50 protein-coding genes (2 of these 50 only partly in view) are annotated in these 56,391 nt (G+C 75.0%); 17 read left to right on the forward strand and 33 right to left on the reverse strand.

Annotation, left to right across the window (positions count from 1 at the left end; genetic code table 11):
• Window positions 1-585 carry the 3' portion of a GTP cyclohydrolase II gene (gene ribA, locus ACIQ9P_RS17705; protein WP_402356115.1) on the forward strand. The gene continues 93 nt to the left of window position 1, outside the view, so the window shows 585 of its 678 coding nt (coding positions 94-678); its start codon lies beyond the left edge, outside the window; it ends in the stop codon at window positions 583-585.
• A 13-nt stretch (window positions 586-598) separates the two neighbouring features.
• Here the strand turns inward: ribA and ACIQ9P_RS17710 are convergent, their stop codons facing one another.
• From ACIQ9P_RS17710 to ACIQ9P_RS17760, 11 genes are all read right to left on the reverse strand, one after another.
• Window positions 599-1,906: an ATP-grasp domain-containing protein gene (locus ACIQ9P_RS17710; protein WP_402356118.1), complete on the reverse strand. Its 1,308-nt coding sequence runs from the start codon at window positions 1,904-1,906 to the stop codon at window positions 599-601.
• A complete protein-coding gene (locus tag ACIQ9P_RS17715; protein WP_402356121.1) occupies window positions 1,894-3,228 on the reverse strand; it encodes a family 16 glycosylhydrolase in 1,335 nt (444 codons plus the stop codon). The genes ACIQ9P_RS17710 and ACIQ9P_RS17715 overlap by 13 nt, the downstream gene beginning before the upstream one ends.
• The gene (locus ACIQ9P_RS17720) at window positions 3,225-5,234 is read right to left on the reverse strand and encodes a glycosyltransferase (protein WP_402356124.1); all 2,010 of its coding nucleotides are present in this window, start codon (window positions 5,232-5,234) and stop codon (window positions 3,225-3,227) included. The genes ACIQ9P_RS17715 and ACIQ9P_RS17720 overlap by 4 nt, the downstream gene beginning before the upstream one ends.
• Window positions 5,227-6,039: a polysaccharide deacetylase family protein gene (locus ACIQ9P_RS17725; RefSeq protein WP_402356127.1), complete on the reverse strand. Its 813-nt coding sequence runs from the start codon at window positions 6,037-6,039 to the stop codon at window positions 5,227-5,229. Before ACIQ9P_RS17725 ends, ACIQ9P_RS17720 begins: the two co-directional genes overlap by 8 nt.
• Window positions 6,036-7,142: a glycosyltransferase family 2 protein gene (locus ACIQ9P_RS17730; RefSeq protein WP_402356130.1), complete on the reverse strand. Its 1,107-nt coding sequence runs from the start codon at window positions 7,140-7,142 to the stop codon at window positions 6,036-6,038. Before ACIQ9P_RS17730 ends, ACIQ9P_RS17725 begins: the two co-directional genes overlap by 4 nt.
• A complete protein-coding gene (locus ACIQ9P_RS17735; protein WP_402356133.1) occupies window positions 7,139-8,548 on the reverse strand; it encodes a lipopolysaccharide biosynthesis protein in 1,410 nt (469 codons plus the stop codon). The genes ACIQ9P_RS17730 and ACIQ9P_RS17735 overlap by 4 nt, the downstream gene beginning before the upstream one ends.
• On the reverse strand, window positions 8,545-9,918 hold the full coding sequence (locus ACIQ9P_RS17740) for a glycosyltransferase (protein WP_402356136.1): 1,374 nt from the start codon (window positions 9,916-9,918) through the stop codon (window positions 8,545-8,547). The genes ACIQ9P_RS17735 and ACIQ9P_RS17740 overlap by 4 nt, the downstream gene beginning before the upstream one ends.
• Window positions 9,915-11,237: a glycosyltransferase family 2 protein gene (locus ACIQ9P_RS17745; protein ID WP_402356139.1), complete on the reverse strand. Its 1,323-nt coding sequence runs from the start codon at window positions 11,235-11,237 to the stop codon at window positions 9,915-9,917. Before ACIQ9P_RS17745 ends, ACIQ9P_RS17740 begins: the two co-directional genes overlap by 4 nt.
• Window positions 11,237-12,133, reverse strand: a complete 897-nt coding sequence (locus ACIQ9P_RS17750; protein WP_402356142.1) for a glycosyltransferase family 2 protein — start codon at window positions 12,131-12,133, stop codon at window positions 11,237-11,239. The genes ACIQ9P_RS17745 and ACIQ9P_RS17750 overlap by 1 nt, the downstream gene beginning before the upstream one ends.
• 394 nt (window positions 12,134-12,527) lie before the next feature.
• On the reverse strand, window positions 12,528-14,672 hold the full coding sequence (locus tag ACIQ9P_RS17755) for a putative bifunctional diguanylate cyclase/phosphodiesterase (protein WP_402356145.1): 2,145 nt from the start codon (window positions 14,670-14,672) through the stop codon (window positions 12,528-12,530).
• Complete coding sequence (locus ACIQ9P_RS17760) at window positions 14,669-15,475, reverse strand: SAM-dependent methyltransferase (RefSeq protein WP_402356148.1); 807 nt, start codon at window positions 15,473-15,475, stop codon at window positions 14,669-14,671. The genes ACIQ9P_RS17755 and ACIQ9P_RS17760 overlap by 4 nt, the downstream gene beginning before the upstream one ends.
• 253 nt (window positions 15,476-15,728) lie before the next feature.
• On the opposite strand from ACIQ9P_RS17760, the gene ACIQ9P_RS17765 reads away from it, so the two are divergent.
• The 7 genes from ACIQ9P_RS17765 to ACIQ9P_RS17795 all read left to right on the forward strand — a co-directional run bounded on the left by ACIQ9P_RS17765 (window position 15,729) and on the right by ACIQ9P_RS17795 (window position 23,959).
• Entirely contained in the window at window positions 15,729-16,268 is a 540-nt protein-coding gene (locus ACIQ9P_RS17765; protein ID WP_402356151.1) for an SRPBCC family protein, read from the forward strand.
• A gap of 159 nt (window positions 16,269-16,427) precedes the next feature.
• A complete protein-coding gene (gene egtA, locus ACIQ9P_RS17770; RefSeq protein WP_402356156.1) occupies window positions 16,428-17,786 on the forward strand; it encodes an ergothioneine biosynthesis glutamate--cysteine ligase EgtA in 1,359 nt (452 codons plus the stop codon).
• Entirely contained in the window at window positions 17,783-19,201 is a 1,419-nt protein-coding gene (gene egtB, locus ACIQ9P_RS17775; protein ID WP_402356160.1) for an ergothioneine biosynthesis protein EgtB, read from the forward strand. The genes egtA and egtB overlap by 4 nt, the downstream gene beginning before the upstream one ends.
• Window positions 19,201-19,938 (forward strand): ergothioneine biosynthesis protein EgtC, encoded by a 738-nt coding sequence (gene egtC / locus ACIQ9P_RS17780; RefSeq protein ID WP_402356163.1) that lies wholly within the window; start codon window positions 19,201-19,203, stop codon window positions 19,936-19,938. The genes egtB and egtC overlap by 1 nt, the downstream gene beginning before the upstream one ends.
• A 63-nt stretch (window positions 19,939-20,001) precedes the next feature.
• The gene (gene egtD, locus ACIQ9P_RS17785) at window positions 20,002-20,973 is read left to right on the forward strand and encodes an L-histidine N(alpha)-methyltransferase (protein WP_402356166.1); all 972 of its coding nucleotides are present in this window, start codon (window positions 20,002-20,004) and stop codon (window positions 20,971-20,973) included.
• A gap of 144 nt (window positions 20,974-21,117) precedes the next feature.
• Window positions 21,118-22,563 (forward strand): sugar porter family MFS transporter, encoded by a 1,446-nt coding sequence (locus ACIQ9P_RS17790; protein ID WP_402356169.1) that lies wholly within the window; start codon window positions 21,118-21,120, stop codon window positions 22,561-22,563.
• A 118-nt stretch (window positions 22,564-22,681) separates the two neighbouring features.
• A complete protein-coding gene (locus tag ACIQ9P_RS17795) occupies window positions 22,682-23,959 on the forward strand; it encodes a nitric oxide synthase oxygenase (protein WP_402356172.1) in 1,278 nt (425 codons plus the stop codon).
• Here ACIQ9P_RS17795 and ACIQ9P_RS17800 read toward each other — a convergent pair.
• A complete protein-coding gene (locus ACIQ9P_RS17800; protein ID WP_402356174.1) occupies window positions 23,902-24,609 on the reverse strand; it encodes a TetR/AcrR family transcriptional regulator in 708 nt (235 codons plus the stop codon). The two genes, ACIQ9P_RS17795 and ACIQ9P_RS17800, sit on opposite strands and share 58 nt — an antisense overlap.
• Window positions 24,610-24,849: 240 nt before the next feature.
• Here ACIQ9P_RS17800 and ACIQ9P_RS17805 point away from each other — a divergent pair, with 240 nt between their 5' ends.
• The 4 genes from ACIQ9P_RS17805 to ACIQ9P_RS17820 all read left to right on the forward strand — a co-directional run bounded on the left by ACIQ9P_RS17805 (window position 24,850) and on the right by ACIQ9P_RS17820 (window position 29,670).
• Window positions 24,850-26,001: an acyl-CoA dehydrogenase family protein gene (locus tag ACIQ9P_RS17805; RefSeq protein ID WP_402356177.1), complete on the forward strand. Its 1,152-nt coding sequence runs from the start codon at window positions 24,850-24,852 to the stop codon at window positions 25,999-26,001.
• A gap of 69 nt (window positions 26,002-26,070) precedes the next feature.
• Window positions 26,071-27,258, forward strand: a complete 1,188-nt coding sequence (locus ACIQ9P_RS17810) for a thiolase family protein (protein ID WP_402356180.1) — start codon at window positions 26,071-26,073, stop codon at window positions 27,256-27,258.
• Between the two features lie 50 nt (window positions 27,259-27,308).
• Window positions 27,309-28,067 carry a beta-ketoacyl-ACP reductase gene (locus ACIQ9P_RS17815; RefSeq protein ID WP_402356183.1) on the forward strand — a complete coding sequence of 253 codons (759 nt, stop codon included), beginning with the start codon at window positions 27,309-27,311 and terminating at the stop codon, window positions 28,065-28,067.
• A 229-nt stretch (window positions 28,068-28,296) separates the two neighbouring features.
• A complete protein-coding gene (locus ACIQ9P_RS17820) occupies window positions 28,297-29,670 on the forward strand; it encodes a S8 family serine peptidase (RefSeq protein ID WP_402356186.1) in 1,374 nt (457 codons plus the stop codon).
• Between the two features lie 51 nt (window positions 29,671-29,721).
• Here the strand turns inward: ACIQ9P_RS17820 and ACIQ9P_RS17825 are convergent, their stop codons facing one another.
• From ACIQ9P_RS17825 to ACIQ9P_RS17835, 3 genes are read right to left on the reverse strand one after another with little or no spacing between them, the layout of a single operon-like run.
• Window positions 29,722-29,955: a DUF397 domain-containing protein gene (locus tag ACIQ9P_RS17825; RefSeq protein WP_402356189.1), complete on the reverse strand. Its 234-nt coding sequence runs from the start codon at window positions 29,953-29,955 to the stop codon at window positions 29,722-29,724.
• Window positions 29,952-30,137, reverse strand: coding sequence for a DUF397 domain-containing protein (locus tag ACIQ9P_RS17830; protein WP_402356192.1), 186 nt, complete (start codon window positions 30,135-30,137; stop codon window positions 29,952-29,954). Before ACIQ9P_RS17830 ends, ACIQ9P_RS17825 begins: the two co-directional genes overlap by 4 nt.
• Entirely contained in the window at window positions 30,134-31,015 is an 882-nt protein-coding gene (locus ACIQ9P_RS17835; protein ID WP_402356195.1) for a Scr1 family TA system antitoxin-like transcriptional regulator, read from the reverse strand. Before ACIQ9P_RS17835 ends, ACIQ9P_RS17830 begins: the two co-directional genes overlap by 4 nt.
• 729 nt (window positions 31,016-31,744) lie before the next feature.
• Here ACIQ9P_RS17835 and ACIQ9P_RS17840 point away from each other — a divergent pair.
• On the forward strand, window positions 31,745-32,419 hold the full coding sequence (locus tag ACIQ9P_RS17840) for a formylglycine-generating enzyme family protein (protein WP_402356198.1): 675 nt from the start codon (window positions 31,745-31,747) through the stop codon (window positions 32,417-32,419).
• A 208-nt stretch (window positions 32,420-32,627) separates the two neighbouring features.
• Here the strand turns inward: ACIQ9P_RS17840 and ACIQ9P_RS17845 are convergent, their stop codons facing one another.
• Window positions 32,628-34,070: an amidase gene (locus tag ACIQ9P_RS17845; protein ID WP_402356201.1), complete on the reverse strand. Its 1,443-nt coding sequence runs from the start codon at window positions 34,068-34,070 to the stop codon at window positions 32,628-32,630.
• A 94-nt stretch (window positions 34,071-34,164) separates the two neighbouring features.
• Here ACIQ9P_RS17845 and ACIQ9P_RS17850 point away from each other — a divergent pair, with 94 nt between their 5' ends.
• Both ACIQ9P_RS17850 and ACIQ9P_RS17855 read left to right on the forward strand, forming a co-directional pair.
• A complete protein-coding gene (locus ACIQ9P_RS17850; protein WP_402356203.1) occupies window positions 34,165-34,815 on the forward strand; it encodes a TetR/AcrR family transcriptional regulator in 651 nt (216 codons plus the stop codon).
• Window positions 34,816-35,197: 382 nt separating this feature from the next.
• Window positions 35,198-35,713, forward strand: coding sequence for a multiprotein-bridging factor 1 family protein (locus ACIQ9P_RS17855; RefSeq protein WP_402356206.1), 516 nt, complete (start codon window positions 35,198-35,200; stop codon window positions 35,711-35,713).
• A 59-nt stretch (window positions 35,714-35,772) separates the two neighbouring features.
• On the opposite strand, the gene ACIQ9P_RS17860 is transcribed toward ACIQ9P_RS17855, so the two are convergent.
• From ACIQ9P_RS17860 to ACIQ9P_RS17940, 17 genes are all read right to left on the reverse strand, one after another.
• Window positions 35,773-36,942, reverse strand: coding sequence for a DUF6183 family protein (locus ACIQ9P_RS17860; RefSeq protein WP_402356209.1), 1,170 nt, complete (start codon window positions 36,940-36,942; stop codon window positions 35,773-35,775).
• A gap of 31 nt (window positions 36,943-36,973) precedes the next feature.
• Window positions 36,974-37,444: a hypothetical protein gene (locus ACIQ9P_RS17865; protein ID WP_402356212.1), complete on the reverse strand. Its 471-nt coding sequence runs from the start codon at window positions 37,442-37,444 to the stop codon at window positions 36,974-36,976.
• 5 nt (window positions 37,445-37,449) lie between these two features.
• On the reverse strand, window positions 37,450-39,519 hold the full coding sequence (locus tag ACIQ9P_RS17870; RefSeq protein ID WP_402356216.1) for a hypothetical protein: 2,070 nt from the start codon (window positions 39,517-39,519) through the stop codon (window positions 37,450-37,452).
• A 264-nt stretch (window positions 39,520-39,783) separates the two neighbouring features.
• Window positions 39,784-40,521 (reverse strand): hypothetical protein, encoded by a 738-nt coding sequence (locus ACIQ9P_RS17875; protein WP_402356219.1) that lies wholly within the window; start codon window positions 40,519-40,521, stop codon window positions 39,784-39,786.
• Between the two features lie 130 nt (window positions 40,522-40,651).
• A complete protein-coding gene (locus tag ACIQ9P_RS17880) occupies window positions 40,652-44,716 on the reverse strand; it encodes a LysM peptidoglycan-binding domain-containing protein (RefSeq protein ID WP_402356222.1) in 4,065 nt (1,354 codons plus the stop codon).
• Window positions 44,716-45,180 carry a pilus assembly protein TadG-related protein gene (locus tag ACIQ9P_RS17885; protein WP_402356225.1) on the reverse strand — a complete coding sequence of 155 codons (465 nt, stop codon included), beginning with the start codon at window positions 45,178-45,180 and terminating at the stop codon, window positions 44,716-44,718. The genes ACIQ9P_RS17880 and ACIQ9P_RS17885 overlap by 1 nt, the downstream gene beginning before the upstream one ends.
• A 290-nt stretch (window positions 45,181-45,470) precedes the next feature.
• Entirely contained in the window at window positions 45,471-45,965 is a 495-nt protein-coding gene (locus ACIQ9P_RS17890) for a TadE/TadG family type IV pilus assembly protein (RefSeq protein ID WP_402356228.1), read from the reverse strand.
• Window positions 45,966-46,009: 44 nt separating this feature from the next.
• Window positions 46,010-46,384: a TadE/TadG family type IV pilus assembly protein gene (locus ACIQ9P_RS17895; RefSeq protein ID WP_402356231.1), complete on the reverse strand. Its 375-nt coding sequence runs from the start codon at window positions 46,382-46,384 to the stop codon at window positions 46,010-46,012.
• Window positions 46,385-46,422: 38 nt separating this feature from the next.
• Window positions 46,423-46,701 (reverse strand): hypothetical protein, encoded by a 279-nt coding sequence (locus ACIQ9P_RS17900; RefSeq protein ID WP_402356234.1) that lies wholly within the window; start codon window positions 46,699-46,701, stop codon window positions 46,423-46,425.
• A gap of 58 nt (window positions 46,702-46,759) precedes the next feature.
• Entirely contained in the window at window positions 46,760-47,638 is an 879-nt protein-coding gene (locus ACIQ9P_RS17905; protein WP_402356237.1) for a hypothetical protein, read from the reverse strand.
• Entirely contained in the window at window positions 47,635-48,642 is a 1,008-nt protein-coding gene (locus tag ACIQ9P_RS17910; protein ID WP_402356240.1) for a type II secretion system F family protein, read from the reverse strand. Before ACIQ9P_RS17910 ends, ACIQ9P_RS17905 begins: the two co-directional genes overlap by 4 nt.
• The gene (locus tag ACIQ9P_RS17915; RefSeq protein WP_402356243.1) at window positions 48,642-50,270 is read right to left on the reverse strand and encodes a CpaF family protein; all 1,629 of its coding nucleotides are present in this window, start codon (window positions 50,268-50,270) and stop codon (window positions 48,642-48,644) included. Before ACIQ9P_RS17915 ends, ACIQ9P_RS17910 begins: the two co-directional genes overlap by 1 nt.
• Window positions 50,260-51,657, reverse strand: coding sequence for a hypothetical protein (locus tag ACIQ9P_RS17920; RefSeq protein ID WP_402356246.1), 1,398 nt, complete (start codon window positions 51,655-51,657; stop codon window positions 50,260-50,262). The genes ACIQ9P_RS17915 and ACIQ9P_RS17920 overlap by 11 nt, the downstream gene beginning before the upstream one ends.
• Before the next feature lies 1 nt (window position 51,658).
• Window positions 51,659-52,555 carry an SAF domain-containing protein gene (locus ACIQ9P_RS17925; protein WP_402356249.1) on the reverse strand — a complete coding sequence of 299 codons (897 nt, stop codon included), beginning with the start codon at window positions 52,553-52,555 and terminating at the stop codon, window positions 51,659-51,661.
• 60 nt (window positions 52,556-52,615) lie between these two features.
• Window positions 52,616-53,560 (reverse strand): hypothetical protein, encoded by a 945-nt coding sequence (locus tag ACIQ9P_RS17930; protein ID WP_402356252.1) that lies wholly within the window; start codon window positions 53,558-53,560, stop codon window positions 52,616-52,618.
• On the reverse strand, window positions 53,554-54,177 hold the full coding sequence (locus tag ACIQ9P_RS17935; RefSeq protein WP_402356255.1) for a hypothetical protein: 624 nt from the start codon (window positions 54,175-54,177) through the stop codon (window positions 53,554-53,556). Before ACIQ9P_RS17935 ends, ACIQ9P_RS17930 begins: the two co-directional genes overlap by 7 nt.
• A 138-nt stretch (window positions 54,178-54,315) precedes the next feature.
• The gene (locus ACIQ9P_RS17940) at window positions 54,316-55,218 is read right to left on the reverse strand and encodes a hypothetical protein (protein ID WP_402356258.1); all 903 of its coding nucleotides are present in this window, start codon (window positions 55,216-55,218) and stop codon (window positions 54,316-54,318) included.
• A 369-nt stretch (window positions 55,219-55,587) separates the two neighbouring features.
• Here ACIQ9P_RS17940 and ACIQ9P_RS17945 point away from each other — a divergent pair, with 369 nt between their 5' ends.
• A complete protein-coding gene (locus tag ACIQ9P_RS17945; protein ID WP_402356261.1) occupies window positions 55,588-56,031 on the forward strand; it encodes a pyridoxamine 5'-phosphate oxidase family protein in 444 nt (147 codons plus the stop codon).
• A gap of 164 nt (window positions 56,032-56,195) precedes the next feature.
• Window positions 56,196-56,391 carry the 5' end (the start) of a MaoC family dehydratase gene (locus ACIQ9P_RS17950; protein ID WP_030311871.1) on the forward strand. The gene runs 257 nt beyond the window's last position, so only the first 196 of its 453 coding nucleotides appear in the window; its start codon is at window positions 56,196-56,198; its stop codon lies off the right edge, out of view.

A 56,391-nucleotide genomic window follows, 5' to 3' on the forward strand; every position in this document is an offset into this window, starting at 1 on the left:
CCGCTGACCTTCCCGGACGGGTACCGGGCCGGGGCCGAGGTGTTCACCTTCCACGGACTGACGGACGGCGCGGAACACCTCGCCCTCGCCCTCGGCACCGTGCCGGAGGGCGGCACGCCGCTGGTGCGGCTGCACTCGGAGTGCCTCACCGGGGACGTGTTCGGCTCCGACCGCTGCGACTGCGGGCCGCAGCTGCGCGAGGCGGTCGAGCGGATCTCCGAGGCCGGCGGCTACCTGCTGTACCTGCGCCAGGAGGGGCGCGGCATCGGGCTCTACAACAAGCTCGACGCGTACGCCCTGCAGGACTCCGGCCTCGACACGTACGACGCCAACACCGCGCTCGGACTTCCGGAGGACGGCCGCGACTACACGGCGGCCGCGCAGATGCTCGGGGCGCTCGGTGTCGACGGGATCGAACTGCTGAGCAACAACCCGGACAAGGCCGCGCAGTTGGCCGCCCTGGGCGTCACGGTGGAGCTCCGGGTGCCGACCGGCGTGCACCTGTCCGAGAGCAACGTCCGGTACCTGAAGGCCAAGGTGGAGCGGACGGGGCACTCGATCGAGCTGCCGAGACTGGTGGGCTGAACCGGGCCCGTGCTCAGGCCGGAGGGCGGTCGGCCGTGCGGTGGACAGCGGCGCGGCGGGTGGCGGTGCGCAGGGCGAAGCGGGCGGCGCGGGTGCCGAAGCGGGCCGCCTCCGCGACGGCGGGGAGCGGGTCGTCCGGGCAGAGCCAGGCGCGTTCGGTCCCCCGGCGCGGTCGCAGGCCGGCCGGCGGGCGCCCGGCGTGGCGGACGGCGGACGCCACGGCCAGCAGGTCGAGCTGGCCGACCGCGTAGCCCCGGTCGCGCTGTTCGCCGGCCGGCACGGGCCGGCCGGTGAGGGACAGGTGCAGGGCCCGGACCACGTCCACCCCGTCCACCGTCTCGAACAGCCGGAACTGCGCGCCGGCGCGGGGGTTGAAGTCCACCAGCTTGTGGCGGCCGTCCCTCGGGTCGAGCCGCCAGTCGAGGTCGGCGACACCGCAGTACCCGATCCGCCGGCAGAACCCGGCCGCGAGCTCCGCCAGCGGGGCGTTGGCGACCGCCCGGGCCCGGGTGGTCACGCCGCCGCCCGGGGGCCAGGAGCGCAGCTTGACGCCGGTGAAGACCGCCAGCGGCTCCCCGCCGGGGCCGCAGGTCAGATGGGTGAACCAGTCCTCGGCGCCCTCCGCCGGCAGGTACTCCTGCGCCAGCACCGCGAGCGGACCGGCGTCCGGCCCGATGTCCGGCCCGCACCGGGCCAGCAGTTCCGCGCGGTCCCGGACCACGGTGGTGTGGCCGACCGCCGGGTGCAGCAGCCGACTGAACGGCGCGCGGTTCTTCAGGACCAGCGGGAAGCCCAACCGGTCGGCGGCGGCGAGCAGTTCGGCCCGGTCGGCCGGGGCGCATGCCTCCGGGGCGGGGGTGTCGGTGGCGCGGCAGAGCGCGTGCAGCGTCGCCTTGTCGGCGAGCCGCCGGGGCAGTCCCGGCGGCACCGGCGGCAGCAGGAGGTCGACCGCGTAGTCGGCGGCGTGCTCCGCCAGCAGGACGGCGGCCTCGTCGTCGGTGGCCACCGCCACCGCCCGACGGCCGGTGCGCCGCCGGACCTCGCGGGCGGCCTCCCCCAGACGGGCGGCGAGTTCGGCGGCGGGTTCCCGTCCGGTGCTGGGCGAGACCAGGGCGCCGGCCAGGTAGCGGGAGAGCGCGGTGGGCGTGAACCGGTCCTCGACCATCGCGTACACCGGGACGCCGAGCCGGCCGAGCGAGCGGACGGCGCCGACCGCGCTGTGCGACTGCGGATAGCGCCCCACCTTCACCAGCAGAGCGGGGACGGACCGGTCCAGGGCGAGGGCCGGGACCGGGCGGCGGAGGCCGGTCAGTGCTGCCATACCTGCACCCACTTCACCTGCAGGGCCGCCGAGTCGGTACCGGACGGGGGCGATTCCAGGTAGCCGACGGCCAGGTCGATCACGATCTCCATCGCGACGTCCGGGATCCGGGCGGGGTCGCTGACCGTGAACCGCGGCGTCCCGTCCACGTACCAGGTCACCTCGGTGGGCTGCCAGTCGACGGCGAACACGTGGAAGCCGGCCGAGAAGTCGGCCGGGCCCGCGGTCTGGCCGACGTGCTGGTCGGAGCCGTCCTCCGCGCGCCAGTGCAGGTACATCTGGGCGTACTGGTCGGTGTTCGGGAACTCCGCGATGTCGAGCTCCGGCGGAGTGCCCCGGCTCTCCGCCGGGATCAGCCAGAACGCGGGGAAGAAGCCGTGCGGGTCCTTCGGGACCTGGATCGCGGCGGCGAAGTAGCCGTAGGTGAAGGTGTGCCGGGGCGGCGCGTTCCAGGAGTCACGGCCGGTGCTGACCATGCCCGACACCCACGGGTGGGACCGGCCGTCGGTGCCGGCCGCCGTGCGGCGCTGCGCGGTCAGGGTCAGCAGGCCGCCGCCCGCCCGGACCTGGCCCGGCTGGTACCACTGGTCCTCGCCGTTGCCGGCGTTGGTGCAGCCGTGGTCGTTCCAGTCGTAGCAGGTGGTCCACTTCGAACGGTCGAGGCCCGCGGCGGTGAAACGGTCGTCGAAGGCCAGGTGCCACGGGGCGGCCGAGGCCGGGAGCGGCGGGGCGCCCGCGGGCAGGGCGGCCCCGGCGGCGGACGGGCCGGACCCACCGCCGCCCGCTCCGGACGCGCCGGCCGTGGTCGACCGTCCGCCGCCGGAGCCCGAGCAGGCGGCGACCAGCACCAGCAGGGCGACGGCGGTCGTCGTCCCGGCCGTCCGCCCGCGACGGGAGGTGCCGCGTCTGCGGGAGGCGCGCGGGGTACGCGGGGCACGCGGGGTACGCGGGGCACGCGGGGTACGCGAGGCGCGCGGCCGGAGCGGCAGGGCGGCGAGCAGTGTGCTCAGCGCTGCCAGGACCACCAGCGCCGTCCGGACCGAGAACACCCCGCCCAGCATCAGCCCGACCGTCGTCAGCGAGGCCAGCGCGAGGCTGAGCGCGAGCACCAGCACGCCCGCGGCCCAGCGGTCGGGCCCGGCGGCCCGGGCGATCGTCGGGCGCCCCGCCAGGGCGGCCGCGCCGGGCCCGGCCAGCACGAAGGCGGCCGTGAGCGCGACCCTCGGCGGGGAGCCGGCGGGCAGCGCCGTGGCGGCGACGGCCGCCCAGCCCAGCAGGGCGGGCGCCGCCCGGCGCGCCGTCGGCGACCAGGACCTCGTCACGGGCCACCTCCCTCGGTCGGGCCCGGGCCGGCGGTCCGGGCGGAGTACTGGTAGACCACGGCGTCTCCGTCGGCGAACACCACCCGCAGCGACGGCGAGGCCGCCGCCACGGCCCGCACCCGGTCCACGGTGTCGGCGGGCAGCACGCCGGTCAGTCGGCACTCGGCGGCCTGGGCCTGGGTCAGCACCAGGTAGGACGGGCCGGTGACGGTCGGGTCGGCCAGCGCGGCGCCCACCGCGGCGGCCGGGTCGCGCACGAGCAGCAGGCGGTCCTGCGGCGTGCCCGAGGCCAGGGCCGTGCGGCCGAGTTCGTCGTAGCGGACCTCGCCGCCCGGAAGGTCGGCGGTGACCGAGACGATCCGCGAGCCCGGCGGGGCGGTGGCCGCGATGTACCGGACGGCGGCGGCCTCGCCGGGGGTGAAGCGGTTCATGGCCTCCTTGCCGTAGTAACCGAAGACCAGGCCGAAGAGCAGGCCGAGCAGGGCGAACAGGGTCAGGCCCCAGCGGGCCGGACCGGGCCGCCGGGCCACGGCGGGGGCGGGGGCGCCGCCGGGAGCGGTCCCGCCAGGAGCCGGGACGGCCGGGACGGCCGGGACCAGCAGCGTGGCGGCGAGCATCGCCGCGGCCGGCAGGGCGAACAGATAGGCCCGGAAGACCATTTCACCGCCGTAGCTGTTCGCCAGCAACAGCGGCACCGGCGCGGCCAGCAGCAGCGGCAGACTGGTCCGCCGCACCCAGCGGTGGCGGACCAGGGCGGCCAGCGCCAGCAGCAGGACGGCGGCGGTCAGCCCCCGGTCCACCCAGGAGGCGAACACCTGCGCCTCGGCGGGCCGGGCCAGCCGTTGCAGGCCGGGCAGCGCGTTGTTGTCCGGCGAGGCGAGGGCGGCCACCAGGTCACCGAGGTTCTTCGAGAGGTAGGGGCGGGCCACGGTGGCGTCCCAGGCGAAGGTCAGGGCGACGGCGGCGGCCAGGACGGGCAGCACCACGCGGCGGTTGCGGCGCGGGATCGCGAGCATCACCAGCGCGCTGATCAGCATCAGCGGGGTGAGCTGGTGGGAGCAGACGATGGCCGCGGTCAGCACCAGCACCAGGGCGAACGGCAGCGGGCGCCAGCCGCCGTGCCGGGGCAGGTCGGTGCTCCAGGTCATCGCCCGGGCGCCGCCGGCCGCCGGACCCCGCTCGCCCGCCGCCCCCGGTGGTCCTTCCGGCCCGGAGCCGTCCGCCGGCGGCCGCCCGGCCGCAAGGCGGCGCAGCACCAGCGCGAGCACGGCGAGGAAGAGCAGGTAGGAGAACGCCTGCGGGGAGAAGTAGTCCTGGCCGACCCAGGAGGCGCTGTAGTAGATCCACACCCCGCCCCAGACCAGCCGCCCGTTCGTGGTGACGGTGCGCAGCACCAGCAGCAGCGGCCCGAGCAGCAGCACATTGGCCAGCACCGGGTACCAGGCCGCGTAGCCGAGCGCCGAGTGCAGACCGGTGGCGCGCAGGAACAGCACGTTGAGCTGGAAGAAGCCGGGCCACTGGTTGTAGGCGTCGAGCGCGCCCGCGTCGGGGACGGCGCCGTCGTGGCGGAACATCGCGTCGACGACCATGACGTGCTTCCAGGCCCAGGCGTAGCGCAGTTCCGGGTACAGCAGGGTGGGGGTGGCGTGCACGAAGGCGATCAGGGCGAGGACGTAGCCGGGCGCCCAGCGGCGCCGGGCGCCGCGTTCGGCGAGCACGGCGGTGAAGCCGGCGGTCAGCAGCGCGAGGCCGGCCCAGTAGAGCACCGGCAGGGCCCCGACCAGGCCGAGCGCGCCCATCCGGTCGGTCCTGGTCCGGGGCAGGGCCAGCAGCCAGAGCAGGACGGCGGTCGGCAGGGCGAGCCGGGCGAAGAGGGCGAGCGGGCCGAGGCCGCCGAGGGCGCCGGGGAACGCGGCGGTGCGGTGGGCGCGCCGGGTCGGGCGGCCCCGGGCCGGACTCGGGCCGGTGGCGTCCGGGTGCCGTGACCCGGCCAGTTGGTCAACCATCGGAGGGTCCCCCCACCGGGCTGCCGACCGCCGCGCGCAGCCGCCGGTAGCCCCGCCAGTACCGGGTGTACAGGCCCTCCGGGACGGGTCCGGTGCGGGCGCCGCGGCCGGCCACCCAGTCGGTGAACACCCGGTCGGGGGTGTCGGCCCGGACCATCAGCCGGCAGAGCCGCAGCACGTGGTCGGCCGCGGAGCTGAACTTGTTCTCGACCGCGGTCGCCGAGGTCCACCCGGCCTCGGCGACCCGGCGGCGGACGGCGGCGCTGGAGTAGCCGTGGGGGTAGGCGAAGGCGGTGACCTCGTGGCCGAGCGCGTCCTCCAGCCGGTGCTTGCAGCCGGTGATCTCCTCGGTGCGCTGCCGCGGGCCGACGGTGTCCAGCTGGGCGTGGGTGACGGAGTGGCCGCCGATCTCGACGCCCATCGCGTCCAGGGCGGCGACCTGGCGCCAGTTCAGCATGTCGGCGGGCGGGAACAGACTGCCGGTGGGGCGGCCGCCGGGCGGGTGGACGGCGCCGACGGTGAGGTAGAGGGTGGCGGGCAGCCCTCGCTCTTCCAGCAGCGGGGCGACCGTCCAGTAGAAGTCGGCGAAGCCGTCGTCGAAGGTGAGGACCGCCGCCCGGGGCGGGAGCGGGGGGCCACCGCGCACGGCGGCGACCAGCCGCCGGAGCGGGACGACCGGCCGGCCCGCCTCGGTGATCCGGTCGAGCTGGCGGCGGAAGGCGTCGGGGGTCACGGTCCAGGGGGCGATCCAGTTCGGTGGGTGGTCGGACACCGAGTGGTAGAGGAAGACCGGGACCGGGGTCATGGCCGGGTCCCCGGCGCCGCGGCGCCGGTCGCGCTCGCGGTCCCCGTCGCCGTCGCCGTCGCCGTCGCTGTCGCGTTCGTGCTCGCGTCGGTGTCCGGGGTCCCCGGACCGGACGGACGGCGGAGCCTGCCGGTGGCGTACCCGGTCGCGTACCCGGCGGCGGCCAGACCGGCCCCGGCGCCGAGTGCCCCGGCCGCCCGCAGCCGCCCGTGCCGCACCGCGCGGAACACGGCCACCGGCAGGGTGCGGCGCAGGTAGCGCCGTTCGCTGGAGAGCGCGGACCGGGCGCCCACGTGCCGCGCGACCACGGCCTTGGAGCGGCCCTCGGCGTAGCAGCGGGAGCTGAAGTAGCGCCAGCCGGTGCGGGCCGGCGGCACATGCTGGCGGACCACCGCGGCGGGCTGGTGGCGCAGGACACCGCCGGGGTTCAGCGCGGTGAGCCGCACGCAGAGCTCGGTCTCCTCGCAGCCGAACGGGCTGGTGCCGATCCGGCCGAGGTCACCGCGGAAGCCTCCGGCGGCGACCACCGCGGCCCGCCGGAAGGACATGTTGGCGCCGATGAAGTTGCGCACCGCCCCGGCGTCCTCGGGCGCGCCGGGGTAGGAGCAGCCGACCACCCAGTCGTACTCGGGCGGGAACCAGCCGGGCCGGCCGGTCTCCCACCAGGAGTCGACCCGGCCGCCGACGCCCAGCACCGCCGGGTCGCGGTAGCCGTCGAGCAGGGCCTCGGTCCAGTCGGGGCGGGCCACCGCGTCGTCGTCCAGGAAGGCGAGCACCTCGCCCCGGGCCTCCCGCACCCCGGTGTTGCGGGCACCGGAGACGCCCGGCGGCTCGGTGCTCTCGACCACCCTCAGTTCCGGGCGGTCGGCCAGCCGGGCGGTGAGCTCGGGGCAGTGGTCGACCACGACCACGGTCTCGTCGGGCCGGCGCCGTTGTGCGGCCAGGGAGTCGAGGGCGGCGGTGAGGTCGTCCCAGCGGTCCGTGGTGTAGCTGCACACGACGACCGAGAGGGTGCTGGGCGGCGCCTCCGCGCGCCGTGGGGTGCCGGTCACGGCCTCGGCCTGCCGGGTGTTCGTCGCGGTCTCGGGTCGCCGGGTGTTCATCGCGGTCTCCGGTCGGTGGACGGCAGCCAGCGCGGCAGGGCTGCCAGGAGGGGCAGGGCGAGGGCGCTCGGGGCGATCAGCCAGGCGGCGCCGACGCCCGCCAGGCCGTACACGGGGAGCAGGACGGCCGCGAGGACGACGACCAGCGCCGCGTACACGACCTGGAGGCCGATCATCCAGCGCAGGGCGCGGCGGGCCCGGGCCACGTCGGTGGCCAGGCTCAGCACGACGGTGGGCAGCGCGGAGAGCGCCATCAACCGCAGCGCGGTGGTGCCGTGCTCGGCGTAGCCGGGGCCGAAGAGCCGCAGCAGCCAGGGCGCTCCGGCCACGATCACGACCACGGCGGCGAGGACGATCGCGCCGGTGTGCCGGAACATCCGGCGGGCGTGCTCGGCCAGCCGCTCCGGCTCCCTGGCGGCCTCGACGACCAGGGAACTGCCCATGCTGTAGGCCGCCATGTAGAGGCTGTCGGCGATCACCCAGGCGAGCGCGTAGTAGGCGGCCCGGTCGGCGCCGAGGGCGGCCAGGACCATCAGCGGGACGACGCTGCACGCGGTGATCCCGGCCAGGTTGCCGAGGTAGTCGGCGACGGCGTAGCGGGCGATCCGCGGGGGCAGCGGCGGGGCGGTGACGGGGGCCCGCTCGTGGGCCGGGACGGCCCGGCGGAACAGCACCACGTTGGTGACCAGCACCGTCAGCAGGAGGGCCGCGGCCCAGGAGAGGAGGATCCCGGTGCTGATGGCGAGCGCGGCGCAGATCGCCAGGGCCCCTGCCTTGACCAGCGCGAAGCAAGCGTTCTCGCCGACGACCAGGCCGGTGCGGCGCAGGCCGGTGAGCGCGCCGTCCTGGAGCACGAAGAGCGAGTAACCGGCGGTCACGACGACGAAGGAGACGGCCAGCAGGGGTTCCCGCAGGTAGCCGAGGCTCGGGGAGATCCGGGGGATCAGCAGCAGGAAGCCGACGGCGGCGAGGGCCCCGGCGATCGCGCTCGCCGCGTAGCAGCGCACCACCAGGCGGCGGGTGCCCCGGCCCGCGACGGGGACGAAGCGCACCAGGACGCCGTTGAGGTTGAACCGGCCGATGGCGGAGAGCAGTCCGGCGGCGGAGACGGCGGCGGAGCTCAGGCCGACCGCCTCGGCGCTGTACCAGCGGGTGGCGAACAGCCAGAACACCGCGCCGAGGGCGGCCGCGAGGACGGAGCTGAGCAGCAGCAGGTGTCCGTTGCGCAGCAGGGCGTCGGCGGGCCGGACGGCGCGCAGCGCCCGGGTGGCGCGGTCCGTCCCGGCGGCCCGGGCGGCGCGGGCGCGGGCGGCCAGCAGGGTCCGGTAGGTGCACTGGCAGGGCAGCGGCCGGGGACAGGAGCAGGCGCGGTCGGCGACCGGGCGGGGGGCCGGGAGCAGCATCACGACCGGCTCCCCGCCCGGAACCGGCGGTCCTGCACCCGGCCGACCAGGTAGCCGGCCGGGCCGAGGGGCAGCGCGCGCAGTTCGATCCGGCCGAGTCGGGCCAGTTCCGGGTCGGTCCGGGGGCCCGCCGCGCCGTCGCTGTGGGCCGGCGCGGCGGGGACGGTGGGGGCGGCGGCCCGCCGCAGCGCGTGCCGGGTGCCGGCCGGGATCCGGCGCAGCAGTTCGGCGAGCAGCGCGGGCCGGTGGACCACGGCCGCGGTCAGGTAGCCGCCGAGGCCGATGCCGAAGCCCCGGATCTGGGCTTCGAGCTCGGTCCGGGTGCGGCGGTGGCGGTGCCAGACGACGGCCTCCGGCCGGTAGGCCAGGGTGTGTCCGGCGGCCAGCACGCCGAGGAAGGCGAGCAGGTCCTCGCCGCCGCGGGTCGGCGTGCCGGCGCCGGTGGCCGGGTCGAAGCCGCCGAGCCGGCGCAGTGCCCCGGTGCGGAAGGCCATGTTGGCGCCGGTGCCGAAGCGGCCGGCGGCGAACGGGAACAGCGGGTCGGCGGCGTCGGTCCGCCGGGACCAGTCGCGCGGGGCGAAGCCCTTGCCGAAGCCGCAGTAGCGTTCGAACAGCGCCTGGGCCTCGGTGTCGAGTTCGGCGGGCACCACCAGGCCGGTGACGCAGGCGATCCGGGGGTCCGCGCGGAAGGCGGCGGCCAGGGCGCCGACCCAGGCGGGGTCGGCCAGGGTGTCGTCGTCGGTGAAGGCCACGATCTCGCCGTGGGCGGCCGCGAGGCCCCGGTTGCGGGCCCGGGCCAGGCCGGGCACGGGTTCGCGCAGGTAGCGCAGCCGGCCGGGGGCGAGGCCGCGGATCAGCCGTTCGGTGCTGTCGTCCTCGGGGGCGTTGTCGACGACCAGGATCTCGGTGGCGGGGTGGTCGGTGCGCAGCAGGGCGCGCAGGCTGTCGGCGAGCAGGGTGGGGCGGCCCCGGGTGCAGACGACGACGGTGACCGTCGGCGGGGTGCGGTCGGCCGGGGCGGGTGTGGGGGCTCCACCGGCGCCCGGGCCGAACTTCCGCTCGGCGGCGGCGACCAGACGGGCGCGGAGGTCGACCGCACCCCCGTCCGCCCAGTCCGTACTGCCCGTACTGCCCGTACTGCTCGCCCCGTCCGGGCCGAGCGCGACCAGGCCCAGCGGCCGTCCGGCCCGGCGGACCAGGGCCACCACGGACGGCACCGCCCGGTCCGGCCGGCGGGCGGGCCCCGAGCGCCCGGGCGCCCAGGGGCCGCCGGGCCGGTCGAGGTCCAGGTCCATCACCCGGGCCGGCACCGGCAGGGCCGGCCGCGGCGGTACGGGGACCGGCGGGGCCGCGGCCAGCCGGACGGCGGTCACGACACACCCCCGTCGTCCCACCCGCGCTGGCGCCAGACGCTGACCGCGTAGCCGAACGGCCCGGCCAGCATGCCGCCGAGCTCACGGCGCCCGAGCCGCAGCAGCGCGTCCTCCCGGCCCGTCGGGGCGCAGCGGGCCCGGTGCCGACGGACCCGCTGCCACTGCCGCACCCCGCCGGGGAGCCGGCGGGCGAGTTCGAGCAGGACGCCGGGCCGCCGGGTGACCGCGGCCGTCAGGTAGGCGCCGAAGCCGACCCCGAAGTTGAACACCTGCCGTCCGAGCGCGTCGGCGGTCCGCGGGTGGCGGTGCCAGACGATGGCGTCGGGCTGGTAGGCGACGGTGTGGCCGGTGTCGAGGGTCTGGAAGAACGCGAGCAGTTCCTCGCCGCCCCGGGCGGGGGTGCCGGCGCCGGTCGCCGGGTCGAAGCCGCCGAAGCCCCGGACGACGGCCGTCCGGAAGGCCATGTTGGCGCCGGACCCGAAGCGGCCGACGGAGAACCGGATCAGCGGGTCGTCGGGCCGCTGGCGCAGCGACCAGTCGCGGGCGGCGAAGCCCCGGGCGTAGCCGCCGTACTGCTCCAGGGCGGCCTGGGCGGGGGTGTCGAGCTCGGCCGGCAGCACGAGCCCGGTGACGCAGGCGATCCGGTCGTCGGCGCGGAAGGTCGCGGCGATCGCGTCGACCCAGCCGGCGTCGATGATCAGGTCGTCGTCGGCGAACGCCACCACCTCGCCGCTGGCCGCGGCCAGGCCGCGGTTGCGGGCCCGGGCGAGCCCGGGCACGGGTTCGCGCAGGTACCGGACACGGTCGCGGTACCGCGCGGCGACGAGGCGTTCGGTGGCGTCGTCGTGCGGAGCGTTGTCGACGACCAGGACCTCGGTGTGCGGATAGCCGGTCCGCAGCAGGGAGTCCAGGCAGCTCCGCAGGGAGGCGGTCCGGTCGCGGGTGCAGATCACCACGCTGACCGTGACCGGGCCCGCGGGCACCCGGGCGCGCGCGACCCGACTCGGGCGCGCCGCGGGTGTCGCGGTGGACAGGGCGGGAACGGGCAGTTCCCGGTGGGCGGCGTCGACCAGCGCCCGGCGCAGCGCGGCGGTGCCGCCGGCCGTTCCGGTGGCCGTGACCAGGCCGAGCGGGTGCCCGTGCAGCCGCACCAGCGCCAGCACCCGGCCGACCGGGTCCTCGGCCCCGAGGCCGCCGGGCGAGCGCAGGCCGCTCGGCTCGTCCAGGTCGAGGTCGACGACGCGGACGGGGGCGCGCAGCGCGTCACGGGCGGCGGTGCACGGAGCGGCCGCGTCGGTGCGCCGGTCGGAGCCCTTCATCACCGCTCCTCCGCGGGAGCGGCCGGCCGCTCACGCGGAGCGACGGCCGGGGTCCGGGCGCCGGGGCGCTCGGTGATCAGGGTCCGCAGCACCCGGCGGCCGTCGGCGACGGCGTGCAGGTGCGAGCGGCCGCTGCGGCGGGGCAGTTCGAGGCTGGGCACCTCGGCGATCCGCAGTCCGGAGCGCAGCGCGTGGGCGGTCATCTCGGCCTCGATCTCGAAGCCGGCGGACCGCAGGTCGAGCGCGTCCAGGAAGGAGCGGCGGAAGGCGCAGTAGCCGTAGCACAGGTCGGTCAGGCGGGCGTCGTACAGGCGGTTGGCGACGGCGAGCAGGGCGCGGTTGCCGAGCGAACGGATCCGGGTGAGGTCCAGCGATCCGCCGCCGCCGATGCAGCGCGACCCTTTGACGAAGTCGTAGCCGTGGTCGAGGAAGTGCAGGAAGTGCGGGATCTCGCCGGGCCACATGGAGCCGTCGGCGTCCATCATGACGATGTACTCGCCGGTGGCGGCGGCGAAGCCGGTCCGCAGGGCGTTGCCCTTGCCGGGACCGCTCTGGGCGACGCTGCGCACGGCGGGCAGGCAGTGCCGGGCCATCGGGACGGTGGCGTCGCTGGAGGAGCCGTCGACCAGGATGACCTCGTCCACGCAGCGCGGGATCTGCTCGAACACCCAGGGGATGTTGCGGGCCTCGTTGCGGGCGGGGACGACCAGGCTGACGGTGTGACGGGTGACGACCACATCGTCGGCGCGGCGCATCGGCCGGGGGCCGGCGGCGGCCTCGTCCCCGGCGCGGTCGGCGGCGCGGCGGCGCGGGTGGGTGTCGGAGCCGGGGCGCGGTCGGCCGTCCGGCCCGGTGGGGGCGTGCGGATGGGTGCTCGGGGGCGCGGTGGTGCTCATCGAAAGCCGGCCTCTCGGCGAAGAGGTGGTGGGCGCGGCGCCGGACGGACCGGTGGACGGCGGGAGCGGCGCGGCCCCTGGCTGAGACGGGCGCGCCCGGCGCGGAGGCGCGGCGCGGCCCGGTGGGACGGGGTGGGCCCGGTGCGAGACGGATGCGCAGGGCACGAACCCCGGGAGAAGGCCCCGAGGGGGCCGGTCGACGGACCGTGGGACGTCGGGCGACCGCCGGGAACCGGGCGGCCGAAGGGGGTGCGCACCGCTGGTCCCGGGCGCCGGGAAAGCGCCGGTCCGTCGTACTGGCGGGGATCCCGCACCGACGGTGCGGGGACTGCCAGGACCTCATCGTGCGCTCGGACGGCTCACCGCGTCAAGGGTGTTATGTCGGTTTTCGACACTAATCTCCGTGCGTCACCGCGCGCCCCCGGACCGCCACCGGGCGGCCCTGCGGCTCCTCGGCGATCCGCCGGGCGATCTCGGCCGGCCGCACCGGCCGCCCGAAGTGCCAGCCCTGCGCCCAGTCGCAGCCGATGACCCGCAGCCGCTCGGCGTCCCGGCGGGTCTCGACGCCCTCGGCGGTGACGGTCAGCCCGAGGGCGTGCGCCATCGACACCAGACCGCTGACGATCCGCCAGCCGGTCTCCTCGTCCTTGGCCGGGTCGTGCAGGTCGCCGACGAAGGACCCGGCGATCTTCAGCCCGGAGACCGGCAGGTCGCGCAGGTAGGCGAGATTGGACCAGCCGGTGCCGAAGTCGTCGACGGCCAGCGAGACGCCCCGGTCGACCAGCCCGTGCAGGGTGCGCAGCGCCTCGTCCTCGGGGCCGACCACGGTGGACTCGGTGATCTCCAGCTGGAGCCGGGCCGGGTCCAGGCCGGTGCTGTCGAGGATCCGGTTGAGGTCACCGACCAGGGCGGCGCTGCGGGCCTGGCGGACCGCCAGGTTGACGTTGAGCTGCGGCGCCGCGTCGCCGAACCGCTTGACCCAGTCGGCGGCCTGACCGCACGCCTGCTCCAGCACCCAGCGGCCGAGCGGCATGATCAGCCCGGTCTCCTCGGCGGTGGTCACGAACTCGTCCGGGCCGAGCACCCCGAGCTGCGGGTGGCGCCAGCGCACCAGCGCCTCGACGGCGGCGAGCCGGCCGTCGGCCAGCGCGTACAGCGGCTGGTAGTCGATGAAGAACTCGCCCCGGTCCAGCGCGGCGGGCATCCGCACCGACACGGCGTAGCGGGAGACGGCGCGGGCGTTCTCCTTGGGGTCGAACAGCGTCCAGCGGCCCCGGCCGGCCTCCTTCGCCCGGTAGAGCGTCAGGTCGGCGGCCCGCACGGCGGCGCCGGGGGTGGTGGTGGAGACCCGGCGCTCCAGGACGCCGACGCTGGCGCCGACGGCGAGCTTGTGGTCGCCGATCAGCACCGGCCCGGCCAGTGCCTTGAGCACGGTCTTCGCGGCGGCGACGGCCTCCTGCTCGCCGCGGCTGTTCTCCAGCAGGACGACGAACTCGTCGCCGCCGAGCCGGGCCACCAGGTGGCCGAGCGGGCTGAGGGCGGCCTTCAGCCGGGCCGCGACGGCGGCCAGCAGCTGGTCGCCGGTGTCGTGGCCGAGGCTGTCGTTGACCACCTTGAAGCCGTCGAGGTCGACGTAGCAGAGCCCGAACCGGGCGCCCGGGTCCGGATCCTCGAAGAGCTTCTCCAGCCGTTCGAAGAACGCGGCCCGGTTGGGCAGCCCGGTGAGCGGGTCGTGGGTGGCCTGGTGGCGCAGCCGCTCCTGGAGCCGGTAGCGGTCGGTGACGTCCTCCAGCATCGCGACCTGGTACTGCGGGGTGCCGTCGTCGTCGCGGATCAGCGAGACCGTCAGGTGGGTCCAGACCACCTCGCCGTCCTGCCGGTAGTACGGCTTGTCGAACTGGAAGTACTCGCGCTTGCCGCTGACCAGTTCCTCGTAGACGTCCCAGACGCCGTCACCGTCCTCGGGGTGGACGAGGTCACCGACCCGGCGGCCGATCATGTCCTCCGGGCCGGCCCCGAACAGTTCCTGGAGGGCCTTGTTGACGGCCAGGATGTTGCCGTCGGTGTCGCCGATGCCGATGCCGATCGCGGCGCTCTCGAACAGCGCCCGGAAGCGCGCCTCGGAGGCGCGCAGCGCCTTCTCGGCCTCCCGGCGGGCGATGTCGGCGGCGGTGCGGATGGCCTCCTGTTCGCGCAGGGTGCGCTCGCGCAGGGCCGCCGCCCAGCCGGCCGCGAAGGCGCCGCACAGCGCGGGCCCCCGACCGTCGGCCGAGGGCTGCCGCTGGAGCAGCTCCAGCGCCCGGGCCAGCACCACCGGGTCGGTGAACTGCGCCTCGACCAGCTGCGCGCCGGCCTCGGCGGCCAGGTGCGGCTCGAACGGGTCGTCGAGCTGGGCGCGGTTGAGCAGCCCGGCGGTGCCGGACACCAGTTGTCCGAGCAGGCCGGGGTGGACAGCCGTCCCGTGGTCACCGGAGAGCAGCCGCGCCCAGTCCTCGTGGAACCGTTCGGCGCCGCTGCTCGGTCCCGGTGCTTCGGTCACGGGCGGAACCCCACGCCGGCGACCCCGGTCATCCGCTCCGGGTGCTCGCCGACGGCCTCCGGCTGGTCCGGGCGCCACTGCGGCAGGTAGACGACGCCGGGCTCGACGATGTCGAAGCCGGCGAACAGACCGGTGATCTGCTCGACGGTGCGCATGGTCAGCGGCGTGGGCGTCATCCGGTAGAGCCGCTGGTGGTCCTCGGCCTGGTCGGGGCGGCCCTCCAGGGAGGCGTGCGACAGCACCAGGGCGCTGCCCGGCGGGAGGGCGTCGCGGATCACCGCGAGCAGCTTCCACGGGTCGTCGGCGTCCTGGACGAAGTGCATGACGGCGACCAGCAGGACGGCCACCGGCTCGCCGTCCGCGAGCAGCTCCGTCACCTCGGGGCGGGACATCAGGTCGTCGATGTCGCGGACGTCGGCCTGGACGACCAGACTGTCCGGGTCCTCCGCGAGCAGCAGCCGGCTGTGGGCGACGGCGACCGGGTCGCGGTCGATGTAGACCACCCGGGACTCCGGCCGGATCGCGCGGGCGATCTCGTGGACGGCGCCGAAGGTGGGGATGCCGGAGCCGATGTCCAGGAAGCGGCTGATGCCGCGTTCGGCGGTGTACTGGACCGCGCGGCGGAGGAAGGCCCGGTTGGAGCGCATGATCTGCGGCAGTTCCGGCCAGAGGGCGATCGCCTTGCGGGCCATCTCCCGGTCCACCTCGAAGTTGTGCGAGCCTCCGAGGTAGTAGTCGTAGACCCGGGCGGCGTTCGGTTTGTCCAGGTCCGTGCCCTCCGGTACCCAGTTCGGTCGCCGCATCCTCGGGACTCCTTCGTTCCGGTTCCGATGAATCAGTCGTCTGCCGTGATGACTGAGACTGATGAGACTACAAGCACACAAGATCCTCCCTTGCACGTCGAACGCGTGCAAGCGGAGTGACGTACTCCCTTCCGTCTCCCCTGCGTCTCCGTTCCGTCTCTTTCGCCTCTCCCCCGCGTCCTCCTCGCGCGGTCCCGGCCGGACCTCGCGGGAACCCCGCCGGAGCGGGCCGGACCCGGGCTACAGTGCCCCCGTGGACCCCAACCACTACCGGTTCCGCGGCGTCTGGCGACTGCCCGCCCCACCGGCGGCGGTCTTCACGGCGCTCGCCGACGTCCCCGGCTATCCCCGCTGGTGGCCGGAGATCCTCGCCGTCCGGGAGACCGGGCCGGAGCGGGGCGAGGTGCTCGTCCGGGCGCTGCTCCCCTACCGGCTGGTGATCGGGCTGACCTCCGTCCGCCGGGACCGCGCCGCCGGGGTGCTGGAGGCGGCCATGGACGGCGATCTCACCGGCTGGTCGCGCTGGACGGTCGCGGCCGACGGCGCGGGCGGCAGCCTGGTCCTGTTCGAGGAGGACACCCGCCCGGCCAAGCCGCTGCTGCGCCGGCTGGCGCTGCCCGCCCGGCCGCTGTTCCGGGCCAACCACGCGGTGATGATGCGGCGCGGGCGGCGCGGCCTGGCGGCCCACCTCGTCGCCGGCCCGCCCGGCGGCCCCGACGGCTCCCGCCCCGACGGCTCCGGCCCCCGTCCGGCCGGTGGTTCCGACCCCCGTCCCAGCGGCCCCACGGGCTGACCCGAAGCTCGCCGAAATCACCCGATTCACCCGTTCGCACCGACCCTGACCTGCGCGAACAGTCCTTCACCAGATGTTTGCGCGGCATCTCCGCATGGTCCGTAGCAGACTGGGCAAGGTAGTCCGGGCCGCACCCGTGCCCCGAGGATGGTGAGTCCGGTGATACCCCTCCGCCCGACCGGTCCGACCGACCGGCAGAACGCGGGACCTCCCGCCGATTCGGTGACCCCGCTCACCGAATCCGCCGCCCGCAACCACATGACCGGCGTCTGCTTCAAGATCGGCCCGCCCCGGCTGGTCGGCGTCGAGCTCGAATGGTTCGTCCACGACGACCGATGTCCCGACGAACCCGTCCCCCCGGAACGGCTGCACGCCGCACTGGACGCACTGCCGCTCGGCGGCCCCGACGGGACCTCGCTCCCGTCCGGTGCCCGCCTCACCCTCGAACCCGGTGGTCAGGTAGAGCTCAGCTCCCCGCCCGCCGACAGCCTCACCGGCTGCGTCGCCGACACCCGGCGCGACCTCGCCGCCCTGCGGACCGCCTTCGCCGCCCAGGGCCTGCGTCTCACCGGCACCGGCACCGACCCCGTGGCCCGACCCCGCCGGATGGTGCTGGACCACCCGCGCTATCTCGCGATGGAGCGCCACTTCGACGCGGCCGGCCCCTGGGGCCGGATCATGATGACCGGCACCGCCTCGCTCCAGGTCTGCCTGGACGCCGGGGCGGAGAGCGGCCCGCACGCGCTGGAGCGCCGCTGGCGCCTCGCCCACCGGCTCGGCCCGGTGCTGGTCGCCGCCTTCGCCAACTCGCCGCTGCTGGACGGCCGCCCCACCGGGCACCGGTCCACCCGGCAGACCGTCTGGTCCCGGATGGACCCCTCCCGCACCCTGGCCCCCGCGCCCGACCACGGTGACCCGCGCGAAGCCTGGACCGGGTACGTGCTGGACGCCCAGCTGCTCTGCGTGCGCCGCCGCGACGGCCTGCCCTGGACCGCGCCCGGCGGACTGACCTTCCTCGACTGGCTGCGCGGCGGCGGCGAGCGGCCGCCCACCCTGGCCGACCTCGACTACCACCGCACCACGCTGTTCCCGCCGGTCCGCCCGCGCGGCCACCTGGAGCTGCGGATGATCGACGCCCAGCCCGGGGACGGCTGGATCGTCCCCGCCGCCCTGGTCACCGCGCTGCTGGACGACCCGGTCGCCGCGGACACCGCGCTCGCCGCCCTGGAGCCGCTGGAGCCGCCGGGCACCGCCGGACCGCGCGCGCCGCGCAGCGACGTCTGGCGCCGGGCGGCGGGCCTGGCCACGGCCGACCCCCAGCTGCGCCGCGCCGCCCTCTCCTGCTTCGCCGCCGCCGACGCCGCGCTGGGCCGCCTGCCCGGCGCCGAGCGGCTGCGCGCCACCGTCGCCGCTTTCGCCGAGCGCTACCCCGCGCGCGGCCGCTGCCCGGCCGACGACCAGCTGGACGCCCTGCGCTCCGGCACCCGCCGCACACTCCCGGAGGAGGCCGCACCATGATCGACGACACCCGCGCCGACCGCAGCGCCCGCGAGAACCTCCCGGTGGCGCCGCCCCTCTCCCCGGAGGCACGGACGCCCGAGGCGCTGCGGGAGAGCATCGCCGCCGAACTGCTGGCCGCCCGTGCCCGCACCGCCGCGCTCACCGACTGCGTCGAGGACCACGACCTCACCGCCCAGCACTCCCCGCTGATGTCGCCGCTGGTCTGGGACCTCGCCCACATCGGCAACCAGGAGGAGCTCTGGCTGCTGCGCAACATCGGCGGCCGCGACCCGATGCACCCCGAGATCGACCCGCTCTACGACGCCTTCGAGCACCCGCGCTCCGAGCGCCCCACCCTGCCGCTGCTGCCGCCCGGGGAGGCCCGCGCCTACGCCGGCGAGGTGCGCGGCCGAGTGCTCGACCTGCTCGCCGCCAGCCCGCTGGAGGGGGCGCCGCTGCTCGACGCCGGATTCGCCTTCGGGATGATCGCCCAGCACGAACAGCAGCACGACGAAACGATGCTGATCACCCATCAGCTGCGGCCGGGCCAACCCGTGCTGGCCGCTCCCCCGCCGCCGCCCGCCCCGGCCGACGCCGCCGCGCTGCCCGCCGAAGTGCTCGTCCCGGCCGGCCCGTTCACCATGGGCACCGACACCGAACCCTGGGCGCTGGACAACGAACGCCCGGCCCACCGCGTCGACCTGCCCGCCTACCGGCTGGACACCGCCCCGGTCACCAACGGCGCCTATCTGCGGTTCGTCGAGGACGGCGGCTACGACGAGCCGCACTGGTGGACCCCCGAGGGCTGGGCGCACCGGCGCGACGCCGACCTGACCGCGCCGCTGTTCTGGCGGCGGGAGGACGGCCAGTGGCTGCGCCGCCGGTTCGGCGTGCTGGAGCCCGTCCCGCTCGACGAGCCGGTGCTGCACGTCAGTTGGTACGAGGCGGACGCCTACGCCCGCTGGGCCGGGCGCCGGCTGCCGACCGAGGCGGAGTGGGAGAAGGCCGCCCGGCACGACCCGGCCACCGGCCGCTCGCGCCGCTACCCGTGGGGCGACGGCGCCCCCGGCCCCGAGCACGCCAACCTGGGCCAGCGGCACCTGCGCCCGGCTCCGGCCGGCAGCTACCCGGAGGGCCGGTCCCCGTACGGCGCGGGGCAGTTGATGGGTGACGTGTGGGAGTGGACGGCCAGCGACTTCCGGCCGTACCCGGGCTTCCGGGCCTGGCCGTACCGGGAGTACTCGGAGGTGTTCTTCGGGCCCGAGTACAAGGTGCTGCGCGGCGGCTGCTTCGCGGTGGCGCCGGTCGCCTGCCGGGGCACCTTCCGCAACTGGGACTACCCGGTCCGGCGGCAGATCTTCGCCGGGTTCCGCACCGCCGCCGACGTCACGGACACCGCCGACCGCCCCTCCCCCGTCCGGGAGGCCGGCTGATGTGCCGCCACCTCGCCTACGTCGGCGAGCCGGTGTCGCCCCGGGCGCTGCTGGTGGAGCCGCCGTTCGGCCTCCACCGGCAGTCCTGGGCCCCGCGGCTCCAGCAGTACGGCACCGTCAACGTGGACGGCTTCGGCCTCGGCTGGTACGCGGACGGCGACGAGGTGCCCGCCCGCTACCGGCGGGCCGGGCCGATCTGGGCGGACGCCTCGTTCGGCGACCTCGCCCGGGTCCTGCGCACCCGGGCGCTGCTGGCGGCGGTCCGCTCGGCCACCGAGGGCTGCGCGGCCGGCGAGGAGGCCGCCGCGCCGTTCGCCGCCGGGCGCTGGCTGTTCAGCCACAACGGGGCGCTGACCGGCTGGCCGGAGCAGGCGGGCACGCTGGCCGCCCTGCTGCCGCCGGCCGAACTGCTCGGCCTGGTGGCCCGCACCGACTCGGCCCTGCTGTGGGCGCTCGCCCTGCACCGGCTGCGCGCGGGCGCCGGACTGGGCGACGCGCTGGCCGGCACGGTCGCGGACGCGGCCGCGCACACCACCGGCCGGATGAACCTGCTGCTCACCGACGGCCGGGAGATCGCCGCCACCGCGTGGGGAGACACCCTGCACCACCGGACCGTGCCGGGCCTCGGGGTACTGGTGGCCTCGGAGCCCTCCGACGACCACCCCGGCTGGACCACCGTGCCGGACCGGTCGCTGCTGCTGGCCGGGCCGGACGGGGTGACCGTCAAGCCGCTCTGAGCGCTCTGAAGCACCGCGCCTCCGGTCGATATCTTCACTTCCTGAACAGAGGATCCGCCTGTCATGAGCACCTTTGATCTCACCCGACTGCTGCCCGCCGACCACTTCAGCACGGCGCTGCGGCACGACGTCCACTCCGGCCTGACCGCCGAGCCCAAGACGCTGCCGCCCAAGTGGTTCTACGACGCGCGGGGCAGCGAGCTGTTCGAGGAGATCACCCGGCTGCCCGAGTACTACCCGACCCGCGCCGAGCGGGCCATCCTCGCCGCCCGGGCCGGCGAGATCGCCGCCGCCACCCGGGCCCGCACCCTGGTCGAGCTCGGCTCGGGCTCCTCCGAGAAGACCCGGCTGCTCCTGGACGCGCTGCGCGACCTGGGCACGCTGGGGACGTACGTGCCGGTGGACGTCAGCGAGAGCGCGCTGACCTCGGCCGGGGAGGCCCTCGCCGAGGAGTACCCGGGCCTCGCGGTGCACGGCGTACTGGCCGACTTCACGGCCCGGCTCGACCTGCCGCCGGCCGGCGGCCCCCGCCTGGTCGCCTTCCTCGGCGGCACCCTCGGCAACCTGCTGCCGCCGGAGCGGGCCGCCTTCCTGCGCGGGCTGCGGGAGGCGCTCGACCCCGGCGACTTCCTGCTGCTCGGCACCGACCTGGTCAAGGACCCGGCGGTACTGGTCGCCGCCTACGACGACGCGGCCGGGGTGACCGCGGAGTTCAACCGGAACGTGCTCAACGTGCTGAACCGCGAGCTGTCCGCCGACTTCGAGCCGGACTCGTTCGCGCACGTGGCGCTCTGGGACCCGGAGCGGGAGTGGATCGAGATGCGGCTGCGCTCGCTGACCGACCAGACCGTGAAGATCCCGGCGCTGGACCTGCCGGTGCACTTCGAGGAGGGCGAGGAGCTGCGCACCGAGGTGTCGGCGAAGTTCCGCCGGGAGCGGGTGGCCGAGGAGCTGGCCGCGGCCGGACTGCGGCTCTCGGCCTGGTGGACGGACGACCGGGAGCGGTTCGGCCTGTCGCTGGCCCGGCCGGCCTGATCGGGTTCAGCTGCACCCCTCATTTGATAGTTCACCTTACTAATCAGTGGAGGCACTTGGGCGGCATCCCGCCTACAACACTTGAACATTGAGGGGTTACGATCTCGGCTACCAAGCTCAGCGTTGAGTACAGGAGTCAAGATCGTGAGCGTCACCCAGCAGTCCGTGGAGCCCTCGGGGCCCTCGGGGGCGGAGACCGGGCCGGCACCGTCCGGCCGGCTCGGCTTCGTCGTCTTCATCACCGCCGCCGCGGCCCTCGGCGGCTTCCTGTTCGGCTACGACAGCTCCGTGATCAACGGCGCCGTCTCCGGCATCCAGGAGAAGTTCGGCGTCGGCGACGGCGTGACCGGCCTGATCGTCTCCTCCGCGCTGCTGGGCTCGGCCGTCGGCGCCGCCCTGGCCGGCCGGTTCGCCGACCGCTACGGCCGGATCACCGTGATGAAGGCAGGGGCGCTGCTCTTCGCGGTCAGCGCGATCGGTTCGATGCTGCCGTTCTCCGCCTGGGACCTCGCCTGCTGGCGGATCCTCGGCGGAGCGGCCATCGGCATCGCCTCGGTCATCGCCCCGACCTACATCGCCGAGGTGGCGCCGACCGAGTACCGGGGCCGGCTCGCCTCGTTCCAGCAGGCCGCGATCGTGCTCGGCATCGCGATCTCGCAGCTGGTCAACTGGCTGCTGGCGGACGCCGCCGGCGGCGACACCCGCGGCCACCTGCTCGGCCTGGAGGCATGGCAGTGGATGCTCGGCATCTGCGTCGTGCCGGCCGCCGTCTACTTCGTGCTGGCCTCGACCATCCCCGAGTCGCCGCGCTTCCTGATCGCCGCCGACCGCCTCGACGAGGCCCGCGCCGTGCTCGCCGACATCGAGGGCCGGAACTCCGACACCGAGGCCCGGATCGCCGAGATCCGCGGCCTGATCGACTCCGACCACCGGCCGCGCTTCCGCGACCTGCTCGGCGGCCGGTTCGGCCTGCTGCCGATCGTCTGGGTCGGCATCGGCCTGTCGGTCTTCCAGCAGCTCGTCGGCATCAACGTGATCTTCTACTACTCGTCGATCCTCTGGCAGTCCGTCGGCATCGACCAGTCCGACTCGCTGCTGATCAGCTTCATCGGCTCGGTCATCAACATCCTCGGCACCGTGATCGCGATCCTGCTGGTCGACCGGATCGGCCGCAAGCCGCTCGCCCTGATCGGCTCGGCCGGCATGGCCGTCGCCCTGGGCGCCTGCGCCTGGGCGTTCTCCTCCGCCACCGGCAGCGGGGACGACGTCACCCTGCCCGACCTCCAGGGCACCGTGGCGCTGATCGCCGCCAACGCCTTCGTGCTGTTCTTCGCGCTGTCCTGGGGCGTGGTGGTCTGGGTGATGCTCGGCGAGATGTTCCCCAACCGGATCCGCGCCGCCGCGCTCTCGGTCGCCGCCTCCGCGCAGTGGATCGCCAACTGGGCGATCACCGTCTCGTTCCCGGCGCTCTCGCGCTGGAGCCTCTCCGCGACCTACCTCGCGTACGCGGTGTTCGCGGCGCTGTCGCTCGTCTTCGTGGCGAGGTTCGTGAAGGAGACCAAGGGCGTCCGGCTGGAGGACATGGGCTGAGGCCCCCTGGCGGGCCCCCGGCCCCCGCACCCTAGCGCGAGAGCGCCGGGAGCGGGGGCCGAATCGTTCACTCTCTGCGGCGGGGCGGGCACCTCCGGTTTCCTTGCCGGCAGGAGGGATGTCCTTGATCTTCGACCGGCTACGCACCCGCAGCACCCGCGGCGACCGAACGGACCGGACCGACCGCGGTCCGCGCCGCGCCACCGCCGCGCCCGTCGGCGCCTGCCCCTACTCGCACGGCCACGTCCACGGCCACCTGGTGCCGGAGGAGCCCCCCGGCGCCGCCGCCCCGGGGCCGACCGCCGACGAGCACTTCACCGACCCCCGGCAGGCGGCCGACTTCGTCCGGCAGTTCCACCGCGAGCAACCCGCCGCCGGCGACGTCGCCGCCCGGGTCCGCGCCGTGCTCGACGAGATCGACCGCACCGGCACCTACGAGCACACCCCCGCCGAACTCGCCCACGGCGCCCGGCTCGCCTGGCGCAACGCCGCCCGCTGCATCGGCCGGCTGTACTGGCGCAGCCTGGTCGTGCGCGACCTGCGCCACCTCTCCTCCGCCGACGACATCGCCGCCGAGTGCTTCGAGCACCTGCGCACCGCCACCAACGGCGGGCGGATCCGCCCCGTGATCTCGGTGTTCGCCCCCGACCGGCCGGGCCGTCCGGCCGCCCGGATCGTCAACCAGCAGCTGATCCGCTACGCCGGACACCCCGGCCCGGACGGCGGCTGGACCGGCGACCCGGCCGGCGCGCAGCTCGCCGCCCGGGCCCGCGACCTCGGCTGGAAGTGCGGCGAGGAACCCTTCGAGGTGCTGCCGCTGCTCGTCCAGGAACGGCCCGGCGAGCGGCCCGAATGGTACGAACTCCCGGACGGCACCACCCTGGAGGTCCGGCTCTCGCACCCCGAGCACCCGTGGTTCGCCGAGCTCGGCCTGCGCTGGTACGCGGTGCCCGCGATCAGTGACATGACGCTGGAGATCGGCGGCGTCCGCTACCCGACCGCGCCGTTCAACGGCTGGTACATGGGCACCGAGATCGGCGCCCGCAACCTGGCCGACGCCGACCGCTACGCGATGCTGGCCACCGTCGCCGAGCGGCTCGGCCTGGACACCTCGCACGAGCGCACGCTCTGGCGGGACCGCGCGCTGGTGGAGCTGAACATCGCGGTGCTGCACTCCTTCCAGGAGGCCGGGGTGACCATGGCCGACCACCACACCGAGTCGGAGCGCTTCCTCAAGCACATCGCGCAGGAGAAGCGGCTCGGGCGGCCGACGCCCGCCGACTGGAGCTGGATCGTGCCGCCGGTCTCCGGCGGGCTGACGCCCGTCTACCACCGGTACTACGACCCGGTGGACCCCGAGCTGCGACCGGCGTTCGTGGTCCGCGAGCCCTGGTGAGGGCCGGGCCCGGAGTCCTGCGCCAGGCGTTCGAAGCGCAGCGCCAGCCCGTCGAGCAGCGCCTCCAGTCCGGTCTCGAAGGCGCCCTCGTCCACGGCCGCCCGGTGCTCGGCCAGCCGGTGCGCCTCGCCGAGGTGGGGGTAGTCGGCCGCGTCGTACAGCCCGGCGTCCTCCGGGAAGCCAGCCGCGAAGGAGGCCAGGGCGGAGCCGGTCACGAAGTAGCGCATCAGCGCGCCGATCCTGGTCGCCTGCCCGCGCGGCCAGCCCGCCTCGACCAGGCAGCCGAAGACGGCGTCGGCCAGCCGCAGCGCGTTCGGCCGGCGCCCGGGGCCCTGGGCCAGGACCGGGACGATGTTGGGGTGGGCGGCGAGCGCGGCCCGGTACGAGCGGGCCCAGTCCCGCAGAGCCTCCGGCCAGGGCGCGCCGGCGCCGAACATCGACAGGTCGACTTCCCCGATCACCCCGTCCACGACCGCGTCCAGCAGCTCGTCCTTGGTGGCGAAGTGGTTGTAGAGGGACGGCCCGCTCACCGAGAGCTCGCCGGCCAGGCGGCGGGTGGAGAGCGCGGTCAGGCCCTCCTCGTCGACCAGCCGCAGGGCGGCGGCGACGATGCGCTCGCGGTTGAGCAGGGGGGTGCGCGGGCGGGGCATCGGCGCGGCTCCTCCGATGGGTGGGCGGGGTGCGGTCGGGCGGGTGTGCGGATGTGCGGTCGGGCGGGGTGCGGTCGGGCGGGTCTGCGGTCCGGTCGGCGCGGGTCGGTGCGTCCGGTCGGGTGGGACCGGTACCGGGCGGGCCCGATTCTGGCAGGTCCCCCTTCCCAGGAGGCCCCGCCCGGGGCTACAGTCCCGGTAAAACTTGCAGCGCTAGTTTAACCGGATGGGTCGCTCACCATGGATCTTGAGCTCTCCGAGGAACAGGCCGCCGTCCGCGACCTCGCGGCCTCCTTCACGGACCGCGAGATCGTCCCGCACGCCGCCGCCTGGGACCGCGCCGAATCGGTGGACCGCGCGATCGTCGGCCGCCTCGGCAAGCTCGGCTTCCTCGGGCTGACCCTCCCCGAGGAGTACGGCGGCAGCGGCGGCGACCACCTCGCCTACTGCCTGGTGCTGGAGGAGCTGGGCCGGGGCGACTCGGCCGTGCGCGGCATCGTCTCCGTCTCGCTCGGCCTGGTCGCCAAGTCCGTCAACGCCTTCGGCACCGAGGAGCAGAAGCGGCACTGGCTGCCCCGGCTCACCTCCGGCGAGGCGCTCGGCTGCTTCGCCCTCACCGAGCCCGGCACCGGCTCCGACGCGGCCAACCTCACCACCCGGGCCGTCCGCGACGGCGACGGCCACTGGCTGCTCAGCGGCACCAAGACCTTCATCACCAACGGCACCTGGGCCGACGTCGCCCTCGTCTTCGCCCGCACCGGCGAGCCGGGCCACCGCGGCATCACCGCCTTCCTCGTCCCCACCGAGCTGCCCGGCTTCACCCGGACCGAGATCCACGGCAAGCTCGGCCTGCGCGGGCAGGCCACCGCCGAACTCTCCTTCGACGCCGTCCGGGTGCCCGACAGCGCCCGGCTCGGCGAGGTCGGCAAGGGCTTCACCGTCGCGATGGCCGCCCTCGCCAAGGGCCGGATGTCCGTCGCCGCCGGCTGCGTCGGCATCGCCCGGGCCTGCCTCGACGCCGCCGTCCGGTACGCCGGCGAGCGCGAGCAGTTCGGCGCGCCGATCGCCTCGCACCAGCTGGTGCAGCAGCTGCTCGCCGGGATCGCCGTGGACGTCGAGGCCGCCCGGCTGCTCACCTGGAAGGTCGCCGACCACATCGACCGCGGCCTGCCGTTCGCCACCGAGTCCTCCGTCGCCAAGCTCTTCGCCAGTGAGGCGGCGGTGCGGGCCGCCAACAACGCGCTCCAGGTCTTCGGCGGCTACGGCTTCATCGACGAGTACCCCGTCGGCAAGTACCTGCGCGACGCGCGGGTGATGACCCTCTACGAGGGCACCAGCCAGATCCACCAACTGCTCATCGGGCGCGCGCTCACCGGCGTCAACGCCTTCTGACCTCCGTCGGAGCACCCCTCCGGCCGGGGCACCACACCCTCACCCCCTCCCAGAAGGAGATCCGCCGTCGTGCGTCCCGTCTACTTCGCCGCGGCCCGCCGCACACCCATCGGCCGGCTGCGCGGAGCGTTCGCCGCGGTCCGCCCGGACGACCTCTCGGCCACCGTGCTGCGCGCCCTGCTCGCCGACCTGCCCGCCCTCGACCCGGCCCGGATCGACGACGTCTACTGGGGCGCCGCCAACCAGGCCGGCGAGGACAACCGCAACGCGGCCCGGATGGCCGTCCTGCTCGCCGGCCTCCCCGACAGCGTGCCCGGCGCCACCGTCAACCGGCTCTGCGCCTCCGGCCTGGAGGCGGTCACCATGGCCGCCCGGGCGATCGGCTCCGGCGAGGCGGACGTGGTGCTGGCCGGCGGCTGCGAGTCGATGACCCGCGCCCCGTTCGTCCTGCCCCGCCCCGACGAGGCGCTGCCGCACCGGATCGAGACCTTCGACACCCGGCTCGGCTGGCGGCTCACCAACCCGCGGATGGCCGAACTCCACGGCGTGCTCTCGATGGGCGAGACCGCCGAGGAGGTGGCCGGCCGGTACGGCATCACCCGGGAGCGGCAGGACGCCTTCGCGCTGCGCAGCCACCGGCTGGCCGCCGCCGCGCGCAAGGACGGCCGGTTCGACGCCGAGCTGATCCCGGTCGAGCGGGCCGACGGGGTGACCGTCGACCAGGACGAGTCGATCCGCGAGGACACCAGCCTGGAGAAGCTCGCCCGGCTCAAGCCCGCCTTCCGCCCCGACGGCACGGTGACGGCGGGCAACGCCTCGCCGATGAACGACGGCGCGGCCGGGCTCGTCCTGGTCAGCGAGGAGGCGCTCGGCGACCTCGGGCTGGAGCCGCTCGGCCGGTACGTGGCCGGGGCCTCGGCGGGCGTGCACCCGGACGTGATGGGCATCGGTCCGGTCCCGGCCACCCGCAAGGTGCTCGCCCGGGCCGGCTGGACGCTGGCGGACGTGGCGGAGGCCGAGCTGAACGAGGCGTTCGCGGCGCAGGTGCTGGCCTCCGTCGACCAGCTGGGGATCGACCCCGAGCTGGTCAACCCGACCGGCGGCGCGATCGCGCTCGGCCACCCGCTCGGCGGCTCCGGCGCCCGGATCCTCACCACCCTGCTGCACCGGATGCGCCGTACCGGCGGCCGCCGCGGCCTCGCCACCATGTGCGTGGGCGTCGGCCAGGGCACCGCGGTGCTGGTCGAGTCCGCCTGACGGCTTCCTTCCCCTCCCTCTCCACTCCCGACTTTCCGAGGAGCAGCACCATGACGCGTTTCGCAGGCAGGGTCGCCGTCGTCACCGGCGGCGCGCAGGGGATCGGCGCCGCGACGGCGCGCCTGCTGGCAGAGGAGGGCGCGACGGTGGCCGTCGTCGACCTCTCGGCCGAACGGGCGGCCGACACCGCCGAGGCGATCACCGCCAAGGGCGGCACGGCCCGGGCGTACGGCTGCGACGTGGCCGACTACGACGCCGTGGAAGCGGTGTTCGCCCGGATCGCCGAGGACCTCGGCGGTCTGCACATCCTGATCAACAACGCGGGCATCACCCGGGACAACCTGTTCTTCAAGATGCCCAAGGCCGACTGGGACGCCGTCCTGACGGTCAACCTGACGAGCGCCTACAACTGCAGCCACGTGGCGCAGAAGTACATGGTGGCGCAGAAGTGGGGCAAGATCGTCTCGCTCAGCTCGCGCTCCGCGCTGGGCAACCGGGGCCAGGCCAACTACGCCGCCGCCAAGGCCGGCATCCAGGGCCTGACCGCGACGCTGGCGATCGAGCTGGGCCCGTTCAACATCAATGTGAACGCCGTCGCCCCCGGCTACATCGCCACCCCGATGACCGCCGCGACGGCCGAGCGGGTCGGTTCGACCGCCGAGGACCACCAGGCCGAGGTGTCCGCCCGCACCCCGCTGCGGCGGGTCGGGCAGCCGGAGGAGGTCGCCTCGGTGGTCGCCTTCCTGGCGAGCGAGGAGGCCTCCTACGTCAGCGGCCAGACCCTGTACGTCAACGGCGGGGCACGCTGACGCGCCGACCACCGACCACTGACACGCGGAAACGTGATCTGACGATATGTCAGGAGACCGTCCCCGGTGCTGGGTTACCTTCACCTGGGACGGTCTTGACCTTTTTCGGTGGCCGGTAACGACCATGCCGAGGGATATGAAATGACTATGGCATGATCATGCGGCAGTCGATGGGATGGCCGGACCGACCCGACCGATCCCGGCCGGGCCCAGCGTCCCAAGGAGTCCCATGGGCAGCCCCCGCACCCTCCGTCGCGCCCTGGCCCTGCTCGCCGTAGGGGCCACCGCCCTGACGGCCGGCACCGTCTCCACCGGCTCCGTCGTCGCAGGTGCCACCACCACGGACGCGCCGAGCGCCGCCGGCGTCCACGTCCGGCCCGCCTCCGCCGGCCACGTCAACGCCCTCGGCCGCACCGCACCGCTGTCCACCTCCGACTGCGTCAGCCAGCTCGGCATCCACTGCTACTCCCCGCTCCAGTACCGCGAGGCCTACAACCTGAACTCCCTCTACAAGGAGGGCGTCACCGGCAAGGGCCGCACCATCGTCATCGTCGACTCCTTCGGCTCGCCGACCATCCAGCACGACCTGGAGGTCTTCGACAAGCAGTGGGGCATCCCGGACACCCAGGTCGAGATCATGAAGTGGGGCAACGTCCCGCCCTTCGACCCGACCAACCCGGACCACACCGGCTGGGCCGGCGAGTCCACGCTCGACGTCGAGTACGCGCACGCCGTGGCCCCGGACGCCCACATCATCCTGGTCGAGACCGGCATCGCCGAGACCGAGGGCACCGTCGGCCTGCCCGAGATGATGGACGCCGAGCAGGCGCTCATCCGCTCCGGCCGCGCCGACGTCATCTCGCAGAGCTTCGGCGCCACCGAGAACACCTTCCCCGGCTACGACAAGGGCAACTTCAAGTCGCTCACCGACCTGCGCTACGCCTTCAAGGAGGCCGCCGCGCACGACGTCACCGTGCTCGCCTCCTCGGGCGACAACGGTGCCACCGACGCCAAGGAGAACGGCTCGGACCTGTACCCGTTCAAGGTCAACTCCTGGCCGTCGTCCGACCCGCTGGTCACCTCCATCGGCGGCACCCAGATGACCCTGGACGACGCGGGCAAGCGCACCGCGCCCGACAAGGTCTGGCACGACGCCTACGGCGCGGGCGGCGGCGGCGTCTCCGGCATCTTCGACCGGCCGCTGTACCAGACCGGCGTCGCCAAGGTCACCGGCAACCACCGCGGCACCCCGGACATCAGCATGAGCGCGGCCGTCGACGGCGGCGCCTGGACCTACGAGTCCTACGACCCCACCCGGGCCGGCTGGCACCTCACCGGCGGCACCAGTGAGGCGGCCCCGATCTTCTCCGGCGTCGTCGCGCTCGCCGACCAGCTGGCCGGGCACCGCCTCGGCCAGCTCAACTGGCGGCTCTACGGCCTCAACCTGCTCCCGAACCAGTGGAGCGGCATCACCGACGTGACCACCGGCGACAACTCCTGGGACACCGTGACCGGCTACCAGGCCGCCAAGGGCTACGACCTGGCCAGCGGCCTCGGCACCATCGACGCCGGCCGCTTCGTCCACGCCCTCGCGGGGCGGTAGGACCGCGGAGGTGCGGCCGTCCGCCGGAAGGCGGGCGGCCGCACCGTCACGTCAGAGCGACCGCGCGAACTCGACGAAGGAGCGCCAGGCGGCCGGGGAGAAGGCAAGGCGGGGGCCGGACTTGTCCTTGGAGTCACGCACAAGCACCGACTCGGCCGACTCGGCGACCTCGACGCAGTCGCCACCCTCGTTGCTGCTGTAACTGCTCTTGAACCACACCTCGACGCAGTCCCCGCCCTCGCCACCGCTGTGGCTGCTCTTGAGCCAGACCCGATCGCCGCTCATCGGACCGACTGCGCGAACTCGACGAAGGAGCGCCAAGCAGTCGGCGAAAAGGCCAGCTGCGGGCCGGACTTGTCCTTCGAATCACGCACCAGGACCGACTCCGCCGCCTCGGCGATCTCGACGCAAGCGCCGCCCTCGCCGCCGCTGTAGCTGCTCTTGAACCACACCAGATCGCCGCTCATCGCTCTCCTAGCATCTTCTCGATCAAGGACAGGGACTCCTGCGGAGAATGCGCCTGCGCTCTGAGGGTGCCGTATCGAACGTTCAGGAACCGGACCTCCTCCGCATCGGTGATGAGCCTACCGTTCCTCTGGACCTCCATATAGCCCGTCTGCGGCCGTCCCTTGGGCGTGATGAGGATGAACGAACCATCCATACCCGCGTTCTCGGATCGGTCCATTGGCATGATCTGAAGCGTCATACCTCGGGTCTCCCCGACCTCCAGGAAGCGTTCGAGCTGCCTCCTGTGCACCTCGGGCCCGCCGAGCCGGCGGTTCAGCACGCTCTCGTCGATCACCCAGCTGAAGACAGCGCGGGGCCAACGGGCAAGGACCTCCTGCCGCGCCATTCGGGCCGCCACCCGAACTTCGACCTTCTCCTCCGCCAACAACGGCTGTCGCATCCGGAACACCGCACGGGCGTAGTCCTCCGTCTGGAGCAGTCCCGGCGCCAGATAGTTGCTCCAGTCGTGGTGTTCGAGAGCTGCCGCCTCCAGGGCGGCGTAGTTCCGGAACCACTCCGGATGCCGCACCCGCGCCTTCGCCTTCGCCTTCTCGATGTCGTCCGCGGCGGCGATCAACAGCCCCCTGGCGTCCAACACCCGCTCCGACGACTCCAGCAGCTCCCGCTGCGGCGTCCGCTTCCCCTGCTCCACCGAGCCGATCAGGCTCTCGGTGTAGCCGACCTCCTTGGCGAACTGCTTCTGCGTCAGCCCCGCCTGCTCCCGCAGGAGCTTGATCTGCTGGCCGATCGCATGCAGGAAGTCCGAGACCTCCGACAGGTCCTCGTCCAACTGCGGCCTCGCGTCGCCGCTCTCGCCGCCGCCCCGAACCTCAGCCATCCCGGCCTCCCCTGCTCTCCGTCGCACGCTCCGCACATGAGCGGACACCCACCGTGCCCGCCGGACGTACCGTCAGCGTAGGCCGGGAGAGGGACGATTCACCCCAATCCCCGAAATCCCTTTCGACGCCTCAAAGCCCCGCGTCTCCCCTCCGCTCCACCGCCACCCACCGCCCCACCTTCGCCCTCTCGGCTCAACTCCCGTACGACAAAAGCTCTTCACACGAAACCCGGCACCTCCCACCCCCGCACCCACTCCAGGCGCAAACCGGGCCGCACCCCCACCCCGCACCCCTCCCCCACCCCCGCGCGCCGGGCGCGCACCACCGCACTCCGCGTCCGCACACGGTCCTCGTTCCCTCTGCGGCAGAGGCCCGCAGGGGGAACGGGCGACTGTGTGGCCGGCCTCCACCTTCCCCTTCGCGACGCCGCCCAGAACCGGATCCGGCTGGAGATCCGTCCGGCTCGTCCTGGACCTGCCGGCCTGGATGCCGATGCGAATTCCGGAGCCTCGCGCAGGGCACGGCGCCCGGCCCGGTCGCCGACATGCTGCTCGCCGCGTGGAACGCGGCGGTCGGACAGCCCGCGTACGTCACCACCGCGGTGGCCGACGTCCTCGGGAGGGCGCCGTGAACGCTTCTCCGGTGGGCCGCCGACCACGCCACCGTGTGCACCGAGGGTTCGTGACCGCGGGCGTGCTCCCGGGGGAGTCCGGTACCGTCCTCGAACCATGGACACAAGTGCGGGCCCCGAGATGATCGACGTTCCCGCCGGGGAGGTCGTCCTGACAGACCGGCGCACGCAGCGCAGCTGGGCGGTCGGGCTCGCTCCCTACCGGCTCGCGGCGCACCCGGTCACCCAGGCGTTCTACGCCCGGATCGCCGACCGGCAACCGGGCGCGGCCCAGGGGGACCGGCTGCCCGCCGAGGGTGTTTCCTGGTGGGACGCCGTCCGGTTCTGCAACGCGCTGTCCCGCCGCGAGGGCTACTCCCCCGCCTACCGCTTCCCGGCCGGCGGCGAGGAGGCCGAGTGGGACACGTCCGCGGACGGGTACAGACTGCCGACGGAAGCCGAATGGGAGTACGCCTGCCGCGCCGGTACCACGGGTCCGCGGTACGGCCCCCTCGACGAGATCGCGTGGTACCGGGGCAACTCGGAGGAGCGCCTCCAGGAGGTGTGCGGCAAGCGGCCCAATCCGTGGGGCTTCCACGACACGCTCGGCAGCGTGTGGGAGTGGTGCTGGGACCTCTACGACGCCGAGGTCTACGGCACCTACCGGGTACTGCGCGGCGGCGGCTGGTTCGACGAGCACTGGAGCTGCCGGGCCTCCGTCCGGCGCCGCAGCCACCCGACGTTCCGGGTCGACGACGTGGGATTCCGCGTCGCGCGCACGGTGGCGCGCTGATCGCCCCGGGGACGACCTGCCGGCATGGTGCCGGGCCCTCCTCGCCGCGCGGCACAGGGCTGGTGGAGCCCTCCAGCGGTCCGCGAGGGACGCGCCGGAGGGCCTGGGAGCCGGGCATCGTCGGCCCTTGCTGTCCCGACGGGGCGAGACCGAACCACTCCTGCGCGACGCGTGCGGTCGGGCAGCCGCCCCGGCGCAGAACGAGTGCTCACCGCCGACGTGCGGCCGCCCGGACTTCGGGGCGCGGGTCGATCGGTGCGAGCACGCCGAGACGGTCCTCGACGTCCTGGGCGGCGGCCAGGCAGAGGTCCTCCCGGAACGCGCGTCCGACGATCTGCACGCCCGACGGCAGCCCGTCGGCCACTCCGGTCGGCACGGCGACCCCGGGCACGCCCACGAAGCTGGTCACCGTGCACAGGCGGATGCCCGCGCCGACCCGTTCGTGTCCCGCCCGGTCGCGCGACTCCAGACCCGGTTCGACCGGCGGCTCGGTGAACACCGGTCCGAGCAGCAGCGGGTACTCGTCGAGGAACTCCGCCCAGGAGCGGCGGATGCCCAGCCAGAGCCCCATCAGCTTCATGAACTCCGCGGCGGTCGCGGGCGGGGTCCTTTCCATCGCCGTCCCGATGTAGCGGTCCCCGCCCTCGCCGAGCAGTGTCCGCACCACCGGCCAGGCCGGGGCGAACTCGGTCACGGTGAGCCGGCCGTACGCCTCCAACGCCTCGTCCAGCCGCGGCACGTCCGCCACCTCCCGCACGTCGTACCCGGCGTCCCGCAGCGCGTCGGCCGCGGCCGCGACAGCCCGGCCGACCGTGGCGTGGACGCCGTGGACGCCGGGGTCGGCGACGACCGCGACCTTGACCGGCCCCGGCAGCGGCTCGCCGTAGAGGGGGACCGGCACGGCCCTCGGGTCCCGCGGGTCGGCACCGGCCAGCACCTCGTACGCCAGTCGCAGGTCGGCGATCCGGCGGGCCAGGGGTCCGTCGGTGACCAGCGTCTGCGAGGCCGGCCCGGGGTCGTCCGGGCCGATGACGCGGTGGTCGGCGGGGAACCGCCCGGCGGTCGGCTTCAGCCCGGCCACGCCGCAGAACGAGGCGGGGACCCGGACCGATCCGCCGGAGTCGTTGCCGAGTCCGAGTGCCGCCATGCCGGTGGCCACGGCCACCGCGTCGCCGCCGCTGCTGCCGCCCGGGGTCCGGCGCGGGTCCCACGGGTTGACGGTGTCGCCGAACAGCTCGCTGCGGGAGTGCATCCCGGCCAGGACCAGGGTGGGCATGTTGCTGTGCCCGATCGGCACGGCTCCGGCCGCACGCAGCCGGGCCACGGGCAGCGCGTCCGCGGGCGCCACCAGGTCGCGGAAGCGCGGCGATCCGAAGGTGGTCGGTACGCCTTCGATCGGGGTGGACTCCTTCACCGTGAACGGCACACCGGCCAGCGGCCCGAGCTCATCGCCCGAGGCGCGCCGCTCGTCCGTCCGCGCGGCGGCCTCCCGGGCGCGTTCGGCCAGCAGTTGGGTGACGGCGTTGACCTGCGGGTTGACCTCGGCGATGCGGTCCAGGTGACTGTCGACCAGTTCGACCGCCGACACCTCCCCGCCCCGGACCGCCGCCGCCTGGTCGGCGGCCGACAGCTTCCACAGCTCGTCCTTCATGATCCTGTGCTCCCCGTCCGCGGGCCGACGTGCTCGTGCCGGAACCATACTCCGGAAGCGATACGATCGTATCGGAATAAGAGAGAGGCCGACCATGCCCAAGCAGGTGGACTACGAGGACCGACGCCGCCGGATCGCCGAGGCCGTCTGCCTCCTCGCCGACGAACACGGGCCGGAGGGAGTGACCATGCGCGACGTCGCCGCCCGCGCGGAAGTCTCCCTGGGCGCCGTCCAGCGCTGCTTCCGCACCAAGGAGGAAATGCTCCTCTTCGCCGTCGACCACGTCGGCGAACGCATCACCGAACGCGCCCGGGCCCGCCTCGCCCGAAACCCGGCCCGATCGGCCGCCACCACCCTCGGGCACGTGGCCACCGAGATCGCCCTGCTCGGCGAGGAACACCGAGCCGAGGCCCGGATCTGGCTCGCGTTCGTCGCCAAGGCCGCCGTCAGCGAACCACTCGCCGGCCCACTGAGAACCAGCTACACGGCCCTCCACGACCTCCTCGCCCGCCTCGTCACCGAGGCCATCAACGAGGCCGCCACCGAGCACGGCCCGGCCGACCCGCAGCACGAGGCCCGCGCCCTGCTCGCCCTCGCCGACGGCCTCACCAGTCACGTCCTCATCGGCCACCTGACCGCAACGGAGGCCGGAGCCGTCCTCGACACCCACCTCGCCGCCCTCGCCGAACGCCTGCGCACCACCGCCCCTCCACCGCCCACGGCGGCGGACCCAGAGGGCCGTTGACCCCCGACCGCCCGAACCGCCCGGGGCGTTCGGACTGGCCTTGACGCCCACGTCAAGGCATACCGTCGGGGAAGCCGCTGTCGCACACCCGTGGCAGCCGCTCCCCCTCGGAGTGGACGGGACGATCATGCCTACTACGACCGAACCCGGCGACCGCACAACACTGGTGGAGCGCGACCGGTGCTTCTTCGACGCCCTGGTCGGCGCCGATACCGCCCGCTTGGGCGAGCTGCTGGCAGTGGATTCGACGGGAACCAGGAGCCACCGGTCGGGGGCGTGAGGCCGTCGGACCGCTGCGGCCCGGCGCCAACTCGGGCGCCGGGCCGCAGGAGCGCGTCATGAGCTGCATGACACGTACTTCCCACGCCCCGCACCCGGCCACTTGCTGCCGCCCTTCTTCACCGAGGTACTGCAGGAACTGCCCTGGTGGAACCGCGATTGGCGGATCACCGATGTCGAGCCGGGGCGCCCCCTGGAGATCGCCGGTGGTCACCGCGGCTTCCCCTCGAGGTTCACCGAGGTGTCGGTTCCGGGCACGGCCCACTCCGGCGGTGACGAGGGCCTGCCTTTCGTCGCCACGGTCGGGTTTGCGGGTGACCGACTCGTCCGCTTCCAGGCCAAGATCGGCGACGTGGTCCTCGGCCCCGCCACCGCCCCGGCGGGGCAGTTGGAACCGCATCCGTTCGGCAGGGTGCTCACCGCCTTGATGGACCTGCGCGGAATTCCGGTGCGGGCCATGGCAAGGGGGACCGCACGGTCGATGTCCACCATCCATATGCTCCGTCGCGGGGTTCACAACCCGGACCCCCTTCTCGCCAAGGAGATCGCCAAGGTTCTGGGCATGTCCGAAGCGGATGTCAGAGTCATCGCCGGACTCCACGCCGACAGCCGCCAATAGCAGACAGGCGGCCGGAAGTCGGACCGGCCGACTTCCCACTCCGACTACCCGGCGGGCGGTCAGTCGGTCGTCGTGGCGGCGAGGACCGCCAGGTGGCGGCCGTCCGGGGAGACGGTCAGGACGCCCAGGTCCCAGACCACCCGGTGGAACCACGGGGTGTCCGCGCCGAAGCGGTACCACGTGCAGGCCCGGACGCGGGCCTCCACCTCGCTCGGCGGGGCGTCCGCCGAGATACCGGCGAGGGCGGTGAGGGAGTGCCAGGCCCCGAGTCGGCCGTAGGCGCCGTAGCAGGCCGAGTCGTAGGCTCCCCCGGTGGAGGACGCGGCGAACAGCATCCGCCAGACCTCGGCCGGCTCGACCGCGACCACTCCGAACGCGGTCTTCGCGCCGGGCTTCGGGAGGTCGCCCAGGTCCATCAGGCAGTCAAGGCCCAGCGCGACGAGTACGCCCGGCACGGCCTCGGCTTCCAGCGGCTCCGCGAAGGCGAAGGTCCGCGCCTCGACGCGGCCCTCCGGCTCCTCCGGGTGGTCGGCCCAGTTCGCCACCGCCGAGGCCATGGCGCGGGCGGTGACGGCAGCGGTCGTCTCCACCGCCGTCACCGGACCGGCATACGGGAGGGGTGCCGGGTGGCGCTCCTCCGGGTCCGGGTAGGGCAATCCGCAACTGCTGCCGTCGACCGACCAGGCCGGCAGATCCGGCTCCCGTTCCGGCTCGGCCGTTACCAGCGGCAGCGCGCCCAACGGGTGGTCGCGCCAGTGCGGGGAGGTCGCCCACGAGGCGATTCCCGGGGTCCCCGCCACCGGGACTCCCCGGAGCACCAGCTCCTGGAGCAGGCAGGCGCGCAACTCCTCCGAAGCGGCGGCCCCCTCGTCGTACACCACGGCGAGGTCGGCCGGTGCTTGGCAGGATGCCAGTACCGAGGCCACGTGGCGTTCGAGCTCCGGATCGTCCGGCCTGCCCGCCGCGAGCAGCCGCAGCAGCTCGTCGACGTGGCCGGGGCCGCGTGTCGCCGCCAGCAGGCGAACCAGCCGGCCGAAGAGCTCGTCGAACACTCCCGAGGCGGCGGACGCGGCCGACGTCGGGCGGTGCCGCTGTGCCAGCCCGATGCCGAGGTCCGCCACGAAGGCCGCCCCGCCGCGCTTGAGACGACGGCGGGCCAGCCGCTCCAGCGTCAGGGCGTTCCGGTCGGTCATCGGCGTCGTCAGGAGCTTCGGCAGGTTGTCGTCCACAGCGGACGAGCCTATAGAGGGCTTCTGTGCGTCAGGGTGCGGAGGTTCGGGCACTGGAGATCGCCCGGGCCTCCCAGGGGGCGAGGTCGTCGTCGAAGCAGCGGGACTCCTGCCAGGTACCCTCGCCGCTCAGTGGGACGCGGAGCCGCACCCAGCGACGCGAGGACGAGAACTCCACATCGATCTCGCCGGCCAGGACGGTCCGGAGGAACTCCAGAACCAGGCACGCCGGAACCCGGTCGAAGACGTACCCGTCGCAGATGACCCGGCAGGAGTCGAGGCCGTCGGCCACCATGACGACGAAGGACTGGCCGGTGGCCGCCTCCAGGTAGAGGTCGACGTGACCCGGGGCGACCGGAGCCGCCTCCACCGACTCGAAGAGGCCCGACGCCTCGACGGCCGCGACGAACTCCGGGACGTCCGCCTTCGGCCAGCGTTCACCGGAGCGGCGCGAGTAGTCGAGGGAGCGGCGGTTCTCCCGCCACGTCGACCAGAAGCCCATCCCGGTCAGGCGGGGTCGGAGGCAGGGGCGGCGGCGGGCGCGGCGAGGGTGGCGAGGTGGCGTTCGGCGGCGCGGAGCTTGCGGCCGCCGGGGCCCGGGAGGTAGGCGCGCAGTTCGATGATCTCCGGGGCGATGCGGAGCGCCTCGGTGCGGTCCTTGACGGCCCGCCAGCAGGCTTCGGCGTTGGTCGCCGCGTGCTGGGTCTCCGGGTGCTCGGGGCCCTCGCTGCGGAGCAGGGTCAGGGCGACCTCGCGGTAGATCCCGGCGGCCTCGGCCGTCCGGCCGGCGAGCCGGGACACGTGGGCGCGGACCTGACGGACCTGGAGGACCGTTGCGGAGACCGGGCCGTGCTCGGCGATCGCCTCCAGTTCGAGGGCGAAGGCCAGGTCGGTGGCGGCCGCGTGGTCGCCGGCGTCGGCGCTGCGGACGATCCGGCCGATCACCTCGCGGTAGTCGGCGCGGGGCTCGGAGCGGTCCGGCGCGGGGGCGGGGGTGGCATCCGCCGGGGCGGGGGCGGGCTCGGCGGACTCGGCGTCCTCCGTGTCCTCGGCGGCGGACTCGACGGCCACCGGCTCGGCGACAGCGGGCTGCGGCTCCTCGGCGGGCTCGGGCACGAGCTCGACCACGACCTCGGGCTCGGGCTCGGGCTCGGGCACGACCACAACCTCGGGCACGACCTCGACCACGGCCTGCGGCTCCGGTACCGGCGGCTGCCAGGCGCCCGGCTTCCGCAGGTCGACCGGGTGCGGCGCGGGCGGCGGGGTGGGTGGCACGCCGGACTTGAGCAGGTTCACGGGCCCGTCGACCGGCTGCGCCGGTTCGGCCGCGGCCCAGGCAGCGGCGGCCGGCTTGTCCAGGGTGACGGCCGGCCGGGGCCCCGGCACCGCGTCCTGCGGGACGGCGGCGGCGTCCCGGGGCGACTCGCCCCAGGGCCGGTCGTCCCAGGTGACCTCGTCCGGCGCGGCCGGGCGGGGCAGGACGGCGGCCGGGCTCGGCCCCTCGTACGGGGGGAAGTCGGTCGGCGACCCCTCACCGCGCCGCGCGGTGTTGCGGAAGACCGGGCGGTCCGGGGCGTGCGTGCTGACCACGATCACGTCCGGGCGGAGCACCGAGTAGACCTGCTGGCGCAGTTGTTCCGGTGCGAGGACGGCCTCGCCGCCCGGGCGGCCGCCGTGCAGGGCCTCGATCAGGGCGCGGGTGAAGGTGCCGATCTGGTCCGGGTCGGGGCTGACCACCGCCCACAGCGGCAGCCCCTCGCTGAACGACGCGAGGTCGCCCTGGAGCAGCGACCAGGCGTTCTGGTCGGCGCTCAGGTCGGCGACGACCAGGGTCTGCCACTCGGCCGGGCGGTGCCGCAGCTCGCCGGCGATCGACTGCCAGGCGAGGCCGTCCTGACGGATGCTGCCGGGCTTGGAGTCGCGCAGGGTGAGGTGGAGCTGGCCGCCGCGCTTGTCGGCGAGCAGGTGGCCGCCGAGGTGGACGAGCAGCGGTCCGGGGTGGCGGGCGGCGGCCCGCAGGTGGGCGAGCACGGTGTGCGGGTCGCTGGCGCCGGGCAGGTGCACGGCGTCGACGGTGTCGGCGGCCAGCAGCACCTGCGGGGAGACGGCGGCGAGCATCGCGGACAGCACCGGGGCCTGGGCGGGTCCGCCGCGGCCCCAGGTGCGTCGGCCGGAGGTGCCGTAGCCGCCCTCGACGACCAGGATCCGGCCGCGCGGGCCGCTGCCCAGGGCCGAGCCGATGCCGGGCAGGCCGTGCGCGGGGGTGGCGCCCGGGGCGGCGGCGGGAGTGGCGCCGGGGACGGTGAACGGCGGCGGCGTCGCGCCGGGCGGGGCCGGGACGACGGGCGCCGCGCCCATGGCGGGCATACCGGTGACGGTCCATCCGGTGGACGGCGCGGGCGGTCCGGGCACGGGGCCCGGGGCAGGCTGCGGGGTCGGTTCGGCCACCGGGACCGGGGCGGGCAGCGGGGCCGGGGGCTCGTAGAGCGCGGCCGGGCCGGGCTGGTGCTCCTCGTAGGCGTTGCGCGCGGGCCTCGGCGGTACGGCGTCCTGGGGGCCGGGGCCGACGTCCGTCACGGGGTCGGGACCTCCGGGGACCGCCGTAGTCTCCGCCATTTCCAGGTCACCGCCCCGCCCCGCCGCTCAGCGGCGTTCTGCTGCTGCTTCGTACCCCGTGTGGCGCCTGTCACCACACCATGGGCGCCACCCTACGAGATCGGGTGATGCCGGAGCCAGGCCGGGTGGGTGGTCGGGACCGGAGCGGGGCTCGCAGCAGGGCTCGGAGCGGGAAGTCGACCGGGCCGACTTCCCGCTCCACACGCGGTCGTCGCCGCCGCGACGTCAGCAGGGATCGCCCACCCGGTCGGCCACGGCGAAGTCCGCCCCGCAGTCCACGCAGTGCGCCCCTCCGAAGACGTAGGTCAACGCGGTGGCGACCTCGGTCCGGCCGTCGCCCAGGGCGAGTGTGTGGAGGCGGCGGCCGATGCCGTGCAGGTCGCCGGGCTCGGCGGGTCGCAAGGGGGCCTTCTCGACGTCCTCGTGCAGGGCGTAGTCGCCGCTCGTGGCGAAGCAGCCGTCGTCACCGATGGCGATGAACAGGTCGGTTTCGCAGTCGGGACAGGAGATCTGGTACTCCCCGTTCACGAGCCCCCAGGCCAGGTTCTCGCCCCAGACGGGTACACCTTCGAAGGCCAGGAGGGCTTCGAGCAGATAGATGTAGTCGGTGCGGTCGGACGTCGTCCGCAGGTGCTCGTTCGTCATCCGCAGCAGGACGGCGATGTCCTGGGCGTTCTTCGCGAGGACGTCGCCGGCCTCGTCCGCTTGCTCCGCCCCCACCACGATGGCGGCTGCCAGTTGCACCGCGTTCAACCGCTGCTCGGTGCCGGCGGCGGCCACGGCGATCGCCGTCAGCCGGGGAAGAGCGGCGAAGCTGGCCGAGTAGACGCTGCCCTGGTGGCAGAGGGCCGACCAGAGCTCGCTCCAGCGCTCGGCACTCGGCTCGGCCTCGATCAGGTCCAGCAGGGCGGGGATGTCTTCCGCGGAGCCATAGGCGTGGCTGAGTCGCGACCAGTCCGTCATACCGGAATCCCATCAGACCGGTGTGACAACCGGCTCCCGGCAGGACGCACCGCGCCCCGCCCGGCTCGCGGAGTGCGGGCCGGACGGGGCGCGGTCGGGTGAGCGGTCGGGCGTTCCGACAGCCCGCCGGTCAGGAGCCGGCCAGGAGGTCGCGGAGGAGGGCGATCGTGTCGGCGTCGAGTTCGCGGCCGGTGCGGCGGCTGAGCGCGTCGAGGCGGTTGACGGCGCGCAGCAGCTGGTCCCGGGCGCCGGCCGACGCGTAGGCGTAGAACAGGTCGCGGTGCAGCAGTTCGACGTCCGGGGCGACGGCGAGGCCGCGGAAGACGGCGGCCTCGGCGCTGCGGTGGTCGCCGTACTGGAGGCGGCGGGCGGCGAGTTCGTGGGCGGTGTCGACGATCGCGGCGATCATGTCCTGCCGCTCGGCCTCGGCCCAGCCGTACGAGGCGGGCGGGGCCTCCGCGAACGGGGCGCCGCGGACCAGGGCGAGGGCATGGGCGAGGGCCGCGTCGGCGGTGGCGCTGGTGCTGCGCATGCCGCGCCGGTAGAGGCTGCGGAACTCGTCCCAGTCGCAGGTGACGGCCGGGGCGAAGGTGCAGCCCTCGACCTGGCCGGTGACCAGCAGGGGCCGTCCGTCCGACCCGGTGCCCAGCCAGGCCGCCAGGTCGGCGAGCTTGTCGGACAGCGGGCTCCGGGCGTCCGCGGCCGTGGGATGCGGGTCGAGGTGGGCCGCCCCGGGGTGCAGGTCGTGGTCGAGCGCGGCGTGATCGGCGCCGGGGCGCAGGGCCAGGTAAGCGGCGATCTCGGTGAGCCGACCCACCACGCCCGGTTCGGCGGTGCCGCCGGTGCCGGCGACGTCGACCGGCCCGAGCAGGCGGATCCGGGGAGCGTTGCGGGCGGCGTGCGCCTCCGGCGAGCGGAGGATGGCGAGCAGGTCGTCGCTGTCGCTGCGCCCGGAGGCGGTCCGGGCGAGGGCGGTGGTGGCCGGGCCGGGCTCGGGCCTGACGGGCACACGCGGATCGGCGCCGGTGGGCGCGGGAGCCGGGTCGTGCGTCGGCACGGGCTCCTGAACGGGCGACGGGGCGGGCACCGACGCGGGGACGGTCGGTGCGGGGACGGCGGGCGCGGGGACGGCGGGCGCGGGGACGGCGGGCGCGGACGACGGGTCCGTGATCACCGGCGCCACCGGACCCATCGGCGGCACCGGGGCCACCGGGGCCACCGGCTGGACGGGCACGACAGCGGTCGGCAGTCCGAGGTTCTGGGTGGTCTCGTCACCCTCGTAGCCCTCGGGCCCGCCGGAGGCACCGTCGGCACCCCCCTCGCCGCCACCACCGGCGCCGTCGGACTCCGGCCCCGCGGGCGGCGCGACCGGGAGTACGGCGGCCGGTCCGGCGGGCACCACGGCGACCGCCGGCGCCACGGGCACCGGCCCGGTGACGGCGCCGGCCTGGCGGCCGAGCCCGTTGACGAGGTGGCGCGGGGCCGGCAGCGCGGCCGGTCCGGCGACCGGCGGCACCGACACCGGCAGCGGCGCCGCCGGGTCGGTGCCCGCGAACGGGCTGGCCCCGGTACCGATCACCCGCGCCAGCAGGCGCGGTCCGGCCACGTCGCGGCCACCGCCCGTGTCGTCGTCCGCGTCGTCCCCGGAGTCCGGGCCGCCCAGGGCGGCGTCCAGCGCGGCGAGCGAGAACCCGCCCGCCGGGCCGTCCGACCCGGGGCCCGACGCCGCGCCGACACCCGCGAGGACGGGGACGGGGAGGTCGGCGGGCTCCAGCTCGTCGCCGTCCAGGGTCCAGGCGGGGGCGGGGTGCTGGGTGCTGTCGTCGGCGGCCCGGAGCAGCTCGGTGACCTGCTCGTACTGGCCGGTGGTCAGGCGCTGGAGCTCCAGGGTGACGTGCAGGCCGGGGATGGTGGCCGGGCCGGTGGCCGGGAGGGTCCAGCGGGCCACCGGGCCGGTGCCGCGCTCGGGGGCGCGGGTGACCACGGCGACGCAGGTGCGGGGCCGGGCGTCGAGCAGCCGGCCGAGTTCGGCCGGGATGCCGCCACCGGGCTGGTGTCCGCAGAGCACGATCTCGGGGACCCAGGACTCGTCGGCCAGGCCCCGGCTGCGGGCGTCCCGGGGGCTGGCCGCCTCGGCCGAGACCAGGGTGGCCCGGGCCTTGGCGGTGCGCGGGCCGAGCGCGGCGAGCGCCGCCTCCAGGGTGGTGTGGCGGTGGATCCGTTCGGCGGCCGGTCCGCTGATCGGCATCTCCTCAGCGAGGTCCACCAGGTGCAGGTGGAGCCGGTCCGCGAGCGGGCTGTGGGCGAGTTCGAGGGCCAGGGTGCGCAGCACGTCGCGGGCGTCCTCCGGGTGTCCGGAGAGGTGGAGCAGCCGGACCGTCTCCAGGTCGGCGAGGACGATCGAGCCGTCCGCGGCCGAGCCCAGGGTGACCAGGGCCGGGTAGGGGGCGGCGGTCTTGCGGGCCTGGGCCGGCGACAACAGGCCGTCGGAGTCGGCGGCGCACCACCAGATGTCGGGCGTGTGGGCGGCGCGGAACGGCGCGATGGGCGCGGCGGGACCGGAGAGGTGGAGTTCGATCGTGCGGCCGGGGGTGATCCGGGCAGCGACGATCACGGGCAGCCGCTTGCCGCCGCGGACGGTGTTGCGGGCCATGCTCCGCAGCGCGCGGTCGAGCAGGTGCAGGCCGGCGTCGTCCTGGCGGGCCTTCAGCTCGGCCTCGAAGGCGGCGGCCGGGGCGCTGGGCATGGCGATGCGGTGCCGGGGGCGACGGGCCCGCAGCTGGCCGCCGCGCTTGCGGGCGACGGTTCCGACCATGATCGCGGCGAGCAGCACACCGACCGTGGAGGCGGCGAGGGCGACGCCGTAGTCGTCGTTCGCCTTCTCGGCGTGGGCGGCCGGGGCCTGGGCCCCGATCGTCGGGGCGGGCGTCCCCGCCGGCGCCGGGGCCTGGGCGGAGGGCTGCGCGGGCGCGGGGGCCTGCGCGGGCGGCGGCGTCGGGGCGGGTGTCTGGGCAGCGGGTGTTTCGGCGGCGGGTGCCGAGGGCGCCTGGGTGTTCGGCGCGGGCGGCGGCGGGGTCGGCGCGGGGGCGGGGGCCTGCTCGGGCGCGGGGGCCGGGGCGGGAGCCGGGGCCGGCGCGCCGGGCAGGCTGAGCACCATGCCCGGCACCACCACGTCCGGGTCGGTGAGGCGCTCGCCGTCGGGCGCCTGCGCGCCCTGGTTCGCCTCGAACAGCTTCGGCCACGCCTCCGCGTCGCCCAGCTCCCGCTGGGCGATCTGCGACAGGCTCTCGCCGGCCTTCACGGTGACGGTGCCGCCCTGGGCCGTGCCGCCGGCCGGGCCGGTCTGCGGCGTCCCGGCGGGGGCCGGCGCGGCGGGCCCGGGGGTCGCCCCGTCGGGCTTGGCGTCGGCCGGCATGGCGAGCTTCCAGCCGGGCTGGATCGGCCGGTCGGCGTCGAAGCGGATCCCCGAATCGTCCATCACCCGGCCGTCGTTGAGCTTGGCGATCTCGGTCCAGCGTTCACCGGAGCCGAGTTGGCGCTCGGCGATGGACCACAGGCTGTCGGCCGGTCGACTGTCCCGGACGGTGTAGCCGGCCTGCTGGTCGGCGGCGGGGGCGACGGCCGGGGCGGCCTGTGCGGCGGTCTGCGCGCCCGAGGTCACCGCCGCGGCGGCGACGACCGGAGCGTGCTCGGCGGTGGCGGCGAAGGCCGAACCGGCCACCGGCACCAGGGCGATGACCGCGCCGACCAGTCCGGCGGCGGCCCGCTGGCTCCAGCCGAAGGCCGGGATCCGCCGGGCCACCCGGCCGCGCAACTGCGCCGGGACCTCCAGCAGGACGGAGAGCGCGAAGCACGCCCAGCCGACCCAGCCGACGACCACCAGCAACCAGAGGAACAGCCGCCCGTCGTCGGGGCTGGTCAGCATCGCGCCGATGCCGTCGGGCGCGAGCGCGCCCATGTCGGCCACCGCCCGGGTGCCGTACAGCAGCAGGGCGGGCACGCCGACCATCAGGACGAGCAGAGTGATCAGGGCCGCGATCGCGGCGAGGACGGCGCCGCCCCGGCCGCGCCGGCGGCCGCCGCCCGCGCGATGGGACGGCAGCGGCGCCGGCCGTCGGCCGGACGCGGGGGTGGTGTTCGCTCCCCGGGCCGGACGCCCGGCACGGGTCTGGTCCTTGGCGCGTGGCGCGGCCATCAGGCGTTCTCCGCTTCCTTGACTCCGTGGACGAGGGTGGCGCTCCCCCGGCCCATGACCTTCCGTTTGCCCAACTCGCCCAGCATGACGGGGCGGAACACGGCCCGCACCGTGACGGTGACGGTGGCGCCGTCCTGGGAGAAGTCCACCGCGTCGGCGGACAGCCCGTACAGCGCGAGATAGCTGTTGGCCGCGGCCTCGACATAGATCCGCGCCCGCAGTTTGTAGCCCTCGCCCCGCAACAGGGCGGCTTCGTCCAGCTGTTGGCCGGCCATCCGGGCGGCCTCCTGGGCGTAGGCGTCGACCCGCTCGGCGACCCGGAGCTTGCCCCCGGCGTCGACCACCAGCGCGATGACCAGCACCACGACGGCCGCGCAGATGGCAACGAAGATCGACAGCGCGCCGCGGTCCGAGCGGCCGCCGGGCCGGGCCCGGAACAGCCGCACCGTGCCTGCGCGTGCCATCGCCTTCCCTCCCCACCGGCTCCGCCGCCCTCCCCCGGGCGCCCTCCGCTTGCGTCTCCCCCGCCCGACGGCTCCCCAATCCCCGTCGGACCGCCTCGTCGTCACAGCCCCACCACCGTCCGCCCCACGACCCGACACACTCTCCACCCACTCGGTCCACTCGAACCACTTGCCGCACTCACCGCGCCCGGTCCGCCGCACAGGCCCGGCCCGCTCCCCGCGCCCGGTCCCCCACCGCGCGCACCGGGTCCGCCCGACCGGAGCCCGCCCCGCCGGGGCGCGCCCGGCCCTCATGGGCCCCGGTACCGGTCGACCACCGAGACGAACCAACCGGTCAGCGTCTTCGGCAGGGCGTCCGGTCCACCGATCAGGTCCGCCAGATAGACCTCGCAGGTCACCGTCACCTCGACCGTCTCCCAGTCGACGCCCTGGTTGCTGCGCTTGCCGTGCTTGACCGTGACACCGCTCTTCCCGCAGTGCACGCCCTGCTGCCGCATGGCGTCCGCGGCGGCCTTCTTCGCCGCGGTGTCCATCGCGGCGTTGCCGCCCCGCTCCAGCGACGCCGTCCGGGCCGCCGAACGGGCCGCCGCCTCGACGGTGCCGCCCGCCGTCTGCACCCGGCCCGCCGCGACCGCGACCAGGATCAGCGCGACCACGGCGGGCGCGACGATCGCCGCCTCGATCGCCGCGCTGCCACCGTCCCGTCCGCGCCCGGAGCGGGCGGCGCGGGCGGCGAGGAACAGGTGCCACCACCCGCCGCGCTCCGCCCGGCCCGCGGGGTGCACGGGCCGGGCGGAACGCGCCGAGGGCCACCGGCGAGCCGGCCCGCTCACGGCCTGACCACCGGCGCGACGAAGCGCTCGCGTGGGGCCTGCGCGAACTGGGTGACGGTCGGCGGGGTGATGAAGGGGACGATGACCGGGGCCTTCACCTCGACGGTGACCTTGATCAGCACCGGGGTGCTGCCGTCGGTGACGACCCGGTGGTCCGTGTCGCCCTGCCGGTTCAGGAAGTCCTCGGCCTGCGCGCGTGCCGCCCGGTCCTTCTGCTCGTCGGTCCGGTTCCCTTGCGTCCGCCCCGCGTCGACGCCCTCGCGGGCGGCGGTCAGCGCGAGTTGGCGGTGGTACCACCACATACCGGTCTGCACGACGGTCAGCAGCAGGATCAGGACGACCGGGAAGACGATGGCCAGGCTGAGGCTCATCGCTCCCCGGTCCGAACGGCGGGGACGAGGACGACGGATCACGGCGTGGCGCCGCCGCCGTCGTACTTCGGGTCCTGGTTGACCTTCTCGACGACCTTGGTCTTGAGGCCGTACAGGGCGAAGACCACCATGCCCGCGACGGCCACCAGCGCGATGATGGCCAGCGCGAGCTCGATGCTGATCGCGCCCTTGTCCCCGCGCGCCCGGGCGGCCTTGGCGCGGCCCATCCGGAAGTGGAAGAGCGTCAGGGCGAACTGGAGGGGCAGCAGGGCCGCTCCGACCAGTAGGCCGACCAGCGGCTTGAGTCGGTTCTTCATGGACTGCTCCAGGGGTGAGGTGTGGTGACGGAGGTGCTGACCTCCGCGACGCGGTGGGTCAGTTGATCATCTTGTACAGCGCCGGAAAGACGATCAGAACGGTCATCAGCAGGGTCAGCGCGGACCCCGGGGCGACCATCCGCTCGCTGTCGGCGTTGGCCCGGGCGAGGTCCTCCGCCAGGAGTTCGCCCCGCAGTCCCTTGGCCCGGGCCCGCAGGGTGTCGTAGACGGCGGCGCCGTCGGTACCGGAGAGCCGCATGATGTCGGCCAGGTCCTGGAGCGGCGTCAGGCCCAACTCATCGGCCAGCGCGTCCAGTCCGTCCCACGGCGGCAGCCGGTCGGTGGCCGCCCGCTCCAGCGCGTCCCGGATCCGGCGGAACACCGTGCCGCGCCCGACGGCGGCGGCCCGGCGCAGCGCCTCGGCCGGGCCGAGGTCGGCGGCCCGTTCCATCGCCACCAGCTCCAGGTAGGCGGCGATGCCGTGCAGGTACTCGACCCGGGCCTCCTTGGCCTCGCCCCGGACGATCGCGTCCGGGACGAACCAGAGCATCCCGCCCAGCAGCGGTCCGACCACCAGCGGGAGGGCGAACGGAAGGTCCAGGCCGACCAGCAGCGCCGCCACCACCAGGTAGGGCGGCAGCACCAGGCCGAGCAGGGCGAAGAGCAGCTTGTGCGCCATGAACCGGGCCGGGGTACGGCCGATCAGGGCGAGTTCGCGCTGCGGGACCCGGACCCCGCGCAGCTGGACCGAGCGCTCGCCGATCCGGTCGAACCAGCGCGGCCGTTCGTCCGGGTCCGGGGTGCGGTCGGCGGGGGTGCGGTGCAGCCGGTCCAGCGCCTGTCCCAGGTCGGGCGGCGAGGGCCGGAGTTCGGCGATCAGCATGGCGAGGCCGCCCGCCGCGACGGCGCCGGCCAGCACGGACCAGGGGGAGATCATCGGGCCTCCCCGAGCATCCGGACGGCACCCTCGGCGCCGTCGGCCGGACCGGGCCCGGCTGCGCCGTCCGGCGTGTCCTCGGTGCCCCGGCGGCGCCGGGAGCGGACGGTCCGGCTGCGCCGGTCGGCCTCCAGCAGCCGCGGCACCGGCGGGTACGAGGCCAGCGCGCGCATCCAGGCGATCACCGCCACGAACAGCGCGCAGACCACGCCCAGCACCATCTGGCCGAGCAGCGAGCTGTAGGGGCGGGTGTACTCGGTGTTGAACGAGCCCACCAGGACGACCATCAGGATGATGCCCACCAGCCAGCGGATGGTGGTGCGGTGCTTGGCCCGGTCGGCCTCGATGACGCGCCGCTGCCGGACCTCCTCGCGGACCGACTCGGCCATGTCGGCCAGCGTCCGGGCGAGGCCGGGGCCGCTGTCCCCGGAGCGGAGCACCAGGGCGGCGAGCACCTTGTCGGCGGTGGCGTCGGCCAGGCTGTCGGCGAAGAGGCGCAGCGCCTCCTCCGGCCGCCAGCGGGCCTGCAGCCGGGCGGCCAGCTCGCCGACCTCGGCCTCGATCGCGGCGGGCGCGGTGCGACGGCTGGTGACGATCGCCTGGTTGAGGCCGACGCCGAGCAGCAGCACGTCGGCGATCCGCTGGGTCCACTCGGAGAGCGCCTCCAGCCGCTCGATCCGGTCGGTGTCGGAGCGGGTGGCGTCGAACAGCCAGGGCAGGCCGAACACCGCCAACGGCACCAGCAGCACCGTCAGCGGGATGCCGGTGAAGAGCCAGCCGAGCGGTGCCCCGATCAGGGTGAGCGGCAGCTGGATCCGGCGCACCCGGGCCGCCCGGTGCGAGGCGGTGCCGGGCGCGCCGTACCAGAACACGTGCAGCCGGGAGGCCAGCGGGTTGACCGGCTCCGGCTCGCCCTCCTCCACCGGGTCGCTGCCGCGCGCCCAGGTCACCAGGGCGACCAGGCCCGCGGCGACGGCGAGGCCGCAGAGCACGAAGAGCGGCATCACCGGGCACCACCGCCGATCCGGAGCTGGAGCGGCTCGGCCCAACTGCCGTAGCGGGAGCCGAGCATCGCCGCGTCGAAGCCGGCCCGGCGCAGGTCGTCCAGGCACTGCGGCGGGGTGTGCGGGACGGCGCGCGGCTCGCCCAGCTCGGGGCGCGGTCCGAACACGGTGTTCAGCGCCGGCCGGCCGCTCTCGCCGAGGCCCGCGACCTCCAGGACGTGCGAGACGAAGCGGTGCCGGCGGCCGCCGACGTGCGTCTCGTCGACCATCGACACGTGCACGATGAAGTCCACGGCGTTGGCGGTGAGCCGGTAGGCCAGCGCGTCGGTCATGTGCGAGCCGTACTCCAGGCAGAGTTCGGCGATCCGGTCGACGACCATGTGCGGGCCGCGCGCGTGCAGGGTGCACATCGAGCCGCCCTCGCCGTTGGTCATGACCCGCAGCATCGGGACCACCTCGCCGGAACGGACCTCGCCGACGATGATCCGGGAGAGGGTCATCCGCAGCGCCGCCGGGATGAGGTCGCCGATGGTCAGTTCGCCCGCCGAACGGCCCTCCACCCGCTCGCCGTTGCCCTCCCTGGCCTCCATCGGGACGACCTGGCGCAGATGGCCGAGGGTGTGCAGCCAGAGCTCGAACTCCGACTCCAGGGTGCCGACCCGCTCGTCCGGGGGGATCTCGGCGGCCATCGCGCGCAGCAGGCTGGTCTTGCCGACGCCCTGGGTTCCGGTGATCATCACGTTCTTCCGGGCCCGGATGGCCGAGGCCAGGAAGGCCGCGAGGGTGGTGTCCACGGCGCCGAGCCGGACCATCTCGGGCAGGGTCGCCGAGGCCACCCGGTGCCGGCGGATCGCGACGTACGGGCGCGGGGTGACCTCGGTGAGCGCCTGGAGGCGCATGCCGCCCTCCAGGCGCAGGGCGAGCATCGGGCTGGCGGTGGACAGCGAGCGTTCGCCGCCGCCGTGCTGGCGGGCCAGGTCCTGGAGCAGTTCGACGAGTTCGGCGTCGCTGTCCGCCACCGGCGGGACCTGGCGCAGCGGCTGGTGCACCCGGGAGACCCAGACGTCGTCGCAGCCGTTGACGAGGATGTTCTCGATGTCCGGGTCGTCCAGGTAGGGCTGGAGCCGCCCGGCCCGGAACAGCAGGTCGAAGACGGCCTCGGCGAGGGCGCGGTCCTGCTCCCGGGTCGGCGGGACGCCGTGGGTCTGCGCGTAGGCGTCGGACCAGCGGGCTACGGCCTCCTCGATCAGCGCGCGGCCGCGCTGGCGGCGGGTGGCCCGGTCCGGTTCGGTACCGGAGCCCGAGGTCAACCGGGTGATCTGCTGGTGCAGTTCGGCGGCGACCTGGCGCTTGAGCTCGCGGGCCACCGCCGGATCGACGGCGGGCCGGGTGCCCGCGCCGCGCCGGTCGAGCGAGGGCAGCGCGGAGGGGACGGCGGTGGGGGTGGACGTCGCGGGGTCGGGCGTCGCGGCGGGAGCCGCCGGGCCGGGTCCCGCCGGGGTCGGCGGGACCGGGCCGGGGGCGACCCGTCCGGTGGTCATCGGCCCGACCGGGCCGGGCAGTGGCGTCGACCAGGGCAGCGCGGCCGGGTCGGTCGCGGGCTGCTGGTGCAGGGGGCTACCGCGCACGGAGCACCTCCCCGTCGACGGGCTGGTCCCGGAGCTCGGGCGCGGGCACGACGGGCCCCGGTTCCGGGTACGGACGGTCTCCCGGGTACGGGCCGTCACCGTCCTGGTAGGGGGTGCCCGGGTAGGACGTGTCGGAGTAGTGGGCACCCGGGTACACCGGGCCGACGTGCCCGGGGAACGGCGCCGGGGCGGCGGGCTGCGGCGCGAGCCCGGCGAGCGGCGCCACCGGGCCCGTGGTGATCACCGGCGGCACCGGCCCGTACGGCTGCTGCTCGAACGGCTGCTGCTGGTGGGCCTGCTGGTACGACGGCTGCTCGTTGGACTGCTGGTACTGGTAGGACTGCTGGTGCGCCTGCTGCTCGTAGGGCTGTTGCTCGTACGGCTCTTGCTCGTAGGGCCGCTGCGCGTAGGGATGCTGCTCGTAGGGCTGCTGCTGCACCTGCTGGAACGTCGGCGCGGGCTGCTGGAACGTCGGCGCGGGCTGCGCGGCCGTGGCCGCCGCGACCCCGGGCGCCGCCGCCACTGCGGTCGCCGCCGCCACCGGCCCGGCCCCCGCCCCCGCCGTGAGCTGGGCCGGCTGCGCGGGCCGGTCCGCCGCCGGAGCGAGCCGCTGGCGCCGCCGCCGGACCGCCAGCTGGATCCCGTCCGCCGCCGACCGCGCCGTGCGCATCAGCTCCGAGCGGACGAAGCGCCGGTCGGTGACGTCCCCGCCGTCCGACAGCACCCTCGCGGTGCGCCGGGCGTGCGGCAGCAGGCCGAGCACGGGCAACCCGAACTCCTTGGACACCTCGGCCCCCGAGTACGGCCCCTCGGCGATCAGCAGCAGGCCCAGCGCGTCGGCGCCGGTGCCGGCCGTGGCGAGGTCCTCGGCCAGCGTGCCAAGCCGGGGGCGGGCCGCGCTCAGCCCGCGCAGGGTGGTGCGCACGGCCGCCGCCACCACGTCGGCCCGGCGGGCCAGCACCGCGCTGGTGCCGGTGGCACCGGAGCGGCCGAGGTCGAGGATGACGTCGTAGCCCTGCGACTCCAGCCCGTGCAGCACCTCCATCAGCGGTTCCCAGGTGTAGGCCAGACCGGGTGCCTGGGTGGGGTCGGTCAGTCCGGGGAGCAGGAGCCGCTCGGCGTTGCCCTCCGGCGAGAGGTCGATCAGCTGCTCCCACAGGGCCTGCCCGAGCAGCCCCCGCCGGTCGGCGACGGCGAGGTTGCGCAGCCCGTAGACCGCCTCGACCCGGCCCTCCAGGGCGCCGGCCAGGACGGCGCCGCCGTCCGGGTCGCACTCGACCAGCAGGATGCGGCGGCCGGGCTGCAGCGGCCAGGCCAGCAGCAGCGCCAGCGCGGTCGTGGTGGCGCCGGGTGCCCCCGGGGCGCCGACCACCGCGATCACGGCCATCTCAGTTCCCACCCGCCCCGGTCGGAGCGACGGAGCCCGCCGGACGTCCGGCGGCCGGGGTCCCGGCGGACGCCCCGGAGACGGCGGCCGGGGCCGCCGCGCCGCTCGTCGGCGCCCCGGCGGCGGGAGTACCCGTGCCGGGGGTGCCGGAGCTCGGTGTCCCCGGGGCGGCGGCGGTGGGCGAGGCGGCGGACGGACGCGGGGCCAGCACCACCTGGATCCGCCCGGTGGCCACCCAGCTCGCCAGCCGGGCGGCCTCCGCCTCGTTCACCACGACGTCGAACACCATGCCGCCGTCGGAGTCCGCCCGGCCGACCGTGTAGACGGTGGCGGCGAGCGTGTCCGACCGCCCGCCGTCCGGGGTGTACACCACGATCACCGGCAGACCCGACTGGAGCCGGGTGGCCGGCAGCTGGCCGCGCCGGGCCGAGATGCCGACCAGCAGCTGACCGGGGTTCAGCACGAGCGACTGCGCGAGGTCCGACCTGGTCAGCAGCCCGCCCCGGTGGAGGTCGGTGGTGGCCCGCATGCCGATCGCCTTCGCCCGGTCGGCCGCGTCCAACGGCTTGAGCGCCGGGTCGCTCGCGATCCGGACCGTCACCAGGTCGCCCTCGGTCAGGGCCTGCCCCCACGGCACGTCACGGGCCAGTGCCAGGACGGTGATCCGCTGGCCGGTGCTGTTGTAGAGCACCGCGCCGCCCAACCCGCCGGCGGCTATCAGGGCCACCGCCATGGCCAGCACGGCGGGCCGCCTGCGCCGGGCGCCGAGGGCCCGCCCGGGGGTGCGCGGGGCACCGCGCCCCTGCTCCGGCACTGCCACGGGCGCGGGCGCGGTGCTGCTCGCGGTCGCCGTGGCGGACGTGCCGGAGCCGGATGCGGCAAAGGTACGGTTCTCCACCGGGCTTCGGCCTTCCTCGCGTCGTTCGTCGGTCGGTGTCGTGCTGGCGGCGTCGGCCGCCTAGTTGAGGACCTGCACCTCGGCCACCGGGAACTGGAGCCGCACGCTGGTCTCCAGGTCGATCGGCGCCACCGTCTGGTTGCCACCGGTGATGGTGACGTCACCGACCCAGTGCACGGTGAGGGTTCCGTAGAACAGGCCCGCCTTGCGGGTGCCGGATCCGGTCGTGAAGACGTGTCCGCAGGTGGGCGACGGGCTGGCGCCGTACTTCGGCTCGTACGGGGTGCCGGCGCCCGCGCACGTCTTCACCGTCTCCTTCTTCGGGTCCAACTGGTCGCCGAGGCTCCACTCCAGGCTCTTCAGCCGGGGGGTGACGGTCACCGCGATGACGTTGCCGCGCGCGGTCTTCGCCGCCGGGGGCTGCGGGTTGGCCAGCCAGAACCAGACCGGCACACCGACCACGGAGGTGCCCTCGGGGGCGATGCCGGGCACCGGGTCCGGGAAGGCGATCTCCTCGGCGGCGCTGTGGGCCAGCGCGACCGGGTTGTCCGGCGGCGGCCCGGCGGGCGGCTGGGCGAAGAAGTCGGCCGGGGCCGGACTGATACTGCCGTCGGCCTGGACACAGGTCGGGTTGTAGATCCCGCCGTCCTCGGGCTTGTGGCCCTTCCAGACCGGATCATCGGCCGGAGGCGGCGGGCTGACGAGCCGGTAGTAACAGCCGGTGGCGGAGCTGAACCAGCCCATCGCCGGATCGCTGCAGGCGAAGTCCCGGCCGTTGTACCTGCACACCTGCGGACCGCCGCCGGTCCCTCCGCCGCCTCCACCGCCACCGCCCGTGGGCGGCTTGGTGGTGGTCTCGCTCGTCCCGGTGCAGATCACGTTCACATGGCAGCGGGTCGCACCCCCGGTGGGGGCGGGATCCGCCGCGGCGGTGCCCGTCGGGGCCATCAGTAAGCCGGCGAACAGCGGCGCGCCGATCATCCAGCGTCGTACCGGTTTCAGCATGTGCGTCCCACCTCCCGCTTGAACTCCTCGATCAGCCAGCGCGTTCGGAACTGTCGCAGTGAAACGGTCGCCACGTACCGGGTCAGCCGGTCGGGCGGGTCCATGACCGCGTGGGTCGCGGCGTCCGCCTGGTGCCACCCCGACACGTCCAGGCAGTCCTCGATCACGGCGGTGTCGGGATCGGCGGTGAGGTCGACGGACTTCACCACCGGCGAATTCCGTGGAGCACCCGTCATCACCAGTTTGGCGTCGTGCAGTTGTTTGAGATTGACCAGCGCGTCGGTCAGCACCTGTCCGGACGCGAAGGTACCGAAGTTCGAACCGTCGGAGTCGGGCTGTCCGTAAGCCTCAGCCTGCGCGTCCCACCAGTCCTGATAGGCCCTCACCGCCTCGCGTGCGGCGGCGCCTTCGAGTCCGTCGGTCGGCGCGTTCCCGACGTTTGCCGAACCACCCGAAGGAGTTACCGGGGTCACCCCCGCCACCGTGGGCGCGTTCGCCCCCAGTCGATCGGCGGACCCCCCGGAACCGCTGCTGGAACAACCGCTCAGCAGCAACGCCAGAATCAACCCACCGACCCCAACCGCCCCAGGGCGCAACACAATTCCGCGCTGCCGCATCGCCCCACCTCGTCGCAGCCCGCCCCGTGTGTGGTCCGGGGCCGCCAGAAGAACTCCGCAATCCCGCTGGTGTTGCCTCGCGAGCATCGATTCTTCGCCAAACCGAGCCTTCACGGCAACACCTGGGGCCACCTGACCTTACGCGGAAGGAGGATCCGTCGGGGCACTTTCCCGCCACAGAACAGCCAACAGTTCTTCGGAAAGCGACAATCCGGCCAATGCGCCGCGAATCGCAGCCCGATTGCGCATCAACAGGCGCCCGCCCTCCGGCGGTACGAGCAGGCGCACACCCGGCGCCTCCCCCTGCTGCGGGGGCGCGCCGGCCCCGTTCCCCTCCTGCGGGGAGCCGCCGTCGAGCAGCGCCCCGAGGGCCGGCTGGAGGTCGTGCGGCCCCACGGCGGCGGGCGCGCCCGGGACCCCCTGCCGGAGCACCGTGGTGAGCGACCGGCTGAACGATCCGGGGCCGCCGGGGAGTACGGCCTCCCGGCCGCGTCTGCCCGGGGTGTAGCGGCCGGGCGCGTGCCGGCCGATCCGGCCCCAGAGCGGGACCCTCGGGTAGCTGAGCAGCTCGCCGGCGCCGTCCTCCCCGCCGCCGCGCTCCAGCGCCGCCCAGGTGTCCTTGTCGACCACCGCGTCGATCAGCAGCAGCGCCTCCTCCTGGTCGCCGTGCACCATCGCGCTGACCACCCAGTCCCAGGCCAGCCCGCGCCGGTAGGCGTTGTCGGCGGTGGAGCCCGCGGTGACCAGGGCGAGCCGACGGCCGCGCGGGTCGGCCACCAACTGGCCCACCAGGCAGACCAGCAGCCAGCGGCCCGGGCGGGCGGCCGCCTCCCGGACGGCGGTGAGCATGGTGTTGGCGTCCGCGCCCGGGTCCACCACGGTGACCCGGCTGTCGGCCGCGCCGGTGTCGAAGCACATCCCCGGCAGCACCTCGGCCAGTTCCCGGGCACCCTCGGCCGCCCGGGCCGCACCGCCGAAAGCGCGGTCCGGCCCGCCGTCCGCGCCGATCACCACCAGATCGATCCCGCTTGCCACCCGCACCGCCCCCTCCTGCCCGGCCCCGGTACCCCGGGACCGCCGAACCGTTCCACCGCCCGCTCCGGGCGCCGCGGCACACCCGGTGCGCCCCGGTGACACCGCCGGGCAGGCTATCGCCCCGCACCGTCGGAGGTGGGCCTCCGGGCACCGCCTTCTCGGCGCGTCCGGGGCCCGCCCGTCCTCCGGGTCGCCCCGCGCCCGGCCTCCGTTCGCCCCACGTTCGTCACCGTTCGTCCCTGTCCGCCCCCGTCCGTGTGTCCGGACAACCCCCGTCCGTCCCCGTCCGTGTGTCCGGACGACGGCCCCAAGGCCCTGCCGCTCAGGGACCATGGGCCCTGTCGGCCCGCGCCCGGCGGAGGGACGATCGGTTCCATGGACCGTGACGACGCACTGGACGACGAACCGGAGGAACTCGGCGCCGAGGCGTGCCTCCGGCTGCTCAGCACCGTGCCCGTCGGACGGGTGGTGTACACCGAGCACGCCCTCCCGGCCGTGCTGCCGGTCACCTTCGCGGTCGCGCCGGACGGGCGCCTGTTGCTCGCCGTGCGCCGGGGCGGCGCTACCGCGCGCGGGCTGGACGGCACCGTCGTCGCCTTCCAGGCCGACCGGCTGGACCCGCTGACCCGGAGCGGCTGGAGCGTGCTGGTCCACGGCCGGGCGGACATCCTGCGCGACCCGGAGCAGATCCTCCGCGCGCTGCGCTCGGGGCCGCGGCCCTGGGCCGACGAGCCCGACCCGATGTTCGTCACGGTGGTGCCCGAACTGATCAGCGGCCGCCGACTGTCCACGACCGGCCACCCGGTCCGGCAGGGCTGAGGCACCGGCTCGCGTCCTCACGGCACCCGCGGCATCCGCGCTCCCCCGGTCCCGACCGGCTCCCGGCGGACCCCTGACAGGTGACCGGCGAGTAGGCATACTCTGCGGAGTTCGCACCACCGCACCGCGACCGCTGTCGCACCGCCCGCCCTCAGGAGCGCTCCGTGACGATCTTCGCCTCCCTCGCCGAGCTGACCGCCGCCGTCGGCACCGAGCTGGGGACCAGCCAGTGGCACACCGTCGACCAGGCGCGGATCGACCTGTTCGCCGAGGCGACCGGCGACCACCAGTGGATCCACGTCGACCCGGAGCGGGCGAAGGAGAGCCAGTTCGGCTCGACCATCGCGCACGGCTACCTCA

Source organism: Kitasatospora sp. NPDC094019 (assembly GCF_044764505.1).
GTDB lineage: Bacteria > Actinomycetota > Actinomycetes > Streptomycetales > Streptomycetaceae > Kitasatospora.

Excerpts from the sequence above, each read along its gene's own strand:
- ACIQ9P_RS17885 (WP_402356225.1), bottom strand. The coding sequence starts at position 45,180 with ATGGCACGCGCAGGCACGGTGCGGCTGTTCCGGGCCCGGCCCGGCGGC.
- ACIQ9P_RS17850 (WP_402356203.1), top strand. The coding sequence starts at position 34,165 with ATGCCCAAGCAGGTGGACTACGAGGACCGACGCCGCCGGATCGCCGAG.
- ACIQ9P_RS17800 (WP_402356174.1), bottom strand. The coding sequence starts at position 24,609 with ATGCCCCGCCCGCGCACCCCCCTGCTCAACCGCGAGCGCATCGTCGCC.
- ACIQ9P_RS17725 (WP_402356127.1), bottom strand. The coding sequence starts at position 6,039 with ATGACCCCGGTCCCGGTCTTCCTCTACCACTCGGTGTCCGACCACCCA.
- ACIQ9P_RS17805 (WP_402356177.1), top strand. The coding sequence starts at position 24,850 with ATGGATCTTGAGCTCTCCGAGGAACAGGCCGCCGTCCGCGACCTCGCG.
- ACIQ9P_RS17830 (WP_402356192.1), bottom strand. The coding sequence starts at position 30,137 with ATGAGCGGCGATCTGGTGTGGTTCAAGAGCAGCTACAGCGGCGGCGAG.
- ACIQ9P_RS17945 (WP_402356261.1), top strand. The coding sequence starts at position 55,588 with ATGGACCGTGACGACGCACTGGACGACGAACCGGAGGAACTCGGCGCC.
- ACIQ9P_RS17820 (WP_402356186.1), top strand. The coding sequence starts at position 28,297 with ATGGGCAGCCCCCGCACCCTCCGTCGCGCCCTGGCCCTGCTCGCCGTA.
- ACIQ9P_RS17935 (WP_402356255.1), bottom strand. The coding sequence starts at position 54,177 with ATGCGGCAGCGCGGAATTGTGTTGCGCCCTGGGGCGGTTGGGGTCGGT.
- egtC (WP_402356163.1), top strand. The coding sequence starts at position 19,201 with ATGTGCCGCCACCTCGCCTACGTCGGCGAGCCGGTGTCGCCCCGGGCG.
- egtB (WP_402356160.1), top strand. The coding sequence starts at position 17,783 with ATGATCGACGACACCCGCGCCGACCGCAGCGCCCGCGAGAACCTCCCG.
- ACIQ9P_RS17825 (WP_402356189.1), bottom strand. The coding sequence starts at position 29,955 with ATGAGCGGCGATCGGGTCTGGCTCAAGAGCAGCCACAGCGGTGGCGAG.
- ACIQ9P_RS17880 (WP_402356222.1), bottom strand. The coding sequence starts at position 44,716 with ATGGCCGCGCCACGCGCCAAGGACCAGACCCGTGCCGGGCGTCCGGCC.
- ACIQ9P_RS17720 (WP_402356124.1), bottom strand. The coding sequence starts at position 5,234 with ATGGTTGACCAACTGGCCGGGTCACGGCACCCGGACGCCACCGGCCCG.
- ACIQ9P_RS17875 (WP_402356219.1), bottom strand. The coding sequence starts at position 40,521 with ATGACGGACTGGTCGCGACTCAGCCACGCCTATGGCTCCGCGGAAGAC.
- ACIQ9P_RS17840 (WP_402356198.1), top strand. The coding sequence starts at position 31,745 with ATGGACACAAGTGCGGGCCCCGAGATGATCGACGTTCCCGCCGGGGAG.
- ACIQ9P_RS17910 (WP_402356240.1), bottom strand. The coding sequence starts at position 48,642 with ATGCCGCTCTTCGTGCTCTGCGGCCTCGCCGTCGCCGCGGGCCTGGTC.
- ACIQ9P_RS17750 (WP_402356142.1), bottom strand. The coding sequence starts at position 12,133 with ATGAGCACCACCGCGCCCCCGAGCACCCATCCGCACGCCCCCACCGGG.
- ACIQ9P_RS17795 (WP_402356172.1), top strand. The coding sequence starts at position 22,682 with ATGTCCTTGATCTTCGACCGGCTACGCACCCGCAGCACCCGCGGCGAC.
- ACIQ9P_RS17920 (WP_402356246.1), bottom strand. The coding sequence starts at position 51,657 with ATGGCCGTGATCGCGGTGGTCGGCGCCCCGGGGGCACCCGGCGCCACC.
- ACIQ9P_RS17930 (WP_402356252.1), bottom strand. The coding sequence starts at position 53,560 with ATGCTGAAACCGGTACGACGCTGGATGATCGGCGCGCCGCTGTTCGCC.
- ACIQ9P_RS17835 (WP_402356195.1), bottom strand. The coding sequence starts at position 31,015 with ATGGCTGAGGTTCGGGGCGGCGGCGAGAGCGGCGACGCGAGGCCGCAG.
- ACIQ9P_RS17905 (WP_402356237.1), bottom strand. The coding sequence starts at position 47,638 with ATGATCTCCCCCTGGTCCGTGCTGGCCGGCGCCGTCGCGGCGGGCGGC.
- ACIQ9P_RS17845 (WP_402356201.1), bottom strand. The coding sequence starts at position 34,070 with ATGAAGGACGAGCTGTGGAAGCTGTCGGCCGCCGACCAGGCGGCGGCG.
- ACIQ9P_RS17745 (WP_402356139.1), bottom strand. The coding sequence starts at position 11,237 with ATGAAGGGCTCCGACCGGCGCACCGACGCGGCCGCTCCGTGCACCGCC.
- ACIQ9P_RS17815 (WP_402356183.1), top strand. The coding sequence starts at position 27,309 with ATGACGCGTTTCGCAGGCAGGGTCGCCGTCGTCACCGGCGGCGCGCAG.
- ACIQ9P_RS17730 (WP_402356130.1), bottom strand. The coding sequence starts at position 7,142 with ATGAACACCCGGCGACCCGAGACCGCGACGAACACCCGGCAGGCCGAG.
- ACIQ9P_RS17865 (WP_402356212.1), bottom strand. The coding sequence starts at position 37,444 with ATGGGCTTCTGGTCGACGTGGCGGGAGAACCGCCGCTCCCTCGACTAC.
- ACIQ9P_RS17895 (WP_402356231.1), bottom strand. The coding sequence starts at position 46,384 with ATGAGCCTCAGCCTGGCCATCGTCTTCCCGGTCGTCCTGATCCTGCTG.
- ACIQ9P_RS17760 (WP_402356148.1), bottom strand. The coding sequence starts at position 15,475 with ATGCGGCGACCGAACTGGGTACCGGAGGGCACGGACCTGGACAAACCG.
- egtD (WP_402356166.1), top strand. The coding sequence starts at position 20,002 with ATGAGCACCTTTGATCTCACCCGACTGCTGCCCGCCGACCACTTCAGC.
- ACIQ9P_RS17900 (WP_402356234.1), bottom strand. The coding sequence starts at position 46,701 with ATGAAGAACCGACTCAAGCCGCTGGTCGGCCTACTGGTCGGAGCGGCC.
- ACIQ9P_RS17710 (WP_402356118.1), bottom strand. The coding sequence starts at position 1,906 with ATGGCAGCACTGACCGGCCTCCGCCGCCCGGTCCCGGCCCTCGCCCTG.